At 45.9% G+C, this 57,671-nt stretch carries 59 protein-coding genes, 1 tRNA gene and 1 other RNA gene (2 of these 61 cut by a window edge); 8 read left to right on the forward strand and 53 right to left on the reverse strand.

Features of this window, described 5'->3' with window-relative positions:
- Positions 1–1,599: the 5' portion of a nitrite reductase large subunit NirB gene (gene nirB, locus M3221_RS02715; protein ID WP_251270004.1), read on the reverse strand. It extends 813 nt beyond the left edge of the window; 1,599 of the gene's 2,412 nt are visible here — the first part of the coding sequence; it begins with the start codon at positions 1,597–1,599; its stop codon lies off the left edge, out of view.
- A 182-nt stretch (positions 1,600–1,781) separates the two neighbouring features.
- Between nirB and M3221_RS02720 the strand changes: the two genes are divergently transcribed.
- The 4 genes from M3221_RS02720 to M3221_RS02735 all read left to right on the forward strand — a co-directional run bounded on the left by M3221_RS02720 (position 1,782) and on the right by M3221_RS02735 (position 5,720).
- Positions 1,782–2,108, forward strand: a complete 327-nt coding sequence (locus tag M3221_RS02720; protein ID WP_242231824.1) for a MerR family transcriptional regulator — start codon at positions 1,782–1,784, stop codon at positions 2,106–2,108.
- Positions 2,109–2,230: 122 nt separating this feature from the next.
- Positions 2,231–2,539, forward strand: a complete 309-nt coding sequence (locus M3221_RS02725; protein ID WP_251270005.1) for a hypothetical protein — start codon at positions 2,231–2,233, stop codon at positions 2,537–2,539.
- An 8-nt stretch (positions 2,540–2,547) separates the two neighbouring features.
- Entirely contained in the window at positions 2,548–3,720 is a 1,173-nt protein-coding gene (locus M3221_RS02730) for a sensor domain-containing diguanylate cyclase (protein WP_251270006.1), read from the forward strand.
- A gap of 149 nt (positions 3,721–3,869) precedes the next feature.
- Positions 3,870–5,720, forward strand: a complete 1,851-nt coding sequence (locus tag M3221_RS02735; protein ID WP_251270007.1) for a polysaccharide biosynthesis protein — start codon at positions 3,870–3,872, stop codon at positions 5,718–5,720.
- A gap of 19 nt (positions 5,721–5,739) precedes the next feature.
- Here M3221_RS02735 and M3221_RS02740 read toward each other — a convergent pair whose 3' ends face one another.
- From M3221_RS02740 to clpP, 15 genes are all read right to left on the reverse strand, one after another.
- Positions 5,740–6,426, reverse strand: a complete 687-nt coding sequence (locus tag M3221_RS02740) for an acetyltransferase (protein WP_251270008.1) — start codon at positions 6,424–6,426, stop codon at positions 5,740–5,742.
- Positions 6,427–6,550: 124 nt separating this feature from the next.
- Positions 6,551–6,912, reverse strand: a transfer-messenger RNA (tmRNA) gene (gene ssrA / locus M3221_RS02745).
- A gap of 118 nt (positions 6,913–7,030) precedes the next feature.
- Positions 7,031–7,498: an SsrA-binding protein SmpB gene (gene smpB, locus M3221_RS02750; protein ID WP_046174343.1), complete on the reverse strand. Its 468-nt coding sequence runs from the start codon at positions 7,496–7,498 to the stop codon at positions 7,031–7,033.
- Positions 7,499–7,516: 18 nt separating this feature from the next.
- Positions 7,517–9,877 carry a ribonuclease R gene (gene rnr, locus M3221_RS02755; RefSeq protein ID WP_251270009.1) on the reverse strand — a complete coding sequence of 787 codons (2,361 nt, stop codon included), beginning with the start codon at positions 9,875–9,877 and terminating at the stop codon, positions 7,517–7,519.
- Between the two features lie 25 nt (positions 9,878–9,902).
- Positions 9,903–10,649, reverse strand: coding sequence for an alpha/beta hydrolase (locus M3221_RS02760; protein ID WP_251270010.1), 747 nt, complete (start codon positions 10,647–10,649; stop codon positions 9,903–9,905).
- 81 nt (positions 10,650–10,730) lie between these two features.
- Complete coding sequence (gene secG / locus M3221_RS02765; RefSeq protein ID WP_251270011.1) at positions 10,731–10,967, reverse strand: preprotein translocase subunit SecG; 237 nt, start codon at positions 10,965–10,967, stop codon at positions 10,731–10,733.
- 102 nt (positions 10,968–11,069) lie between these two features.
- Complete coding sequence (gene eno / locus M3221_RS02770) at positions 11,070–12,365, reverse strand: phosphopyruvate hydratase (protein WP_242231831.1); 1,296 nt, start codon at positions 12,363–12,365, stop codon at positions 11,070–11,072.
- 15 nt (positions 12,366–12,380) lie between these two features.
- Positions 12,381–13,916: a 2,3-bisphosphoglycerate-independent phosphoglycerate mutase gene (gene gpmI / locus M3221_RS02775; protein ID WP_251270012.1), complete on the reverse strand. Its 1,536-nt coding sequence runs from the start codon at positions 13,914–13,916 to the stop codon at positions 12,381–12,383.
- Positions 13,909–14,670 (reverse strand): triose-phosphate isomerase, encoded by a 762-nt coding sequence (gene tpiA, locus M3221_RS02780; protein ID WP_251270013.1) that lies wholly within the window; start codon positions 14,668–14,670, stop codon positions 13,909–13,911. Before tpiA ends, gpmI begins: the two co-directional genes overlap by 8 nt.
- Before the next feature lie 29 nt (positions 14,671–14,699).
- On the reverse strand, positions 14,700–15,881 hold the full coding sequence (locus tag M3221_RS02785; RefSeq protein WP_251270014.1) for a phosphoglycerate kinase: 1,182 nt from the start codon (positions 15,879–15,881) through the stop codon (positions 14,700–14,702).
- A 213-nt stretch (positions 15,882–16,094) separates the two neighbouring features.
- Positions 16,095–17,102, reverse strand: coding sequence for a type I glyceraldehyde-3-phosphate dehydrogenase (gene gap / locus M3221_RS02790; RefSeq protein WP_251270015.1), 1,008 nt, complete (start codon positions 17,100–17,102; stop codon positions 16,095–16,097).
- Between the two features lie 67 nt (positions 17,103–17,169).
- Positions 17,170–18,201 carry a sugar-binding transcriptional regulator gene (locus M3221_RS02795; RefSeq protein WP_251270016.1) on the reverse strand — a complete coding sequence of 344 codons (1,032 nt, stop codon included), beginning with the start codon at positions 18,199–18,201 and terminating at the stop codon, positions 17,170–17,172.
- A 154-nt stretch (positions 18,202–18,355) separates the two neighbouring features.
- Positions 18,356–18,619: a glutaredoxin family protein gene (locus tag M3221_RS02800; RefSeq protein ID WP_251270017.1), complete on the reverse strand. Its 264-nt coding sequence runs from the start codon at positions 18,617–18,619 to the stop codon at positions 18,356–18,358.
- Positions 18,612–19,943 carry an RNA polymerase factor sigma-54 gene (gene rpoN / locus M3221_RS02805; protein WP_311316116.1) on the reverse strand — a complete coding sequence of 444 codons (1,332 nt, stop codon included), beginning with the start codon at positions 19,941–19,943 and terminating at the stop codon, positions 18,612–18,614. Before rpoN ends, M3221_RS02800 begins: the two co-directional genes overlap by 8 nt.
- Before the next feature lie 79 nt (positions 19,944–20,022).
- On the reverse strand, positions 20,023–20,649 hold the full coding sequence (gene clpP, locus M3221_RS02810) for an ATP-dependent Clp endopeptidase proteolytic subunit ClpP (protein WP_311316119.1): 627 nt from the start codon (positions 20,647–20,649) through the stop codon (positions 20,023–20,025).
- Positions 20,650–20,851: 202 nt separating this feature from the next.
- Between clpP and M3221_RS02815 the strand changes: the two genes are divergently transcribed.
- Positions 20,852–20,923, forward strand: a tRNA-Arg gene (locus tag M3221_RS02815).
- 187 nt (positions 20,924–21,110) lie between these two features.
- Here M3221_RS02815 and M3221_RS02820 read toward each other — a convergent pair.
- The 16 genes from M3221_RS02820 to M3221_RS02895 all read right to left on the reverse strand — a co-directional run bounded on the left by M3221_RS02820 (position 21,111) and on the right by M3221_RS02895 (position 35,497).
- Positions 21,111–21,374 (reverse strand): HPr family phosphocarrier protein, encoded by a 264-nt coding sequence (locus M3221_RS02820; protein WP_251270019.1) that lies wholly within the window; start codon positions 21,372–21,374, stop codon positions 21,111–21,113.
- A gap of 15 nt (positions 21,375–21,389) precedes the next feature.
- Positions 21,390–22,343, reverse strand: a complete 954-nt coding sequence (gene whiA / locus M3221_RS02825) for a DNA-binding protein WhiA (protein WP_251270020.1) — start codon at positions 22,341–22,343, stop codon at positions 21,390–21,392.
- Between the two features lie 28 nt (positions 22,344–22,371).
- Positions 22,372–23,331 (reverse strand): gluconeogenesis factor YvcK family protein, encoded by a 960-nt coding sequence (locus tag M3221_RS02830; RefSeq protein WP_251270021.1) that lies wholly within the window; start codon positions 23,329–23,331, stop codon positions 22,372–22,374.
- Positions 23,328–24,209 carry an RNase adapter RapZ gene (gene rapZ / locus M3221_RS02835; protein WP_251270022.1) on the reverse strand — a complete coding sequence of 294 codons (882 nt, stop codon included), beginning with the start codon at positions 24,207–24,209 and terminating at the stop codon, positions 23,328–23,330. Before rapZ ends, M3221_RS02830 begins: the two co-directional genes overlap by 4 nt.
- A 20-nt stretch (positions 24,210–24,229) precedes the next feature.
- Complete coding sequence (locus M3221_RS02840; protein ID WP_251270023.1) at positions 24,230–24,688, reverse strand: NUDIX hydrolase; 459 nt, start codon at positions 24,686–24,688, stop codon at positions 24,230–24,232.
- A gap of 476 nt (positions 24,689–25,164) precedes the next feature.
- Positions 25,165–26,118 carry a thioredoxin-disulfide reductase gene (trxB, locus tag M3221_RS02845; RefSeq protein ID WP_251270024.1) on the reverse strand — a complete coding sequence of 318 codons (954 nt, stop codon included), beginning with the start codon at positions 26,116–26,118 and terminating at the stop codon, positions 25,165–25,167.
- Positions 26,119–26,218: 100 nt separating this feature from the next.
- Positions 26,219–27,730 carry a tetratricopeptide repeat protein gene (locus M3221_RS02850; protein ID WP_251270025.1) on the reverse strand — a complete coding sequence of 504 codons (1,512 nt, stop codon included), beginning with the start codon at positions 27,728–27,730 and terminating at the stop codon, positions 26,219–26,221.
- 100 nt (positions 27,731–27,830) lie between these two features.
- Positions 27,831–28,460: a bifunctional phosphoribosyl-AMP cyclohydrolase/phosphoribosyl-ATP diphosphatase HisIE gene (hisIE, locus tag M3221_RS02855; protein ID WP_251270026.1), complete on the reverse strand. Its 630-nt coding sequence runs from the start codon at positions 28,458–28,460 to the stop codon at positions 27,831–27,833.
- Complete coding sequence (hisF, locus tag M3221_RS02860; RefSeq protein ID WP_242231847.1) at positions 28,457–29,215, reverse strand: imidazole glycerol phosphate synthase subunit HisF; 759 nt, start codon at positions 29,213–29,215, stop codon at positions 28,457–28,459. Before hisF ends, hisIE begins: the two co-directional genes overlap by 4 nt.
- Positions 29,212–29,943 (reverse strand): 1-(5-phosphoribosyl)-5-[(5-phosphoribosylamino)methylideneamino]imidazole-4-carboxamide isomerase, encoded by a 732-nt coding sequence (gene hisA, locus M3221_RS02865; RefSeq protein ID WP_251270027.1) that lies wholly within the window; start codon positions 29,941–29,943, stop codon positions 29,212–29,214. Before hisA ends, hisF begins: the two co-directional genes overlap by 4 nt.
- The gene (hisH, locus tag M3221_RS02870; RefSeq protein WP_251270028.1) at positions 29,940–30,578 is read right to left on the reverse strand and encodes an imidazole glycerol phosphate synthase subunit HisH; all 639 of its coding nucleotides are present in this window, start codon (positions 30,576–30,578) and stop codon (positions 29,940–29,942) included. Before hisH ends, hisA begins: the two co-directional genes overlap by 4 nt.
- Positions 30,579–31,172 carry an imidazoleglycerol-phosphate dehydratase HisB gene (hisB, locus tag M3221_RS02875; protein ID WP_242231850.1) on the reverse strand — a complete coding sequence of 198 codons (594 nt, stop codon included), beginning with the start codon at positions 31,170–31,172 and terminating at the stop codon, positions 30,579–30,581.
- A gap of 14 nt (positions 31,173–31,186) precedes the next feature.
- Positions 31,187–32,452, reverse strand: coding sequence for a histidinol dehydrogenase (gene hisD / locus M3221_RS02880; protein ID WP_251270109.1), 1,266 nt, complete (start codon positions 32,450–32,452; stop codon positions 31,187–31,189).
- A gap of 4 nt (positions 32,453–32,456) precedes the next feature.
- Entirely contained in the window at positions 32,457–33,095 is a 639-nt protein-coding gene (hisG, locus tag M3221_RS02885; protein ID WP_251270029.1) for an ATP phosphoribosyltransferase, read from the reverse strand.
- Positions 33,095–34,276, reverse strand: a complete 1,182-nt coding sequence (locus tag M3221_RS02890; protein WP_251270030.1) for an ATP phosphoribosyltransferase regulatory subunit — start codon at positions 34,274–34,276, stop codon at positions 33,095–33,097. The genes hisG and M3221_RS02890 overlap by 1 nt, the downstream gene beginning before the upstream one ends.
- 306 nt (positions 34,277–34,582) lie before the next feature.
- Entirely contained in the window at positions 34,583–35,497 is a 915-nt protein-coding gene (locus M3221_RS02895) for a DUF4003 family protein (protein ID WP_251270031.1), read from the reverse strand.
- A 598-nt stretch (positions 35,498–36,095) separates the two neighbouring features.
- On the opposite strand from M3221_RS02895, the gene M3221_RS02900 reads away from it, so the two are divergent.
- Together M3221_RS02900 and M3221_RS02905 are read left to right on the forward strand one after the other, a co-directional pair.
- Entirely contained in the window at positions 36,096–36,521 is a 426-nt protein-coding gene (locus M3221_RS02900; protein WP_251270032.1) for a right-handed parallel beta-helix repeat-containing protein, read from the forward strand.
- Positions 36,496–36,999, forward strand: coding sequence for a right-handed parallel beta-helix repeat-containing protein (locus M3221_RS02905; protein WP_251270033.1), 504 nt, complete (start codon positions 36,496–36,498; stop codon positions 36,997–36,999). The genes M3221_RS02900 and M3221_RS02905 overlap by 26 nt, the downstream gene beginning before the upstream one ends.
- A gap of 53 nt (positions 37,000–37,052) precedes the next feature.
- Here M3221_RS02905 and M3221_RS02910 read toward each other — a convergent pair whose 3' ends face one another.
- From M3221_RS02910 to hprK, 5 genes are read right to left on the reverse strand one after another with little or no spacing between them, the layout of a single operon-like run.
- On the reverse strand, positions 37,053–37,547 hold the full coding sequence (locus M3221_RS02910; RefSeq protein WP_251270034.1) for an acyltransferase: 495 nt from the start codon (positions 37,545–37,547) through the stop codon (positions 37,053–37,055).
- Complete coding sequence (gene ppaX / locus M3221_RS02915) at positions 37,544–38,200, reverse strand: pyrophosphatase PpaX (protein ID WP_251270035.1); 657 nt, start codon at positions 38,198–38,200, stop codon at positions 37,544–37,546. Before ppaX ends, M3221_RS02910 begins: the two co-directional genes overlap by 4 nt.
- Positions 38,197–39,138 (reverse strand): nucleoside recognition domain-containing protein, encoded by a 942-nt coding sequence (locus M3221_RS02920; RefSeq protein WP_396120233.1) that lies wholly within the window; start codon positions 39,136–39,138, stop codon positions 38,197–38,199. Before M3221_RS02920 ends, ppaX begins: the two co-directional genes overlap by 4 nt.
- The gene (gene lgt, locus M3221_RS02925; RefSeq protein ID WP_285878712.1) at positions 39,135–39,962 is read right to left on the reverse strand and encodes a prolipoprotein diacylglyceryl transferase; all 828 of its coding nucleotides are present in this window, start codon (positions 39,960–39,962) and stop codon (positions 39,135–39,137) included. Before lgt ends, M3221_RS02920 begins: the two co-directional genes overlap by 4 nt.
- Positions 39,963–39,976: 14 nt before the next feature.
- Entirely contained in the window at positions 39,977–40,915 is a 939-nt protein-coding gene (gene hprK / locus M3221_RS02930) for an HPr(Ser) kinase/phosphatase (RefSeq protein WP_251270036.1), read from the reverse strand.
- A 123-nt stretch (positions 40,916–41,038) separates the two neighbouring features.
- Here hprK and M3221_RS02935 point away from each other — a divergent pair, with 123 nt between their 5' ends.
- Positions 41,039–41,569: an N-acetylmuramoyl-L-alanine amidase gene (locus tag M3221_RS02935; RefSeq protein WP_251270037.1), complete on the forward strand. Its 531-nt coding sequence runs from the start codon at positions 41,039–41,041 to the stop codon at positions 41,567–41,569.
- A 36-nt stretch (positions 41,570–41,605) separates the two neighbouring features.
- Here the strand turns inward: M3221_RS02935 and M3221_RS02940 are convergent, their stop codons facing one another.
- The 16 genes from M3221_RS02940 to M3221_RS03015 all read right to left on the reverse strand — a co-directional run.
- On the reverse strand, positions 41,606–41,953 hold the full coding sequence (locus M3221_RS02940; protein ID WP_251270038.1) for a phage holin family protein: 348 nt from the start codon (positions 41,951–41,953) through the stop codon (positions 41,606–41,608).
- Between the two features lie 28 nt (positions 41,954–41,981).
- On the reverse strand, positions 41,982–43,184 hold the full coding sequence (locus M3221_RS02945; RefSeq protein ID WP_251270039.1) for a DUF4097 family beta strand repeat-containing protein: 1,203 nt from the start codon (positions 43,182–43,184) through the stop codon (positions 41,982–41,984).
- Positions 43,185–43,249: 65 nt separating this feature from the next.
- Positions 43,250–46,102, reverse strand: a complete 2,853-nt coding sequence (gene uvrA, locus M3221_RS02950) for an excinuclease ABC subunit UvrA (protein WP_251270040.1) — start codon at positions 46,100–46,102, stop codon at positions 43,250–43,252.
- Between the two features lie 10 nt (positions 46,103–46,112).
- Positions 46,113–48,089, reverse strand: a complete 1,977-nt coding sequence (gene uvrB, locus M3221_RS02955; RefSeq protein WP_251270041.1) for an excinuclease ABC subunit UvrB — start codon at positions 48,087–48,089, stop codon at positions 46,113–46,115.
- 148 nt (positions 48,090–48,237) lie between these two features.
- On the reverse strand, positions 48,238–48,474 hold the full coding sequence (locus M3221_RS02960) for a CsbA family protein (RefSeq protein WP_251270042.1): 237 nt from the start codon (positions 48,472–48,474) through the stop codon (positions 48,238–48,240).
- Positions 48,475–48,540: 66 nt separating this feature from the next.
- Positions 48,541–49,176, reverse strand: a complete 636-nt coding sequence (locus M3221_RS02965) for a YfbR-like 5'-deoxynucleotidase (RefSeq protein WP_251270043.1) — start codon at positions 49,174–49,176, stop codon at positions 48,541–48,543.
- 157 nt (positions 49,177–49,333) lie between these two features.
- Entirely contained in the window at positions 49,334–49,462 is a 129-nt protein-coding gene (gene yhfH, locus M3221_RS02970) for a protein YhfH (RefSeq protein WP_242231866.1), read from the reverse strand.
- 135 nt (positions 49,463–49,597) lie between these two features.
- A complete protein-coding gene (locus M3221_RS02975; protein WP_251270044.1) occupies positions 49,598–50,791 on the reverse strand; it encodes a PDZ domain-containing protein in 1,194 nt (397 codons plus the stop codon).
- 94 nt (positions 50,792–50,885) lie between these two features.
- Positions 50,886–52,016: a trans-sulfuration enzyme family protein gene (locus M3221_RS02980; protein ID WP_251270045.1), complete on the reverse strand. Its 1,131-nt coding sequence runs from the start codon at positions 52,014–52,016 to the stop codon at positions 50,886–50,888.
- Between the two features lie 75 nt (positions 52,017–52,091).
- Positions 52,092–52,631 (reverse strand): redoxin domain-containing protein, encoded by a 540-nt coding sequence (locus M3221_RS02985; RefSeq protein WP_251270046.1) that lies wholly within the window; start codon positions 52,629–52,631, stop codon positions 52,092–52,094.
- Between the two features lie 127 nt (positions 52,632–52,758).
- A complete protein-coding gene (locus M3221_RS02990; RefSeq protein ID WP_242231870.1) occupies positions 52,759–52,866 on the reverse strand; it encodes a YjcZ family sporulation protein in 108 nt (35 codons plus the stop codon).
- Positions 52,867–52,999: 133 nt separating this feature from the next.
- Positions 53,000–54,364: a murein hydrolase activator EnvC family protein gene (locus tag M3221_RS02995; RefSeq protein ID WP_251270047.1), complete on the reverse strand. Its 1,365-nt coding sequence runs from the start codon at positions 54,362–54,364 to the stop codon at positions 53,000–53,002.
- A gap of 33 nt (positions 54,365–54,397) precedes the next feature.
- Positions 54,398–55,282: a permease-like cell division protein FtsX gene (ftsX, locus tag M3221_RS03000; protein ID WP_251270048.1), complete on the reverse strand. Its 885-nt coding sequence runs from the start codon at positions 55,280–55,282 to the stop codon at positions 54,398–54,400.
- Entirely contained in the window at positions 55,272–55,958 is a 687-nt protein-coding gene (gene ftsE / locus M3221_RS03005) for a cell division ATP-binding protein FtsE (RefSeq protein WP_251270049.1), read from the reverse strand. The genes ftsX and ftsE overlap by 11 nt, the downstream gene beginning before the upstream one ends.
- A 212-nt stretch (positions 55,959–56,170) precedes the next feature.
- Positions 56,171–57,295 carry a Ger(x)C family spore germination protein gene (locus M3221_RS03010; RefSeq protein WP_251270050.1) on the reverse strand — a complete coding sequence of 375 codons (1,125 nt, stop codon included), beginning with the start codon at positions 57,293–57,295 and terminating at the stop codon, positions 56,171–56,173.
- Positions 57,292–57,671, reverse strand: partial view of a GerAB/ArcD/ProY family transporter gene (locus M3221_RS03015; RefSeq protein WP_251270051.1) — the 3' end only. It continues 721 nt past the right edge of the window; the window shows 380 of its 1,101 coding nt (coding positions 722–1,101); its start codon lies off the right edge, out of view; the stop codon is at positions 57,292–57,294. The genes M3221_RS03010 and M3221_RS03015 overlap by 4 nt, the downstream gene beginning before the upstream one ends.

Here is a 57,671-nt window from a genome sequence, read left to right on the forward strand (position 1 = left end):
TTCTTTCGGATTAATCATGCCTAAATAATAGTTCAATGCTGGACGGCACTTTGAACAGCCGCCGTCTGTTTCCCAGCCAAGCACATTCATCACTTCTTTTGTATGAGTCAGCCCTTTTTCGCGAATTGCCTCAACGACTTCATCACGGGAAAGCGTTGTACAGCCGCAGATCGCTTCTTTTTGGTTCGATGTGTCAAATCCATCTCCTAATGTATGGGCAAGCAGGTCTACAACTAGTGGTTTACAGCCGCCGCATGAACGAGATGCACTCGTGCAGGCTTTTACTTGATCCACAGTTGTCAGCCCGTCACGTTTGATCGCTTCCATGATGGTACCTTTTGATACGCCGTTACAGCCGCAGATCAATTCACTGTCATCCATGGATGCCACCAGGCTGGCTCCATCGGCGGCTTCTTCCGCCGCACCGATGTATTCCTCTACATCCGCTTTCTTATTAATCAGGCGAAGCAGCTTATTTCCCTCACTTGTGTCCCCAAACAAAACCGCACCGGCCATTTTTCCGTCACGGATTAAGATTTTTTTGTACACGCCTTTCCAGTCGTCAAACATTTTGATCGTTTTCGTTTCTTCATCCTCTACAATCTCACCGACCGAGAATACATCCACACCCGAAACTTTTAACTGTGTGGACAGGACGGAGCCTTCATAACCGGCAGCCGGTGTATCACAAATGTGCGCCGCCATCGCTTTGCCCTGCTCATAAAGCGGAGCCACAAGGCCGTAGACGACTTCACGGTGCTCGGCACACTCCCCAACCGCGTACACATCTGGGATATTGGTTACCATGTAGTCGTTGACGAGAATGCCCCGGTTTACGGAAATGCCGCTCTCTTTCGCCAATGATGTATTCGGCCGGATACCGACCGCCATCACGACCAGATCCGTTTCGATTTCTTCGCCGTCATTAAAGCGGATACCTTTTACCCGGTTCTCCCCTAAAATCTCGGCTGTCTGCTTCCGCATAAGGAAGTTCATGCCTTGCTTTTCCAGCTCTTTTTGAAGCATTTTGCCGGCTGTTTCATCGAGCTGACGCTCCATTAAAAAGTCGGCTAGATGAATAACGTTTACTTCCATGCCTAGATTCAAGAGCCCGCGTGCAGCTTCGAGTCCAAGAAGGCCTCCTCCAATAACGGACGCTTTTTTGAATTCTTTGGACGCACCGATCATTTTTTCACAGTCTTTAATATCACGGAATGCGGTTACGCCTTTTTTCTCATGCCCCGGCACCGGAATAATAAAAGGAACCGAGCCTGTCGCAATAATAAGTTTGTCATATTGGACTGTCCGCTCTTTTGTGGTATGAACACATTTTGTTTCTGTATCAATCCGCGTTACCCCTTCACCTGGATAAAGCTGAATGTTTTGTTCTTCGTACCAGTTCCAGTCGTTTAGCGTAATGTCAGCAATCGTTGTATCTCCTTGAAGGACCTTTGACAATTGAATGCGGTTATAGTTCGGATAGGGCTCTTCTCCAAAAATAGTAATATGAAACCGATCCGGGTTAATTTTTAATATTTCTTCAATAGACCGGACACCGGCCATCCCATTTCCGATTAGTACGATTTTCTCTTTTGTCATCTGAACATCCTCCTTGATGGCTGTTGATAGTGTTGATTATAGGAGACTTAAAAGAAGTAGTCACAATAAATGTTATATAATCTTACATAAAAATTAATTGTTAGAAAATATCACATATAATCGTTACATAAATTAACGTATTGATATATAATAGTACAGGTAATCCATTTCGAGGTGATTCCATGACAGATGAAGAGAAAAGCTATAAGACGAAAAAGGTTATTACAATTGGAATTGTGAGCGAATTAACCGGGTTGTCTGAACGCCAGATTCGCTATTATGAAGAACGCCAGCTTATTTTCCCTGACCGCTCAGAAAGAGGTACGCGAAAATACTCCTTTGGCGACGTGGAAACACTGATGGATATTGCCAACCAAATGGAAGATGGTGTCCGGACATTTGAAATCAGGCAGGAAATGAAGAAAAGACCAGATCAAGACAAATTAAAACGAAGCATGATCAAAGGCCAGCTGAATGCACGGTTCGGTATTCAAAACAAGTTCAAATGAAAAATCCCGGAATCTTCATCCTCCGGGATTTTTCATTTGAAAAGCTCGTTTAACAGAGCGCTGAATTCATTAGGGTGCCCTATAAAGCTATGGTAAAATGCAAGTAAAAAAGGATTAATAATATGAAGAAAGATACATGGGGCGCTCTCTTTCAACCTGATCAGCCTGAAGATGAGCAGTTCTGCCGCGAGCATGGTGAAACGCTGTTCGCCAGGCTTCGGTTTGTTTGTTTAATGGTTGTCCTGTCTCACCCGCTTTATTTAGCTTTGGATCTTTACTTTTTGTCAACGGGAGAAAAGAGATTAAACTTTGGGCATCCTCCCTTTTTACATTTTATTCCATCATTGATGTCGCTCACCTTTTTGCTGGTCCGTAAGCGGCTGATCCGGCGCCAGCAGTCTGGCAGGAGGTATGTGCTGCATTATGTATAGAGCTATTTTTGTTTTTATATTTTCATTGGCGCGTCCGGATCGTTAAACAGCCAATTTTTAACCGGCAATATTTACGCGTATTTAATTATTTTACTGGCAGCTTCTGTGATTTTTCCGATTCCCCCAAAAAATCCGCAGTCATGCTGGCCGGCATCCATGTTTTGTTTCTAGCTGGATTCATGAAAATTGGCGGTTTTTCACTTACATCTATTATGAATATGATTAATTCGACCGCCGCAGCCGGCATTGCTTTTTTTCTATCGTCCACCTTTTATTTCTATCGAAAAAAAGAGATGGAAAGCCAGCAGCAGCTTCAAACAAATGAAAAAACATTTCGCCTTTTATTTGATTTAGATCCGCATCCACTCATTCTGGCACGGCTTTCTAATTATCCGATTATCCTTTTTAATCAGCGGGCGTCTGCGTATTACGAAGGAACTCAGCTGCACGATAAAGGCACTGGCCTTCTTTTTAAAAATTCGTATGAGAAGCAGAATATCATTGATGTTTTACAGGAGAAAGGAAGCATCAAAGGATATTTGACGCCGCATTTTGATCCGGCGAAGAAAGACATTTGGATTATGCTGAGTGTGGAATTAGTTGATTATCTGCAGGAACCGTGCCTGCTAATCAGAACAACGGATGTAACGAACTTTAAAGCGGAAGAAGAAAAACTATCGGCGCATGCTTTTTTGGATGAACTGACAGGTATTATGAACAGACGAAAAGGGCTGAATGTCCTTTCCAGCCTGATGAACAGCCGCCAGGCTCAGCCCTTTACACTCTGCTGCATTGATATTAACGGATTAAAAACCGTTAATGACCGTTACGGCCATAATAAAGGTGACCATTTTATTAAAGCGATCTGCCGGGCAATTCAAAAATCTCTGCATGAAGAAGATCTTTTATTTCGAATGGGCAGGGATGAGTTTGTTATTCTTTTTCCCAATCAGCCGCCGGAAGCGGCCAATCAAGCCTGGAATGCCATTCGATTAGAGTTTGACTGCACCAACCAGGTCTCCCGGCAGCCGTACAAATTGTCGGCCAGTCACGGCATCTGCTATTACCACCCCGGCATGAATATTTCTCTTAAAGAGCTGCTAGAAACGGCTGATCAGGAAATGTATAAAGAAAAAAGAAGCCGGCGTCACAAGCCCTATACTCCTTCTTTCCAAAAATAACAAAAAACCAAACGAAGAACAGTGATGTTTTCGTTTGATTTTTATTTAACAGCCTGGTTTCCTCCCTTTGTTTTACCGATTTTCTCACACCTTATTCCATAAACTCATATAAAGTAAAGAGCTAAAAAGTATGGAATGGAGGCTTTGGTGTGAGCCGAACGAAACGATATGCTCTGGCGCTTTTCATGGATTTCGGGATTCTTTTTCTTTCTGTTGCGCTATCCTGCTTTGTTTTCTATGAAAACGGCAGAGGGCTTACATTTTCCCAACTGGCATACATCTTCGCCTTGTTTTGGGTAGTACTGACGATTGGATTTCATCTTTTTCACCATTATCGCCACTTGTGGCGTTTTGCTAGCATGGGGGAATCAAAGGTCATTGGAAAAAGCTTCACATTTTCCTTCGTAACAGGGGGCATGCTGCATCTTCTTTTTTCGGAGTGGGGGGTAACCACCCTGCCGTTTTCTTTTCTTTTTATAACTTGGACTGTTTCTCTGGCAGCCTTTTTATTTTCACGGCTGATTTTATGGTCTATAAATGAAAACAAGGGCATTCCCAATAAAAACGGAAAGCGGACACTTATTATCGGCGCGGGCAATGCGGGTATTTTAGTCGTGAAAGAGTTAAAAAAATCGACGGACCCTTTTTTATATCCCGTTGCTTTTATTGACGATGACCCTGAAAAAATTGGCCTGCACGTCCGGAATATGCCGGTTGCCGGCACAACCGGTGAGATTGAACGGGTCATTGAGCAGTTTCATATTGAAACAGCCATTATCGCCATTCCATCTGCTTCCGGAAGCGATATTGCCCGAATCGTAAAAAGCTGTCAAAAATGCGGCGTCACTGTCCGGATTCTACCGCGTATTACAGATATTATTAATGGCCGTGTTACACTGAGTATGATTCGTGAGGTCAACGTGGAAGATTTACTTGGACGCCCGCCGATCCAGCTGGATGCTCTCGGCATTTCTCATTATGTACAGGATAAAACAGTGCTGATTACCGGAGCGGGCGGTTCGATCGGCTCTGAAATCTGCCGGCAGATTTCTTCATTTCATCCAAAAAAAGTTCTTCTGCTTGGCCACGGTGAAAACAGCGTATATGCAATCGAAAAAGAACTTGAGCAGCTTTATCCTCACCTTCCCATCCAGGCACTAATTGGCGACATTCAGGATAAAAACCGGCTTAAACATATTTTTTCCACTTACCGCCCGCAGGTTGTCTTTCATGCCGCTGCACACAAGCATGTCCCTTTAATGGAACACAATCCGACGGAAGCCGTTAAAAATAACATCTTCGGCACGAAAAATCTAGCGGAATGTGCCGGTCAGTATGAAGTTGAAACGTACGTTCAAATTTCCACAGACAAAGCAGTGAACCCAACGAGCGTAATGGGTGCCACAAAACGGGTAGCCGAACTTATTATTCAAACATTGAATCAGCAGAGTAAAACGAACTTTGTCGCGGTCCGGTTCGGAAACGTACTGGGAAGCAGAGGCAGTGTAGTTCCTTTATTTAAAAAACAGATTCAAAACGGCGGTCCGGTTACAGTCACGCACCGGGATATGACCCGTTATTTTATGACGATTCCCGAAGCTGTACAGCTTGTCATTCAAGCAGGGGCGCTTGCAAAAGGCGGCGAGATTTTCATTTTGGATATGGGCAAACCGGTTAAGATCAGCGAACTGGCCCGTAACTTAATTACCTTATCAGGACTGACACCAGGCAGAGATATCGAGATCCGCTATACAGGTATGCGCCCGGGAGAAAAACTGTACGAAGAACTTTTTACAACAGAAGAAGGCCATACAGCTTCCAAGCATGAATTGATCTACATAGCCAGAACAACGAACGTATCAAAGATCGACCTGCCATTCTGGCTGAACCAGCTGGAACAGCTTGTTTACGAACCAGGAAACGAAGAAACCGATACAGCAATCAAATTCGTTTTAAAAGAAATCGTTCCTTCTTATCAGATTGATTTCTTTTTTTCATAACAAAATAAACTTCCTATCTTTATGATAAGTAACTGTCTTCTTGCTTTCTTGTTCGAATTACTTTAGCGGGAGTACCATACGCAACCCCGTACGGACCAATGCTTTGCAGCACCGTTGATCCAGCTCCAATAACGGTATGCTCTCCGATACTCACTGAGTGAATGACCTTGGCTCCAAGCGATACAACTGCACTATTTCCCGCTTTAACATTCCTGCCCAGCACCGCACCCGGAGCAATGCTGACAAAGTCACTAAGTATGCAGTCATGATCAACTGAGGAGTTTGTATTAATAATAGAATGCTCTCCTATAATTGTATTTCGGTTAATAACCGCACCTGCCATCACAACCGTACCATCTCCTATCTTAACATTGCTGCTGATGCAGGCCGATGGGTGTACGATGGAAACAAAAGAAAAGTCAGGGACGAGTTTGCGAATGGTTTCAACCGTTTTTTTCCGTGTCCAATTGTCCTCGATCGCCACAATACCTCCGCACACCTGTTTGCCCAATTTCAGCAAAGTAGAATCTGTCCCTACTATCCGATATCCGTATATACTCGTATTAACAGGACGAATCGTATCAATAATTCCATATATAGCGTATTTTCTTTCTTTTTCAATAGCATCAATAATGACGCTCGCATGTCCACCTGAACCGATGATGATGATTTTTTTCACACCAATCACCTCGCATTGTTTTACCAATGTATGCCGGCCTCTCAACTATATGCACTTTGTCTTTGCCCATACAAGACAGAGTTGCTTTTCCCAAAACAAAAAAGCCTTGCGAATACTTCGCAAGGCTTTTATAAATAGGTGCTCCATACAAGTATGGAGACGGCGGGAGTCGAACCCGCGTCCAAAGATAACGGCACCTGAGCGTCTACGGGCGTAGCTGCACTATTTCGGTCTCGCCGGCCCAACTGCCGCACAGCAGGCGTTTGGATCGGCCAGCCTGATTAGTCTCTTCTCTCATCCCCAGGCGGAGGAATTGAGCGTAGTCCGCTTAAAGTGAGCCCCTTACCCGACTGCACGGACAACAGCGGGAGGAGCACAGGCTAACCTAAATTAGGCAGCTTGTAGTTGAGTTTGTTGTTTGCCAGTTATTATAGGCAAGTGCGTTTTGACAGAGCCGACCCTCTGGCCCGCAGCCCAGGCTCGAACTACCCCTGTCGAATCCGTAACGTCCCCGGATTAGATTTGAACAGGATGTTCTGGCTTATGCTAAGAACATTTCCTGACAAAGTAGTATCGAAGCATAGCTGCTTCATCGTGACAGAATCTATCATACCACAAACAAACTAGTTATTCAACCCTTTTGACGATCACGGAAGGCGCGCTCAATATCGCGTTTTGCTTCTTTCTGCTTTAAATCTTCGCGTTTATCATATTTCTTTTTCCCTTTTGCAAGGCCAATTAACAATTTTGCATATCCGTCTTTTAAATAAAGTTTTAAAGGAACGATCGAGTAGCCTGCTTCTTTCGTTTCACCGATCAACGTATTAATTTGCTTCCGGTGCAGAAGAAGCTTTCGCGTACGGAGCGGTTCATGGTTATGAATATTTCCCTGCTCGTACGGGCTGATATGCATATTGTGGACGAACAGTTCGCCATTTCGAATGCGGGCGAATGAATCTTTTAAATTCACTCGTCCCGCCCGGATTGCTTTAATTTCGGTTCCTAAAAGCACAAGACCCGCTTCATATGTTTCTTCAATAAAGTAATCGTGGCGCGCTTTTTTATTTTGCGCGACCACTTTTCCTTCTCCCTTTGGCATTGACTCATCCCTACTTTCTTACTTGCGTTTCTTTTTCTTCGCAATTCCTTCGTAAAATTTACGTTTTTTCTTTTTTTTCGGCGGCTGGTTCGACCATTCGCCGCCTTCTTTCACATCTGGACGCGCCGGCTTTCTCGACGGTCTGTCTTCCCGTTTAATGGCTTGTGCTTTCTTGCCGCGGCCGCGCGGCTTTTTATCCGCTTTGCCCTCTATTCCAGCTGGACGCTGGCGCTGTTTTTTCATGCCCACGATTTCAAAATCGACAGACTGTTCGTCTTTATTTACATCACGCACACGGACGGTAATTTCGTCCCCAATGCGGAAGACATTGCCGGTCCGCTCACCGATCATAGCATAGTGGCGTTCATCATAACGGTAATAATCATCTGTCATATACGAAACATGAATCAGACCCTCAATCGTGTTTTCAAGCGCCACAAACATACCGAAGTTGGTAACAGAGCTGATAACCCCATCATACTCTTCACCGATTTTATCAAGCATAAATTCTGCTTTTTTCAGCTCGTCTGTATCGCGTTCTGCATCAACAGCCCGGCGTTCCATGCTGGATGTGTGATCAGCGATTTCCGGAAGGCGCGCATCCCACTTTTCCCGTGTTTGCGGCGTAAGATCACCGTTGACTAAATACGTACGAATTAAACGATGGACAATCAAATCCGGATACCGGCGGATTGGCGAGGTGAAATGCGTGTAAAATTCTGCTGCAAGCCCAAAATGCCCTAAGCTGTTCGCATTATATTTTGCCTGCTGCATGGACCGAAGCATAACAGTAGAAATAACTGTTTCTTCCGGCGTGTCTTTCACGTTTTCAATAATTTCCTGCAGGGCACGCGGATGAACAGAATTCGCTGTCCCTTTCACATTCAAGCCAAAATTCGTCAAAAACTCAAAAAAGCGCTGCAATTTATCTTCCTTCGGATCTTCGTGAATCCGGTATATAAACGGAACATCCATCCAGTGGAAATGCTCTGCTACCGTTTCATTCGCCGCCAGCATAAATTCTTCAATCAGTTTTTCGCCGACAGAACGTTCCCGAATGACCACATCAGTCGGATGCCCATCTTTATCTACAAGCACTTTTGCTTCCCTGAAATCAAAGTCAATGGCACCCCGGTCCGTGCGCTTTTGGCGTAAAATGGCCGCCAGGTCTTCCATTCGCTCAAACATCGGCACAAGTGCTTCGTACTTAGCGCGCAATGCTTCATCTTTATCAACCAAAATCCGGTTTACATCTGAATAAGTCATTCGTTCTGTCGTTCGAATGACGCTGTCAAAGATTTCATGGCTGACTACTTCACCAGATGCGTTAATTTCCATTTCGCACGACATTGTTAAACGGTCTACTTTAGGATTCAATGAGCAGATGCCATTGGACAAGCGGTGTGGAATCATCGGGATTACCCGGTCCACTAAATAAACACTTGTACCACGCTCATAGGCTTCCCGGTCAATCGGGGAGTTTTCGGTTACGTAGTGGCTGACGTCGGCAATGTGAACACCGAGCTTATAGTTTCCATTCTCAAGCTTGGTTACCGTGACCGCATCATCGAGGTCTTTTGCGTCCGCTCCATCAATTGTCACGATGACTTCATCGCGAAGATCCCGACGGTTCGCGATATCTTTCGGATCAATTTCATCCGGCACCGCATTCGCCTGCTCCAGCACTTCTTCCGGAAACTCCTGCGGCAGGCCGTGTTTATAAATAATCGACATAATATCGACGCCAGGATCGTTCTTATGCCCGATAATTTCTTTTACTTCGCCTTCTGCCGCCTGGCGCCCTTCCGGCCAGCGTGTGATATGGACAACGACTTTGTGGCCGTCAATCGCACCGGCTGTTTTTTCTTTTGGAATAAAAATATCAGCGGTAAATTTTTTATCGTCTGTTTCCACAAAGCCAAAGCTTTTTTTGTCGATGAACGTACCAACAATGTCCGTCTGGCCGCGTTCTAAAATACGGACAACAGTACCTTCCCGGCGTGTCCCGTTTTGGTCTTCTTTCGTCACACGGACAAGCGCGGTGTCGCCGTTTAGAGCTCCGTTCGTTTCATGCGGCGGAATGAATACATCATCCATTCCCTGCTCATCCGGCAGCAGGAAAGCAAACCCTTTTGCGTGTCCGGAAATCTTTCCGCGCACAAGGTTCATTTTCTCCGGCAGGCCGTATCGGTTTGCGCGCGTCCGCACGACTAAACCGCGCTCTTCCATGTACACGAGCGACTTAACAAAGTCGCGGAACCCTTCCGAGCCTTCAATGCCAAGCACTTCTTCAAGCTCCTGCACTGTGAGCGGCTTGTACGATTCTTCTTTCATATACGTCAGTAATCGATCGACGATTTTCTCTATGTGCTGGTCCATCTGGAACCCGCCTCCTTTTGCGAAGTTACACGGTCCAGTCAAGCGTTTGGAGAAAGGCAAGAATATCTGCATGCAGCTGCTCTTTTTCTTTATCCAGTGTAATCACATGACCGGACTCTTCGTACCACTTCAATTGTTTTTCGTCTGTTTCCACGCCTTCAAAAATCACATTGGCGCTGTTGGTATCAATCATTTTGTCGTTGCGTGCCTGAACAACAAAAACCGGTGCATAAATGTGGTCAATATGGCTGCGTACATCTTGTACAAGCTCACGAAGCGCCGCCAGCGTATTCATCGGTGTTTGTTTAAAGGCTTCTATTTCTTTTTCAATAACATCAGCGGATTTCCCTTCAAATTTCTTGAACCCGCGTGCGTATTCCACAACCCCATTGTACATCGTCTGCTCGTCTTTCATCGACATTGGGGCACACATTGGAATAATACCCTTTACAGGTTTAGTATAACCGAGTTTCAATGCAAAAACACCGCCGAGCGACAGTCCGCATACCGCAATTTCTTCATAGCCAAGGTTCAGCAGATGCTGATAGCCTTCCTCCACATCCTTCCACCAGTCTTCAGGACCCGTTTTCACTAGTTCTTCAGGCGGAACCGCATGTCCTTTATAGTGTGGTGCATGTGATGTATACCCATTTTTCTCAAGAAAACGGCCGATCATGCGCACGTCAGATGAATTTCCAGTAAAACCGTGTAAAAGTAAAACAGCCCGTTTTCCTGCTTCGAATGTAAATGGAGTTGGCAGTGTTAGTTTCATGTGAGTCAATCCCTTTCTTTTTTCGGATGATGAAGGCTTTGGGGCATAAAAAAAAGCGATTCAGCCGAATCGCCTTTTTTATTATAAACCAAAGTAAGAAAGCGCAATTGTTAAAACAAAAAACAGAACAGACAAAATCACTGTCAAACGATGCAGCACCAGGTCAATCCCGCGCGCTTTCTGTTTTCCAAACAATTGCTCCGCACCGCCAGAAATCGCGCCAGAAAGCCCTGAGCTTTTCCCAGACTGCAGCAAAACAACCGCAATAAGCGCAATTGCTACAATCACGAGCAGTACAATAAGCACTGTATGTAACATATTTTTACCTCCATCAAAGACGAACCTATAGATGAGTAAATTATATCATACTTTCTGCACACGCGCAAAAAAGCCCGGCGGCCGCCGGGCTTTCGTTTGTTCTTATTTTTTCAAGTTGTAGAATGTGTCGTTGCCAAGGTATTGAGCAAGTTCACCCAGGTTGTCTTCAATGCGAAGAAGCTGGTTGTATTTTGCTACGCGATCCGTACGTGACGGTGCACCTGTTTTAATTTGGCCAGCGTTTGTTGCAACTGCGATATCAGCAATTGTTGCATCTTCTGTTTCACCAGAACGGTGAGAGATAACCGCTGTATAGCCAGCGCGTTTTGCCATTTCGATCGCATCAAATGTTTCAGTTAATGTACCGATTTGGTTTACTTTGATTAGAATAGAGTTACCTACGCCGTTTTTAATACCTTCTGAAAGCTTTTTCGTGTTTGTAACGAACAAGTCATCACCAACAAGCTGTACACGATCGCCAAGGCGCTCAGTAAGCAATTTATGGCCTTCCCAGTCGTTTTCATCCAAACCATCTTCGATTGAAACGATTGGGTATTTGTTTGCCATTTCTTCGTACCAGTCAACCATTTCTGCAGATGTTTTCACAACGCCTTCGCCAGAAAGGTGGTATTTGCCGTCTTCTTTGTTGTAGAACTCAGAAGAAGCAGCGTCCATTGCCAATTTAACTTCTTCGCCTGGTTTGTAGCCAGCACGTTCGATTGCTTCGATAATTGTTTGAAGAGCTTCTTCGTTTGAACCAAGGTTTGGCGCGAAACCACCTTCGTCACCAACTGCTGTGTTCAAGCCTTTTTCATGAAGAACCGCTTTTAGGTTATGGAAAATTTCTGCTCCCGTGCGAAGCGCTTCTTTAAATGTAGGCGCGCCAACAGGCATGATCATGAATTCCTGGATATCAACGTTGTTATCCGCATGCTCGCCGCCGTTTACGATGTTCATCATTGGAACAGGAAGCTGCTTGCCGTTTACGCCGCCAAGGTATTCATAAAGGTATACACCATGGTAGTCAGCTGCTGCATGTGCAACGGCCATAGATACACCAAGGATTGCGTTTGCGCCTAGTTTGCCTTTGTTTTCTGTGCCGTCAAGCTCGATCATCGCTTTGTCGATACCGATTTGATCTGTAACAACGTAGCTTCCTACGATTTCTGGAGCGATTACTTCGTTTACGTTTTTAACAGCCTGCTCAACACCTTTGCCAAGGTAGCGGCCTTTGTCGCCATCACGAAGTTCTACTGCTTCGTATTCACCTGTTGATGCACCAGATGGAACAAGTGCGCGGCCAAATGCGCCGGACTCTGTGTATACTTCTACTTCGATTGTTGGGTTTCCACGTGAATCAAGTACTTCGCGTGCATATACGTCTGTAATTACTGGCATTGTTTATTCTCTCCCTTAATGGTTAATTAATGTTTTTCCAGTCATTTCAACTGGCTGTTCTACATTTAATAGATCAAGCATCGTTGGCGCCAAATCGCCGAGGATTCCTCCATCGCGCAGCGTGATGCCTTCTTTTGTGACAATAACCGGAACCGGATTCGTTGTGTGAGCCGTCATTGGATTGCCTTCTACGGTTACGACTTCATCAGCGTTACCGTGATCAGCGGTAATAATCGCCGTGCCGCCTTTTGCCAGGATCAAGTCTACAACCCGCCCCAGGCACTCATCTACTACTTCAACTGCTTTAATCGTCGGCTCTAAAAGTCCTGAGTGGCCAACCATGTCTGGATTTGCAAAGTTCAGGATGATCGCATCCTGTTTGTCGCCTTCGATTTCGGCAAGTAACGCGTCCGTTACTTCATATGCGCTCATCTCTGGCTGCAAATCGTATGTTGCCACTTTCGGTGAGTTTACCAAGATTCGTTTTTCACCAGGGAATTCCCCTTCACGGCCGCCGCTCATAAAGAACGTAACGTGCGGGTATTTTTCCGTTTCCGCAATGCGAAGCTGGCGAAGATTGTTGTTGGCTAATACTTCCCCGACAGTATTTGATAAATCTGTTTTGTTATACGCGATAACGCCTTTAACTGTTTCCGAATATGGTGTCATGCAGACGAAGAACAAGTCTTTAGGACGGAATTCGCCACGATCGAATCCCATAAAGTCTTCGTTTGTAAACACATTCGCTAACTGAATCGCCCGGTCAGGACGGAAGTTAAAGAAAATTACGGCGTCGTTATCTTGAACTTTCGCAATCGGTTTACCGTTTTTACCAGTGATGACAGCCGGTACAAAAAATTCATCGACAACGTCCGCTGCGTAAGAGGCTTCAAGTGCTTCAAGCGGATCATCAAACTTTGGTGCATCGTTTTGCGCAATTGCATCATATGCTTTTTGAACACGATCCCAGCGGTTATCGCGGTCCATTGCATAATAGCGTCCAGAAATTGTCGCAAACTGTCCAACACCAAGCTCATCCATTTTCGCTTGTACATCTTCAATGTAGCCTTTTGCTGTTTTAGGTCCAACATCGCGGCCGTCCAGAAAAGCGTGAACATACACTTTTTCAAGACCCTGCCGTTTTGCAAACTCAAGCAGCGCTTTTAAATGATCAATATGGCTATGTACGCCACCATCAGACAGAAGCCCAAACAAATGAAGAGCTGTTCCGTTTTTCTTCGCATGCTCAGCCGCTTTTATGAACTGCTCATTTTCAAAGAATTCCCCTTCACGAATCGCGATGTTAATTCTTGTTAAGCTTTGGTATACAATCCGCCCAGCACCAATATTCATATGACCTACTTCCGAGTTGCCCATTTGGCCCTCTGGAAGACCTACTGCTTCCCCGCTTGCTGTCAGCTGTGCATGAGGGAATTGGTTCCAGTAGCGGTCAAAATTTGGCTTATTGGCCTGCGCGACCGCATTACCGCTCGTTTCAGCCCGGCAGGCGAACCCGTCGAGAATAATGAGCGCAACCGGTCCTTTAGCCATTGTTTACAGCCTCCAAAAGAGCAAGGTATGATGCCGCATCCAAGCTTGCGCCGCCGACAAGTGCGCCGTCGATATCCGGCTGTGCCATATATTCTGCAATGTTTTCAGGTTTTACACTGCCGCCGTATTGGATACGGACAGAATCAGCCGCTTTGTCTGAATAAAGGCTGCGAACTGTTTCACGGATTTCTGCACACACTTCGTTTGCATCGTTTGATGAAGACGATTTGCCTGTGCCGATTGCCCAGATTGGCTCATAAGCAATAACAGAGCTGCTTACTTGCTCTTCTGATAAGCCTTCAAGTGCTGCTTTAATTTGACCTGAAACAAATGCATTTGTTTCGCCTGCTTCACGCTGTTCAAGCGTTTCACCGCAGCAAATGATTGGTGTCATGCCATGGTTAAAGATCGCTTTTGCTTTTTTATTTACAGACTCGTCTGTTTCGTTGAACATTTCACGGCGCTCTGAATGGCCGATGATCACATATTCAACTCCAAGGTCCGCAAGTGCTTTCGGGCTAATTTCACCTGTGAAGGCTCCGTTGTCTTCAAAGTGAGCGTTTTGTGCACTGATTTTCACATCTGTTCCTTTTACCGCTTCAACAAGCTGTCCAAGGAACAAAGCAGGCGCACCAATTACGCTGTCCACTTGTTCTGATGATGGTACTTTTCCTTTTACATCGTTTGCGAACTCAATTGCTTCGCTAAGCGTTTTATTCATTTTCCAGTTTCCTGCAATGATCGGTCTACGCATGAATAAATCTCCCTTCTGCTGCTTCGAAATTACTTATCGTCAAGCGCTGTAACGCCTGGAAGTTCTTTACCTTCCATAAACTCAAGGCTCGCGCCTCCGCCTGTTGAAATGTGGCTCATTTTGTCCGCAAGGTCGAATTTTTCAACCGCTGCTGCTGAATCGCCGCCGCCAATAACAGAATACGCATCAGAATCAGCGAGTGCTTGTGCCACACCTTTTGTTCCTTTTGCAAACTTATCAAGTTCGAATACACCCATTGGGCCGTTCCAAATGACAAGTTTTGAGTTTTTAATGGTTTCTGCATACAATTCAATCGTTTTCGGACCGATATCAAGTGCTTCCCAGTCAGATGGAATTTGATCGATTGGTACAATTTTTGTGTTTGCATGCTCACCAAAATCATCTGCTACAGTAACATCAACCGGCATCAAGAATTTAACGCCTTTTTCTTCGGCTTTTTTCATAAATTCTTTTGCCAGATCCATTTTATCTTCTTCTAAAAGAGATTTTCCGATTTCATGGCCAAGAGCTTTTACGAATGTGTACGCAAGACCGCCGCCAATGATCAAGTTATCTACTTTATCAAGCAGGTGATCAATCACACCGATTTTGTCTCTTACTTTCGCTCCGCCGACGATCGCTGTAAACGGACGCTCTGGCTCAGATAATGCTTTTCCAAGCACATCCAATTCTTTTTGCATCAAGAAGCCGGAAGCAGATGGAAGAAGATGAGCAATTCCCTCTGTAGAAGCATGAGCACGGTGAGCCGCACCAAACGCGTCATTTACATAGATGTCTGCAAGCGAAGCAAATTCTTTTGCCAGCTCTGGATCATTCTTTTCTTCGCCCGGATAGAAACGAACGTTTTCAAGAAGAAGAATGTCGCCTTCTTTCATGCCAGAAATCGCTTCTTTCACACTGTCGCCGTAAGCTTCATCCACTTTGGCGATTTGTTTGCCTGTAAGCTCAGCCAAGCGGCGTCCAGCTTCTGTCAGGCGCATCTCTTCGTTTACTTCTCCTTTTGGACGGCCAAGGTGGCTTGCCAGAAGGACGATGGCTCCCTGTTCAGACAAATACTCAATTGTCGGAATCGCGGCACGGATACGCGTATCATCCGTAATTTTGCCATCTTTCATTGGAACGTTGAAGTCAACGCGGCAAAAAACGCGTTTACCTTTCAAGTCCAAATCTTTAATTGTCTTTTTGTTCATCAAGAAGACCTCCCAGTGTAATTGAAAAGCGAAAGCTAAGCGTGCAGCATTCTGCCGACATCGTTCGACGCTGCTTTAGCAGCGGAACAGATAACGGCTTACACACAAAAAAAAGGGAGCGGGGATTGTATCCCGCTCCCCGTTTCACCTTTTCATTATAGATGGTGAACTGTTGATTTCCAAGTTATAGCTTAAAAAATCAGTGTGTTTTAATTAAAGACCTTTTGATGCGATGTATTGAGCAAGGTCAACAACGCGGTTTGAGTAGCCGTTCTCGTTATCGTACCAAGAAAGAACTTTTACCATGTTGCCTTCCATAACCATCGTTGAAAGAGCATCGATTGTTGAAGAAGCTGGTGAGCCATTGTAATCAGATGATACAAGTGGAAGCTCAGTGTAAGCAAGAATACCTTTAAGGTCGCCTTCAGCAGCTGTTTTTAGCGCTTCGTTTACTTCTTCAGCTGTTACATCTTGCTTCAATTCTGCTACAAGGTCAACTACAGAAACGTTTGGTGTTGGAACGCGCATAGCCATACCGTTTAGTTTGCCTTTCAATTCAGGAAGCACAAGAGAAACGGCTTTCGCTGCACCTGTAGAAGTTGGGATCATGTTTTCTGCTGCTGCACGCGCACGACGGTAGTCAGAGTGTGGCAGGTCAAGAATTTGCTGGTCATTTGTGTAAGAGTGAACTGTTGTCATCATACCGCGTACGATACCGAATTTTTCGTTCAATACTTTTGCAAATGGAGCCAAGCAGTTTGTTGTACAAGATGCATTTGAAATAACTTGGTGGTTCGCTGCATCGTATTTATCTTCGTTAACACCCATAACAATTGTGATATCTTCATCAGATGCCGGAGCAGAGATGATGACTTTTTTCGCGCCGCCTTCAAGGTGTTTCGCTGCGTCTGCACGTTTTGTGAAACGGCCAGTTGATTCAACAACTACTTCCGCACCGTTAGCTGCCCAAGGAATTTGCGCTGGATCGCGTTCAGCTGTTACTTTTACGCGCTCGCCGTTTACAACGATTGTATCGCCGTCAACTGTTACGTCCGCGTCAAGTGTGCCGTGAACTGTATCGTATTTTAAAAGGTGTGCAAGCATATTTGCATCTGTAAGGTCGTTGATTGCTACAACATCAACTTCCGGATTTTTAAGTGCTGCGCGGAATACGTTACGTCCAATACGTCCAAAACCATTAATACCAATTTTTACTGCCATGAGTGATTTCCTCCTCGAAATTGTTTATCAAACCGCCAGTTCATGTGAGAACTGGCGGATGTTCGCGTTAAGATAGGTCTTCAAGCAATTCTCTTGCGGCTGCTTCATCTGTCACTAAAATATCGAGCTTTGGTGATCCGTTTAAATACGAACGAATCGCTTTCCCTTTTGATGCGCCGCCTGCCGCCGCAATTACGACTTTGGCATGCTGCAGATCATCCAGTTTCAAGCCGATTGTTGATAGCTTCTGAATCACTTCGCCTTCTTTGTTGAAATAGTAGCCAAATGCTTCTGCCACTGCTTCATTTTGTTCCAGCATCGCAAGTTCCGCTTCTGGTGTTTTGCGGCGCTTTGCCATCGAAATTGCATTCCCGACGCCATGGAGAACAATGTCTGCAGACTGGATCATGCTGACTGCTTCTTTGATCGCCGGCTCCTGAAGAAGAGATTCGCGCACATCAGGGCTGATTCGCTCCGGTGCGTACAACACACGGTGTGACCCGTTTGTATTCTGTGCCATTAATGCAGCGATCGTGTTGGCTTCATTGCGGACATCATCCCCAATACCGCCCCGTGCCGGCACAAATAATACTTGTTTCCCTTCTGCAAAATCCGGTTTCATCGTTCTTGCTGCTTCCGCCATTGTCGAGCCGCCTGTTACAGCGATGATAGTTTTACCGCTGAGCCTGCTCTTTATGCGGCTTACGCACGCCTCACCGATTGCTTTTTTCACGAATGCCGATTCATCACAATTGCCAGGCACAATAACAGCTTCCGATAAATTGTAGCGGGCCTTCAGCTCTTCGGCCATTGAATCAATGCCTTTAAGCTCGAGCATCAGCTCTTCCAGCTCCCTCACCACATCCATACCCGTTTCTGTTAATTTCATGCCTGATGCACTGAAATCGAGCAGTCCGCGCTCTTTTAAAAACTCCGCTTCGCTTCTTACAACACGTTCCGTCATGCTCAGTGACTGGGCAAGCGTACGTCTGCCAGCTGTCCCGGCAATTCGAACCGCCTGCAAAAGACGATAGCGTTTTTGCATAATGTCAAGCAGGTCCGGTACGAGCTGCTGTTGAATATTTAAGATCGGTTTCATATCCCGCGCTCCTCTTCGGTCTTTGGGTTCTCTTTCGTCCCAGTTGAAACTTTTAATGTCCCACCCCGGCGAAAAAAATTTTTCCCTGCTTACAAATTCATTGTAGCAGGGCATTATTTAAAAATCAACGAAAAGAGCTCGTTATTTTTTTAAATTATTCGTTAACTCTTCCTTTCAGTTGTGTTAAGAGAGAGCGGCGTTCCACGTGGCCATAAGCCATAAGCTCTCCCCCCATTTCAACAACCGGAATCATTAATCCGTATTTTTCTGTCCATTCATCTTTTGTATCAATGTTTCGTTCAAGCATCTCTATATTCAATTCCTGCGCGATGGGGACGACGACTTTTTTAGCGTCGTCACATAAATGGCAGCCTGGTCTTGTATAGAAATAAATCGTCATATGATCGCTCTTATTCATATCTTTTGCGCTTTGCTGAAGATGGTATATTTAATTGTTCTCTGTATTTGGCGACTGTTCTTCTTGAAACAGCCATCCCTTCTTTTAAAAGCGCAGAACAAATAGCCTGGTCAGACAGCGGCTTTCTCTTGTCTTCCGCTGAGACGAGCGCTTGAATACGTATTTTCACCTGGTTGGAAGAGGCCGTTTCGCCTTCTTCTGAGGAAGCAGCCATACCGGATGGGAAAAAGGTTTTTAATTCGCATGTGCCAAACGGAGTCTGCATGTACTTCCCCCGTACGGTCCGGCTTACGGTTGATTCATGAATGTTCAGCTCTTCAGCAATGTCTTTCATCGTAAGCGGCTGAAGGGAGCCCGGCCCGTCAAAGAAAAAACGGCGCTGCTTTTCTACAATTTTAAGTCCTACCCGCTGTATGGTCTGCTGTCTTTGCTCAAGGCTTCTCATGAGCCACTGATAGTCTTTTTCTTTTTCTTTTATAAACCGCTTCACTTCTTTGTCCGCGTGTGAAGCCAATTCATTAAAATATTCTTTTTCAAAAATAACTTTCGGTAAATCGTCATCATAAAGATGGACTTCTATGGTCTCTCCGCTAACGGTTACCGCTACATCAGGCTGCACATAGCAGGAAGATCCGTTTCCGAAAGAAGCACCTGGCTTTGGATTTAACGTTCGAATAAAATCAGCCGCCTGCTGAATATCCTTTAGTTCAACACCAAGCTTTTTGGCGAGCGGCTTCCATGTTTTATCGGCAAACTCGATAAAATGACTACGAAGAATTGTCTCCGCTAAAAAAGGTGCATCCAGGCGCCGTTCCACCTGCAGAAGAAGACATTCCTGCAAACTGCCGGCTCCGATTCCTGCCGGCTCCATCCACTTGATCATATCGAGTACCAATTGGACTTCGTCTTTGTTCTCCCCCATCAAGACGGCTGCTTCCTTGCTGTCAATCGTCATATAGCCGTTTTCGTCCATGTTATCTAATAAAAAACGAAGAATCCGTTTTTGTTTATCGGTTAATTCTTTCAACTGAAATTGAGCCTGCACATAATCCGTGATGGTATAAGAAGAATCCGCAATGTGCTCGATCCAGTTTTTATCATCTGCCGCTTTTGCTCCTGACTGGGCACGTTCTTTTTTATGAAGCGCTTTCAATGAAGGCGTTTCTAATTGAATAAACGGGTTCTCGACGGCCTTTGTTTCCAAAAACGCTGCCAGCTCCTGCGCTGAATATTGAAGCAATGTAATGGCCTGCGTTAATTCCTGCGTCATGGCCAGCTTCATCGTCTGCTGCTGCCAGAGTCCCGGCTTCATTTGCATGTTCATCCCATCTCCCCCTTACCGCTATTATACAGATTAGCGGCATGAAAAAAAAGACCCGCTGCAGCAGGTCTTTTGAAATTCCTTATTTTTCTTCTTTGTTTGTAACTTCATTACGTGTAACGATATGGTCTACAAGGCCATATTCTCTCGCACGATCCGCTGTCATAAAGTTATCGCGGTCTGTATCGCGTGCAATGACTTCAAGCGGCTGGCCAGTGCGCTCTGACAGGATGCCGTTTAATTTCTCACGAAGGAATAGAATACGCTTCGCTGCGATTTCGATTTCTGTTGCCTGGCCCTGCGCTCCGCCAAGCGGCTGGTGAATCATGACTTCACTGTTCGGAAGAGCGTAACGCTTGCCTGGTGTACCTGCAGCAAGAAGGAAAGCCCCCATGGAAGCAGCCATACCGATACAGATCGTCTGTACATTCGGTTTAATAAACTGCATTGTATCGTAGATCGCCATACCAGCTGTGATACTGCCGCCCGGGCTGTTGATGTAGATAGAAATATCTTTTTCTGGGTTTTCTGCTTCAAGGAACAAAAGCTGAGCTACGATTGAGTTTGCCACATTATCATCAATGCCGCTTCCAAGCATAATAATGCGGTCTTTCAACAAACGGGAATAAATGTCATACGCGCGTTCACCGCGGTTTGTTTGTTCAATAACTGTAGGAATTAAATTCATACTGTGGTTCCTCCTTTGGATAATAGCTTTATTGTTTAACCATCATACAATCCAAGGTCAGTGAAGGTCAAACATTATGCTTTTGTTTATGTACGTTTTCTTCTTTTCCCTTTCAAAATCCTGCTAAACGAAACTGTTTTTCTTTCTGTAAATATTTTTTTGAATTTCTATTGCATTTATTCAAATCTTACTCTATAATCTTAAATTGTACCGTAAATCACATGTCCTCGTGGTGCAACGGATAGCACGCAAGCCTCCGAAGCTTGAAATGCAGGTTCGATTCCTGCCGAGGACGTCCCAAAAACCAGCGGCTTATTCTTTAAGCTGCTGGTTTTTTATTTTTCTTTTTCATCTATGACAGGGTTATCATTTGAGCAGCCTGACCCGTCATCCGCTCTTTTGGCATATCAATCACTCTTCTGTAATGCAGCTTCTGTCTATTGTGCAAAAAAAGCGCCCTGCCGAATTGGCAGGGCGCTTTTTTATATCCATTCTTCCCGTTCGATGAGTGAGGCCATTTTTCCGACTGCTTCCTCGCTGTCGCGGCCTTCTGCGCTGATTGTCACTTCTTCTCCGGTGTTCAAAGCAATGCTCATGATCCCCATAATGCTTTTCGCATTATATTTTCTTCCGTCTTTCTCAAGAAAAATTTCTGAATGAAAGCGAGCTGCTTCCTGTACAAAAAGAGCAGCCGGTCTTGCCTGTAAACCAGATTTTAATTGTACATGTACTGTTTTTTCTGCCATGTTGCCACATCCTTTTTATTTCTCGGCTGCCGCCATTTCACCGGCCCGGATCTTATCTGCTATTTCGTCAATTTTTCGCAGACGGTGGTTAATGCCTGATTTGCTGATTGCTGCGCCTGATACCATTTCTCCAAGCTCTTTTAATGTTACATCTTGATGAAGAACCCGCAGCTCTGCAATTTCACGCAGCCGGTCTGGCAAAATACCGAGACCGACCGTTTGATCAATAAACTTTATATTTTCGACCTGGCGCAAAGCCGCCCCGATCGTTTTGTTCAAATTCGCTGTTTCACAGTTTACAAGACGGTTGACGGAGTTTCTCATGTCCCGGACAATCCGCACGTCCTCAAACCGCATGAGCGCGCTGTGCGCTCCTACAATACTAAAGAAATCAGAAATTTTTTCTGCTTCTTTTAAATACGTAATAAATCCTTTTTTTCGTTCGAGCGTTTTCGCATTCAAGCTAAATTCATTCATTAAAGTGCATAACGCTTCATTATGCTCCTGATATAAAGAAAAAATCTCCAAATGGTAAGACGAGGTTTCCGGATTATTGACCGAGCCCCCCGCTAAAAAAGCGCCGCGCAGATACGCACGCTGGCAGCAATTTTTTTCCGTTATCCGTGAAGCAATATGATGAATAAACGAAAAGCCGTCTTCGATAATGCCCAAGTCGTCTAATATAACCTGTGCGTTTTCCTTTAACCGCACAATATAGACATTATTTTTCTTTAACCGCATTTTTTTGCGGACCAGCAATTCAACCGCCGCGTCATAATTTCGTTTAATTAGGACATAAATGCGCCGGGCAATGGCCGCATTTTCCGTTTGAATGTTCACAACAAGCTGCCGGTTTGAAAACGACAGGGAGCCATTCATCCGGATCAGGGCAGATAGCTCTGCTTTCGCGCAGCATCCGCTCGTTTCAATCGTCGTTAACTCTTTTTTTGTTTCTGATGCAAAAGACACCACCATCCACTCCTCTCTTGATACCCGCTTACCGTTTTGGGATGAGGCGCACAAGTATTTCAGCGACTTTGGCTGTATCATGGCGGATTATAGAGTTCTCGAATGTCAGAATGTCATCAAAAATGGCATCCAGTCCGAGCCCCCGCAGCCTTTCCACGTCATACACAACCGGTTTCGCCATTTCTTCTTTGTACAGTTCCTGTATGTCTGCCGGAACGGGTTCCTTATTTACTAAAATCGTGTCCATCGCCGAGCAGTTCAAGTGATCATAGATCGCCTGGACATGATCTGATGCTGTAAAATCAAGAGTTTCCCCTGCCTGTGTCATTAAATTGCAGATATACACTTTTTTTGCCTTTGAAGCACAAACTTCTTCCCCTATTCCAGGCACAAGCAAATTCGGCAGAATACTTGTGTATAAACTGCCTGGGCCGAGAATAATCATATCTGCTTCCCGAATAGAACGGATCGTCTCTGGAAGCGGCTCAATGTGCTCCGGTGTTAAAAACACCCGTCGGATTTTTTTGCCGGAATAGGGGATTTTAGATTCACCGGACACAACCGTCCCGTCTTCCATCTCCGCATGAAGTACAACGCTTTGATTGGCAGCCGGAAGCACTTTTCCCCGAACATTGAGCACCCGGCTCATTTCCTGAATCGCATGCCCGAAATCGCCTGTAATCGAAGAAAGTGCGGCAATCATTAAATTGCCAAGGGCGTGCCCTGACAATTCATTGTTTGTTGTAAACCGATGCTGAAACAAAGACTCTACGAGCGGCTCTACATCGGAAAGCGCCGCCAGCACATTGCGAATATCACCAGGCGGCGGAATGTTTAGTTCGGACCGGAGCCTCCCAGAACTGCCCCCGTCATCTGCTACAGTGACAATAGCGGTAAGGTCAATCGGATGGCGCTTAAGCCCCCGAAGCAGGACTGAAAGACCGGTCCCCCCGCCGATTATGACAACTTTCGGCTGACGGGACGTCATGCTTTTGCGGCCTTTCTCTTGTCAATGTCACGGTGTGTCACGCGCGTTTGATACCCGTCTGCAAAGTAATTAGCCAAATACTCTGCTAAAGCGACAGACCGGTGCTGTCCGCCGGTACAGCCAATGGCAATTACCAGTTGTGATTTGCCTTCCATTTTATAATGCGGCAGCATAAAGGTCAGCAAATCGGTCACTTTTTCTAAAAACTTCTGTGTGTCATTCCATTTCATCACATATTCAGCCACGTCTGTTTCAAGTCCTGTGCGTGGACGCATGTGCTCAATATAGTGCGGATTCGGCAAAAAACGAACATCAAAAACAAGATCCGCGTCAATCGGAAGGCCATGCTTAAAGCCGAATGACATAACATTTACCGTAAAAGACGCCTGTTTATTTGGTGAAAACTCTTTCATGATATTTTCACGCAAATCCTTCGGCTTCATTTGGGATGTATTTAAAATCATATTTGCACGGCCACGCAGGTCGTTTAACAGCTCACGCTCCTGATGAATGCCGTCAAGCGGGCGATCATCACGCGACAGAGGATGCGTACGGCGTGTTTCTTTATACCGGCGCACCAATACTTCATCTTCTGCATCTAAAAATAACACCCTTGGTGCCGTGTTTAATGTTTCGGCCGCTTCATCAAGAGCGGTTTGCAGGTGGTCAAAAAATTCACGCCCGCGCATGTCCATAACGATGGCTACTTTTTTTAACTTTTGCCCCGAATCTTTCATCAGCGTTAAAAACGGCTGCAGGAGTGTTGGCGGCAAATTGTCCATACAATAAAAGCCAAGATCCTCAAAGCTTTGAACGGCCACCGTTTTACCAGCTCCAGACATTCCTGTAATAATTACAAGCTGTACATCATTCGCCATTGTTAGTCCCCTCTCTTCCATCAGCTTGGGTCCAGTCGATACGAGATCAACTCAAAATCAGGTGTATATGTAAAGGCTCCATAAAGCAGGCCGGTCCCATGCACCATATATTCAAGCAGATGGCGGTCTCCTTCTGCCATCGGCAGTTCTTTTAATTCTTCAATCGGCTTCCAGTGCAAATCGCCTTCCCGCGTGTGAGTCAGCGGACTGCCATCGGCCTGGTCTGCAAAAAAAGTGAACATCATCCATTCATCCATCACTTTTTCGCCATCTTTAATAATAAATGTGAAAATTCCTTTTACATTCGGGTTGCGCAAATATAAACCTGTTTCCTCCCGATACTCTCGAATCACTGCATCCCGTACGGATTCACCAGGCTCCATTTTGCCTCCTGGCGCCACCCACCAATTGCGGCGGGGCTTTTGCATTAATAAAACCTGCCCATCTCTCATCAGTACACAATTTGTGACACGCTGCACAATAACACCCCCGTCAAACTGCCAACAGATATTTCCTTCATTATACGGTGACAGCCGAATAAGTGCAACGCTGCCGGGTGTTTTTTATAAGAAAAGCGAAAACGGCCGTTTAGCCCCGACAGGTATAAGACGACCTGTCGGAGTGGCGCTTTTTGCCACATAGACAGGTTGACTTATGACCCCGAGGGGCTGGCCGTTGCAGCTGGACAATGTTAGAGCATTATTTTATAAAGAGCAAAGGCTAAAAGCGCGACGTCCTGTTGCAACGCCTTCGTGACCCTTGAATGCAATGGATCAAAAGCTAAAACCGCCGCGTCCTGCGACAACGCTTTTGTGACCCACTTCCTGTGGGCCTAAAAAAAGCGCCTGGTACTGAGTACCAGACGCGTGTAAAAAAGCTGCAGGGGGCAGTTTGATTACATCTTTACTATACCACCCTTATATTTCAAAACGATGACGAGAACGTAAAGAAAAGGTTACGCTTTTACACCGAGTTCTTCTTTTAATTCTTCTACAAAATGCTGGGCTGCTTGGGCAGCAATACTTCCATCTCCTGTAGCTGTAACGATTTGACGGAGCATTTTTTCACGAACGTCACCGGCTGCGTAAATGCCAGGAATTTTCGTTTCCATTTTCTCATTCGTTACAATGTAGCCTTCATCATTTGTGATGCCCAGGCTTTCAAATGGCTTTGTCAGCGGCACCATGCCGATGTAAATAAATACACCATCTGCCGGGAATGGGCGCTCTTCACCCGTTTTAGTTGAAACAAGCGTTACGCTGCCGACTTTCCCATCTTTTTCGTTAATTTCTTTTACTGTGTGGCTCCAGACAAAGTCTACTTTTTCATTCGCAAAAGCGCGATCCTGCAAAATCTTTTGTGCTCGCAGTTCATCGCGGCGGTGAACAATCGTTACTTTTTTCGCAAAGCGTGTTAAATAAACGCCTTCTTCAACGGCAGAGTCTCCGCCGCCCACAACAACCAGTTCTTTTTCTTTAAAGAACGCGCCGTCACATACTGCACAATATGACACACCGCGGCCGCCTAGTTCATTTTCACCCGGCACGCCGATTTTTTTGTATTGTGCACCTGTTGTAATAATGATTGCCCGTGCTTTATACTGCTTTGAACCCGCATTAACGGTTTTATATTCCTTGCCGTCTGTAATGGATTTGATATCGCCGTATGCGTATTCAGCACCGAATTTTTTCGCGTGATCAAACATTTTTGTTGAAAGCTCAGGCCCTAGAATATGGTCATAGCCTGGATAGTTTTCTACTTCTTCCGTATTGGCCATTTGCCCGCCCGGTACACCGCGCTCGATCATGAGCGTAGAAAGGTTAGCCCGGGATGTATACACAGCTGCCGTCATCCCTGCAGGACCGGCACCGATAATAATGACATCATAAATTTTTTCTTCAGCTGTCATAGTTGATTCTCCTTTATGATCAAAATAAATACCCTCAAGCGTATAAGTAAGATGTTACTTTCATCGTACTGAAATTCCTTTATTCCGTCTATTATTCTGCTCAAAGCAGGTGTTCACGAATAAATTTAGCGTACTTTTGTACCGTTGAAACAGACACGCTATATTTTTCCCCCGCTTCCGACTGACTAAACGGTTCATTGCGCAGTTTGCGCCATACGTATTCTACTGCAGCGGCAAGACCGGCCGGCTTCGTCATATTTGCTTTTTGATATTGCAGTTCCAGGAAAATAGAGAACCACATTAAAAACAATCCTGCTTCCTGTGAGCCAAGCGGCCGGAAATGACGGTATAAAACAAGAGCCGTTTCATGGGCAAGACGCGTATTCATTTCACTTAAAAGCGTATGATCGATCGGCATGCCAAGGATGTCCGCCAGATAAATTTTTTCGTATGGCTGCAGCGTTTCAATGTCACAAAACTTCGGATGCGTCATGATTTCTTTATGATCGGCCGCTAACGAAAGCAGGAAAATGCCGAACAATCGCTCTTCATCCCGTTTCCCATTTAAATAGCCGATAATCGCTTCCGGATCACGTTCTATTTCACTTTCTGCTCTTCCAGCTCCCCACGGCTCAAGTCCCTCTTTTTCCGGATTATCCTGCAATACTTTTTTCCAGGCCGAGCGTGCGGTTTGCGGATGGTCTGTGTGGTGGGCCGCATAGGAAAGCCAGTAGTAAAACCCGGCATCTCCCTCAAACCCGCTTTTCTGGAGTTTTTTCAGCCAGCGGTAAGCCTCTTTATATCGTCCAATCAGGGCAAAGGTAGCACCGATTTTAAATTGCTGATCTGGGATAAGCGGCTGAATTTTCGCCAGCTGGTCTGCTAAATCGTTCAGTTGTTCCTGCTTTTTTTCGTAAAAGTAAAACACGATTTTATTACAGATGGCATGTAAGTTGCCCGGGTTACGCTCAAGTACATCCTCAAGCACCCCGTATGCTTTTTCTGATTGTCCAAGATAAAAATAGGCCAATGCAAGATTATTGTATGCTGCCCAGAAATCCGGGTACTTCTTAACTGTTTCTTCTAAGTGTTCCGCCGCTTTGGCAAAATGTCCGCTTTCAAGCAGGAATCGTGATTTTTCCTGCATTTCAATCATCTCATCCTGTTCGGATAAATCCTCGAACTCTTCTTCATGATCGAGCGTAATCAAATCGAGCAGGTCCTCCGCATCTTCTCGGTACTCCCCGTGCTCAGCTAAATCCAAGTACATTTGTGCATGGCGAAAAGCTTCTTTAAACGAACCGAGGTGTGCATAATTGTTCGCAAGGAAATAATGACACTCCGTCATATGCGGATCCAAGTCATCCAGCACAAAATGAAGCAGGCCGTTTGATTGCTCATAATGCCCAAGCTCCGTTTCCACAATGGCGAGCTGACAAGCAATAATAGGTTCCAGCGGCTCAAGATCCATGGCACGCGAAAGGTATTTTTTTGCTTTCGGCAGCTCTCTTTTTTCAAGCGCCTTCATGCCTTTTATATAATAAAACTCTCCTGTCGGAAAAAATGAGACAACATTCTCTTTCTGTTTCCGGCGCATTGAGTCATTTCCCATGAAAATCCTCCGTACGTTCTGTATGATTAACTTATGTAGTATAGCATACGTACCAGCAGAAAAACAGATGAAAAGCCGGCCTAAAAAAGGCCGGCTTTTTTTATTCTTTGTCTTTCCCTTCGTGGCGGCGCGCTAGAACGGATAATACATCGTCCAAAGCTAAATCCTGCTCACGCAGCAGAACAAGCAGATGGTACAACAGATCGGCCGCTTCCCACTGAAGCTCTTCCTTGTCGCGATTTTTCGCGGCAATAATAACTTCTGCCGCTTCTTCGCCGACTTTTTTCAAAATCTTATCGACACCTTTTTCAAACAAATACGTTGTATAAGCACCTTCCGGACGGTTTTGCTCACGGTCTGCAATAACCTGCTCCAGCTGCTGCAGAATTGAATATGGAAGTGACACATTGTCTTCTCCGTAAAAGGGTTCATCGAAGCAGCTTGTTGTGCCGCGGTGGCAGGCAGGACCAGCCGGCTCCACTTTTACAACGATCGCATCTTTATCGCAGTCAAACTGCATGGAAACGACTTTTTGTGTATGGCCGCTTGTAGCTCCTTTATGCCAAAGCTCCTGGCGGGAACGGCTGTAAAACCACGTTTCGCCTGTTTCCATCGTTTTTTTTAGAGATTCCTCATTCATATAAGCAAGTGTTAATACTTCATACGTCGTCGCATCCTGTACAATGGCAGGCACGAGTCCTTTTTCATCAAACTTCACTTCGTCAATCATCTGACGTTCACCTCTGCATTTCGCAAAAATTGTTTGACCTCTCCAACGCCGGTTTCTTTATAGTGAAAAATAGAAGCGGCAAGCGCTGCATCAGCCTTCGCTTCTGTAAACACATCCAAAAAGTGCTCTGCGCCCCCAGCACCGCCTGACGCAATCACCGGAACCGAGACTGCATCACCAACTGCTTTTGTCAGGGCAATATCAAAGCCTTGCTTGCTCCCGTCTTCGTCCATGCTTGTCAGCAAAATTTCCCCGGCACCGCGCTCGACCGCTTCTTTTGCCCAGTCAATGACGGTCCGCTCAGTTGGCGTACGTCCGCCGTGTGTATACACGCGCCACGTTCCAATTGATTCATCATATTTTGCATCAATGGCAATCACAATACATTGGGAGCCGAAAAACGCGGCTCCTTCATTGATCAAATCCGGATTGTTTACAGCCGCTGTATTCAATGATACTTTATCTGCGCCTGCACGTAAAATGCGTTTCATATCTTCAAGCGCGTTAATGCCGCCGCCGACCGTAAAGGGAATCGCAAGCTCTGACGCAACAGCCTGCACCACATCCACCATCGTTTTACGCCCTTCTACCGATGCGGATATATCTAAAAACACAAGCTCGTCCGCTCCCTGCTCATCATAAACACGCGCCAATTCCACCGGGTCTCCTGCGTCACGCAGCTCCACAAATTGAATCCCCTTTACGACGCGCCCTTCTTTTACATCCAGGCAGGGGATGATACGTTTTGTCATCATTCGGCCGCCACCTCCAGCGCTTCTTTTACGGTGAAACGGCCTGTATAAATCGATTTTCCGCAGATGGAGCCAGAGAGTCCGTCTTCTTTCCATTTTGCGAGTGCACGCAAATCGTCCAGTGACGAAACGCCGCCGGAAGCAATGACGCTTTTTCCTGTTTCCCGTGCAAGCTCCGCCGTTGCTTCTACGTTTGGTCCAGACAGCATGCCGTCGTTGGCGATATCCGTAAAAATAAACGTTTCGGCACCCGCTTCAGCAAATTCTTTAGCAAGGTCCACCGCTTTTACAGATGACGTTTCAAGCCAGCCGTGCGTGGCCACAAAGCCATTTTTTGCATCAAGGCCGATCGCAATTTTTTCCCCGTATGTACGAAGCCACTGTTTGACAAGCTCCGGCTCTTTTACAGCCAGGCTGCCGATGATCACCCGGTCTACACCATTGTCCAGATAATGCTTTACGTCTTCTTCCGTCCGGATGCCGCCGCCGATTTGCACCTTCGCATTCAGCTTTTGGGCTGCTTCAATCACAAATGTATCATTTACACGCTGGCCGTCTTTTGCTCCATCAAGATCAACCATGTGAATCCATTCGGCTCCCTGCTCTACAAAGGACTTCGCCATATCAAATGGCGAGTCCCCGTAAATTGTCTCCTGGTTATAGTCCCCCTGCACAAGGCGGACGCATTTGCCGCCGCGCATATCAATAGCCGGATAAATAGTAAAACTCATAGCATGTCCTCCGATCGTTCCATCGCTTTTGCAAAGTTCGTCAGCAGCTGCATTCCCGTTTTACTGCTTTTTTCCGGGTGAAACTGCATACCTGACACGTTCTTCTGCCCGACAACAGCCGGTACCTGTACACCATAATCCGCGCTTGCCAGAAGTGCGTTTTTATCTACTCCGTCTGCATAGTACGAGTGAACGAAGTACACATAACCATCTTCAATGCCTTCAAGCACCGGTGCATCCTGGTGAAAATGAAGCTTGTTCCAGCCCATATGCGGCACTTTCAAGCGCTCGCCGTTCGCATCGCGGTCTGGAATATGGACAATCCGTCCCTTGAGCAGACCGAGTCCTTCAAACTGCCCATTTTCTTCGCTTTCTTCAAATAGAAGCTGCATACCGAGACAAATGCCAAGAAGCGGACGGCCGCTGTCCACATACTGATGAATAAACTGATCAAGATTCGTTTCACGAAGACGGGCCATCGCATCTTTGTACGCACCAACGCCAGGCAAAATAACGCCTTTTGTGTTGTTTAGCTCTTCTGGTGATTCACTAATCACATATGGGATGCCAATTCGCTCAAGTGCTTTCGATACGCTGAACAAATTGCCCATGCCATAATCGATAATTCCGATCATTTATAACATTCCCTTCGTTGACGGCACACCTTTTACGCGCGGGTCAATCGTGACTGCTTCATCGATCGCACGGGCCATCGCTTTAAATACCGCTTCAATCATATGGTGTGTATTTGTTCCGTAATGAATAATCACATGCAGATTCATACGAGCTTCAAGCGCGAATTTCCATAAAAATTCGTGTACAAGCTCTGTATCAAAGGTGCCGACTTTTTGCGATGGAAAGTCAGCGCCCCGGATTTCAAAATGAGGACGGTTGCTTAAATCTACCACGACTTGTGCGAGGGTATCATCCATCGGCACGAAAAAGTTTCCGTACCGCTTAATGCCTTTTTTATCGCCCAGCGCTTCCTTCAGCGCCATGCCAAGCACGATACCGATATCTTCCGTTGTATGGTGGTCATCTACTTCCACATCGCCATCTGCTTTAACCGTTAAATCAAAATGGCCATGGCGTGTAAACAGATCCAGCATATGATCCATAAATGGCACACCTGTTTGAATATTTGATTTTCCTTCTCCGTCTATCTGGAATGCCAGGTCAATTTTCGTTTCGCCTGTGTAACGCTGCAGCTCTGCACTTCGATTCCCCATTTGCTCTCTCTCCTTTATTGGTTGCGCGCTTCAATAGCGCGGGCATGTGCTTCTAATCCTTCCAGTCGCGCAAACGCGGCAATTTTGGCTCCGTGTTTGTCGAATGCTTTCTTGCTGTACATAATGATGCTTGATTTTTTCATAAAGTCGTCTACATTAAGCGGACTTGAAAAGCGAGCTGTGCCATTTGTCGGAAGGACGTGGTTCGGACCGGCAAAGTAGTCGCCAACTGGCTCAGATGAGTACCGGCCTACAAAGATGGCTCCAGCGTGCTTAATGTCTTTCGTCAGCTCCAGCGCATTTTCTGTCATGATTTCCAAGTGCTCCGGCGCGATCGCATTAATCGTTTCAACCGCTTCTTCCAATGTTGAAGCAAGGTAAATCGCTCCGTGCTCTTCAATAGAAGGCCGTGCAATGTCCTGCCGCGGCAATACCGCAAGCTGCTGCTCGATTTGGTCTGCCACTTCTTTGGCAAGCGCCTCTGACGTCGTGACTAAAACAGCCGATGCACGCGTATCATGCTCGGCCTGTGACAGCATATCCGCCGCCACTTCTTTAGCGGAAGCTGTGTCATCCGCTAGTACGGCAATTTCACTTGGCCCAGCAATCATATCGATGTCAACATCACCGAACACTTCCCGCTTCGCAAGCGCGACAAAAATATTGCCCGGCCCGGTAATTTTATCAACGGCCTGGATCGAGTCCGTTCCGTACGCCAGAGCGGCTACTGCCTGAGCGCCGCCGACTTTAAAGATATCCTTTACACCGGCAATATCGGCTGCTACAAGAACACCTGCCGGCAGACGGCCGTCTGCCGACGGCGGCGATACCATCACAATCCGCTCCACGCCGGCTGTTTTAGCCGGCATCACATTCATCAGAACAGACGACGGATAAGCAGCTGTGCCGCCTGGTACGTATACGCCCACTGAGTCAAGCGGCGTCATTTTCTGCCCTAAAATCGAGCCGTCTTCATTTGTGTACAGCCACGTTTCTCTTTTTTGCTTTGCATGAAAAGCCGCGATATTTTCTGCTGCTTCACGGATAATTTTAATGATCTCATCATCCAGCTCAGCATAGGCGTCGTTAATTTCATCCTGCGTGACCTTTAAGCTGTACAGCTTCGCTCCATCGAACTTTTCTGTATAGGCAAACAGCGCGCGGTCGCCGTTTTCGCGAACGTCTTGAATAATATCACGCACGATGCGCTGCTGTTCTTCTGTTCCCGCATCCACCGACCGTTTGATTGAAAGCCCCGGTGTTACCTGTTTGATCTGGATCATGTTACCGTACCGCCTTTTCTTCAATTGTATCCGTTAAGCGGTTAACAAGGTTCGAGATCTCTTCGTTTTTCATTCGGTAGCTGACTGGATTTACAATTAAACGGGATGTAATGCCAACAATCGTTTCATATTCAACAAGCCCGTTTTCCCGCAGTGTCCGTCCAGTTGATACAATATCAACAATTCGGTCAGACAACCCGATTAAAGGAGCCAGTTCGATCGAACCGTTCAGCTTAATAATCTCTACCTGCTCGCCTTTTTCACGGAAGTAAGCAGAAGCCACGGTTGGATATTTTGTCGCAATTTTTGGCGCTACTTCATTGAGTGTTGTATCTGGAAGTCCTGCCACCGCCAGGTAGCACGGACTGATTTTTAAATCAAGCAATTCGTATACATCCCGCTCTTCTTCAAGCAGCACGTCTTTTCCGGCAATACCGACGTCTGCTACCCCGTGTTCAACGTAGGTCGCTACATCCATCGGCTTTGCCAGGAAAAAGCGCATGTTTTCTTCCGGCACTTCAATGATGAGCTTGCGTGATTCATCCAAGTCCGGCGGAAGCTTATAGCCTGCTTCCTGCATTAGCGCCGCCGCTTCTTCGAAGATCCGCCCTTTTGGCATCGCAATTGTTAGCATGGACATTACACGTTCCCCCCTGATGATTTTCCGACAAAAAACGTTACACTTTTGCACGACTCAGTGAATGAATCTACATCTTTTACCCCGGCCACGTCCTGAAGCAGCACGCATTCTCCTGCCGCGCGGCGTTTTTGTGCTTCCTCAATCGCTTCTACACGTCGGTCGTTACTGAACAGCACACAGTGAACACCTGCTTCGTCTTCAAGCTGGCCAATGGCTTCAAGCAAAAAGTCAACGCGCAGGCCAAAACCTGTCGCACCGGCTGGATGACCAAATTTGCCAAGCAAATCGTCATATCGTCCGCCATTTCCGATGGGTGCTCCCACTCCGTCCGCATACACTTCAAATACAAGACCTGTGTAATAGCTCATGTGGCTGACGAGCGGCAAATCAAACGTTACATGCTCATCTACGCCGTATTCCTGCAGGCGGCCAAACACCATTCTGAGTTCATCAAGCGCTTCGGCACCTGCACTTCCCTCGATCAGCTTTGCCGCTTCGTCAAGACAGTCCATACCGCCTGACAAGTTCAAGAATTGCAGCAAACGCTGCTTATCAATAGATGAAAGCGGGAGGTTTTTGACATGCTCGCGGTAGCCAACATAGTTTTTCTCATATAGGAAGCGTCGCAGCTGTTCAGCCCGCTCTTCCGTGCCAAGAATTTGGCGAAACAGCTCGTCCGTAAACCGAATGTGCCCAAGAGATAATTGAAACTTCTCAAGACCTGTCTCCTTCATAACAGATACAAGCAGAGCAATAACTTCCGCATCGGCACTCATCGTTTCGTCGCCGATCATTTCTACCCCAATTTGCTCAAATTCTGCAGCCCGTCCACCTTCACGCTGCTGGGCGCGGTATACGCTTGCGGAATAAGCAAGGCGCAGCGGCACACGCTCTTTTAATAATTTCGATGCTGCCACACGCGCAATGGGTGCCGTCATGTCGGGACGAAGCACAAGTGTATTGCCCTGCTGGTCAAGCAGCTTAAACAGCTGGCGATCCAAAATGGCTGATGCGTCTCCGACTGTCTCATAATATTCAAGCGCCGGCGTCTCAATAAAACGGTAGCCCCAGCTTCTCATAGCACCCTCAGCCGCTTCTTTTACTTTTCGTTTCGTTTCATAAATGTGCGGCAGTGTATCCCGCATTCCAACTGGCTTTTCAAACATTAACAGCTTCGACATCTTTATCACCCGATCATAGATATTTTTACTTTAGTTCGCTAATGTACTAAAGATATGTTAGTAGTAGTTTAACGGTTCTGACAATTTACGTCAAGCCCAAAAAGCGATAGGCAGACGTTGGATTGCGGAAAGGATAAGACATCCCAAGTTTATGTCGCTTTTTGCCATATAGCTGAGCCCGTTTATCAATGATTGTGCCAATCCCCGGAGTGGGATGACAGGTTAAACCGGAAGCCAGGAAGGAAGAGAACTATATCATTTTAAACCTGCCCTTTTTGAACACAAATAAACCGGGGGCTGCCCGGTTTATTCACCTGATATAGAAGAAGCTGCTATTGCACCAGCCGTGGAAGCAGCGATGACCGCCTGCTGGGATTGAATCATCGCTTGAACAGCCGCCGTTAATCCAGCAGACGATTGGATCATTTCCTGAGAAACAAACACGGCGGCCAGTATGACAGCCATATCTTTATTCCATTTTAATGCAGGAGATTTTTTTAATTCATGCACAGCCGGCGCACATGTTTCTGCCCTTCCCGACAGCGCCATCATGCCAAGTGCTGGATAATGCATGCTTTTTACTTTTATCCCGCTTTGCTCAAGCTTTCGTTTCATCTGTAAGACGGCATCAGCGGTACTTTCTTGAAACAATCCATTCGCCACAAGTATATTGGCCAGGAATTGAAGGTCGTTCCCCCTCCAAAAGCCATGTTTATGAAAGAAATGATAATACCGTTCAGAGGCACCTGCGAGTTCTTGAATGCTTTCCGGCCGGCTGGCCATCATCGCAGCTGCTGGATAATCTTCATTTGATGTAAGTAAAACGTGATGTTTTTTCATTGTATGGTACATTTCTTTTATCCGCTCAGGCTGAACAGATGGCCCCATTAAAAAAGCGGCAATATACGTGTACGGAGAAGAGCGGAAACCAGCTGAACGAAGAATGTGATACTTTCTGTGCAGCTCGGCAATCCGCTCCTCTTCACTGCCGTCTTGAAGCATCAAGAGCCCAGCCATTGGAAAATGGATGGTTCGAAGGGGAGAAAACATCGATCCTGATTTTTTTATATTGGCTGAAAGCGTCCTGAATGCTTCGATGTTAATTGGCTGCTGTCTGGCGGCAAATTGGGCAGCGGTTAGGAGAACAAGCCGTTTGTCGATCCATTTACCTTCTTTTTTCCGCAAAATCGCTGTGTTTTCTTCCAATAGCTTTATGTCCATTCCTGCCACTCTCCTTTTCTTTTTATACGATTTGCTGCCAAAATCGTTTCAAGAAACGGTTTTTCTGCCTCCGCGTTACTGCCAAAAGCGCCTCTGTCCTGCCCGCATCGGTCACTTAGAAACAGCTGGCTATTTTATAGGACTGACCTCTGCTTTTTGGTGCCCAAATTCGTGCTATCATGTTGATGAAGCAAGTTTGCTGGACCAATTTTCCTTTTAACTGTTACAGAATGAACAGCCAAATTGTTTTTGTTTGGACGCTACAGATTGATTTTGCAGCAGTGAAATAATTGGATAAAAGCGTCATTCAAACCGACCGAAGGAATACGGCTGCAGCTATGTTCTCCCGGCCGGCTTTTTGCTTTATTCTGTGTGAAACTATGTGAAACTGCTTGTAATCATGCATAAAGAGAAGGAACTTTTCTAGAAAGCAGCTTTTGTTAAAAAAGCAGCCCTTTGTCATTTCGGAGATATATAAAAAATGAAGTACATAGAAAAAGCGGGAGGTACACTTGTTGGCGACCGAACCGCTCACACAAGGGATGATGACGAATGGGGACACGGTATTCATATTACATGAAATGCGTTTTCTATTTATGTGAACGGCGTAACGGCTAAAAACTTTTCGGGTGATGGCTTTACAATTGAAAATAACGTGGATGCGGTCAAGAAAGTACCAGACAAAGTAAAGCTTGATCGAGTAACGGCGGACTATAACCGCCGGCAGGGCTTATCCATTATCGCAGGCACCAATATTACAATAACAAACAGCACGTTTAAACATACAGAGGGTACTCCTTCTTCGGACGGAATTGCTCTTGAACGCGATAAACCTTACACGCTTCTGCTTGAGAACATGGTGATTCGGCACAAACGGATGCAAAACAATGGAGGATATGGATTGATATTCGCTTTCTCCCATCACAGCCGGGTAGAATACAACATCATCCCATCTAATAAAGAAGGAGGCTTTTTTAAACAGTGCCTACGGTCATACATTGTACGGAAACAAAATCAGCTGTAACGGCGGACATCTCTCAAAACCGTATTTGAGCAGCGGAGTATTCATTCGCGGTGGAGAAAATAATGTGATCAGCGCTAACGATATCTCCCAAAACGCCGAGCGGGGTGTTTATGTGCTGGATCACGCAAATGGGAACGAAATAATCCATAATACTTTAACCGATAACGGACATACCGCTATTGAAGCAAATGATGGCACCGGCCTTGTTATCAAAAACAATCATGTGTCCGGCGCTCATGATGCAGTGATCATCCATGATTTATCTTCTTCTGTTGTTTCCAACAATGGCAGCTCTGTTTCATTCGTACCCCCGGCTGAAGAGCCTGGTCCGGCTGCTGATTCGTCTTCTCCAGCAGAGAAAGAAAGCGAGAAAAAAACAGATCCATCCGATTCTCTCAGCCGCTTGAAAGAAGCGCTTACCGAAAAGTCACTTCCAGCATCTTTAAAATGGGCGATTTTTATGTATCGATTTTTTTAAGCATTGTGCGGACAGCGCAATACTTTTTTTGCATTCATAATAAAAAACCTGCTTCAGCCCTTTGCTGAAGCAGGTTTAATAATCATTGGGTTCCCGCCGGCGAATGCGCCCGGCGGTACATCCTTATTCACCAGTGTCATGGCGGACACAATTGCACCATTACCAATTTCAATACCGGGCAAAATGGTGCAGTTGGCTCCAATCATGACGTTATCACCGATCACAACGGGACCAATACGATATTCATCGGTTAAATATTCATGTGCCAAAATGGTGGTGTTATAGCCGATAATTGTGTTACGTCCTACCGTAATCTGTTCCGGAAACATAATATCCGGTACCACCTTATAAGCAAAAGCGGTTCCTGCCCCAATTTTCATACCGAGCAGACGCCGGTACAGTGCATTTTTCACGCGAACGAACGGAACAAAACGGCTTATTTCAATAACGGCTGTGTTTTTGAATGTTTTCCAGAACGAAACGGTTTGATAAATGTGAAAAAGCGGGTTTGCACCGCCTTTTAACGTGTACCGTTTCGTCCGTCTCATTTCTGGCTGGCTCCGACCTGCAGAATATCAAGCAAATCTGCCATCGATTCTAGCATGTAATCCGGGTCATACGTATTAAGAAAATCGCGCCCTTTCAGTGACCAGGCTACACCTGCCGTTTGAACGCCCGCGTTCCTCCCGCCTTCAATATCGTGATAGTTATCGCCGACCATAATGGCTTCCTCCGGCTTCGAACCAAGAGCAGCCAATGCTTTTTGGACAGGCTCTGGATGCGGCTTCGCATGTTCAACATCATCAAGCCCGATGACTACATCGAAAAACGGATCAAGCTTTGTCAGCTTCAAGCCTTTAAGGACCGTTTCGTGAATCTTCGTTGAAACAATCGCCATTTTATACCCGTTTTCATGCAATGTGCGGATGGTTTCGTACACACCTTCAAATTCTGTTACAAGTGCATCATGTTTTTCGTGGTTAAATGCGCGGTAATGAGCAACCATTTCCATCGTCCGTTCCTTATCCAGCGCTTCGAACGTATCAATAAGCGGCGGCCCCATGAACGGGTATACATCTTCGCGCTTGTATTGGTTTGGAAAATAATGATTTAACGTATGAAGAAATGATTGCACAATCAGTTCATTTGTATTGATTAACGTTCCATCTAAATCAAACAGCAGTGTTGTAATATTTTTCATATATGAACAGCTTCCTTTCTTGTTGCCCGTCCCGGCTGCTTCCAAAGACGTGCGACAGCAATCGTTAACACAACAGCTGTGGTTACACGAATAAGGAAAAGCGGCCAAACTGGAATACCGAGTGGAATAAATATAAGTGTATCTTCAATCACCGCGTGGCAGGCGACGAGAAAAATAAAAGCCAGCGTTACATCGCGCTTACTGACCCCATCTTCTTCGACCGCCTGTATCATGACTGCTGACCCCATTGCCAGACCGATAAGCAGGCCGGATGCCAGCGTCATTGATGTGTTTTCCCGCATGCCAAGAAACCGTGTGACAGGAGCGACAGCTTTAGAAAATGCATCAAGCCATTTTAAATCTTTGGCAATTTGAATGATAATCATAAGCGGAATGACAATCGCAGCTAGCTGCAAAACGCCAAAAACGGCTTTTTGCAGGCCCAGCAGCACAATAGCTCCCCATGTGTCCGGCTGAACAGCCGACTCAGGAACCATGCCGTATTGAGCAATCTCTCCGCCGCCCTGCCAGACGAGGTTGATGACGATACCGGCTGTTATCGCAAGCCCGATACGGACCGCTAGGATGATCCACATTTTCACACCAACTTTAACAGCAACGGTCGATTCGATAAATAAATTATGGGAGAACGACAGCATCATCGCAAGAATAAACACTTCTTTCACAGTCAATTCCAGCGATAAAATCGCCCCGATCCCCGCATACAAATTGAGCGCATTCCCAATCACAAGTGGAATCGCTGCATCTCCAGATAAACCAAAAATCCCCATCAGAGGGCTGATTAAATGGATGATCCATGGCAGCACAGGCGTAAATTGCAAAATGGTGACAACGAGCGTAATCGGAAAAATCACTTTTCCCAGCTTCCACGTTGTCATACAGCCTGTCTGCAGCCCTTTGACAACTGTTTGTCTCACGATGCCATCTTCCCTTCATTCGTTTGATCTGCATAACGCGGCAGCGTATATCTTACGCGGCGATACACAAGAAGAGCCGCTGCGATCACGATCAAGGACAAGGACAGCACTTGGGCAATCCGTAAAAAATCACCTGGCAGCATTAAACTGTCTGTACGCATTCCTTCAATAAAGAAGCGGCCGACCGAATACCAAATTACATAAGATAGGAACAGCTCGCCGCGTTTCGGGTTTACTCTGCGCAAGACAAGCAAAAGCACAAATCCGAGGATATTCCAAACGGATTCGTATAAGAAGGTAGGATGGTAATAAGCACCGTCAATATACATCTGATTGATAATAAATTCTGGCAAATGAAGATTCTCTAAAAATGAGCGTGTGACTTCTCCGCCGTGTGCTTCCTGGTTCATAAAGTTTCCCCAGCGGCCGATTGCCTGCCCCAAAATAATAGAAGGCGCCGCAATATCCGCCAGTTTCCAAAAAGAAAGACGGCGCTTTCTTGTAAATACAATCGCGGTAATAACCGATCCAATCAACGCCCCGTGAATGGCGATACCGCCGTTCCAAATTTGAATAATGGCTTCGGGATGCTGTGAATAGTAAGACCATTCAAACAGAACATAGTAAGCGCGTGCTGAAATAAGCGCGATTGGAATGGCCCAAATCAGCAAATCAGAAAACGTATCCTCGGGCAGGCCAAGTCTGTTTGCTTCTTTTGAAGCTAAATAAAAACCGAGGGCGATACCGATTCCGATAATAATGCCATACCAGTGTACTTGAAAATTGCCCAGTTCCAAGGCAATTGGATTTAACGGATACTCCAAAATGTTTTCACTCCTTACTGCTTACTATCGATTCCAGCATCATTAATGGCACCGGCCAGTTTATCTGTGAATTCCTGGGCTGCGTTCACACCCATCCGTTTTAAGCGGAAGTTCATGGCTGCCACTTCAATGATAACAGCCAGGTTTCGTCCAGGGCGGACCGGCAGGGTAATCTTTGTAATCTCCGAATCCAAAATAGGAAGTTTATCTTCTTCAATGCCAAGACGATCATATTGTTTGTCCGGGTCCCATAGCTCAAGGTTTACGTTCAATGTAATAATTTTATGTGAACGAACGGCTCCTGCCCCGAAAAGTGTCATGACGTTAATAATGCCCAGCCCGCGAATTTCCAGCAAATGCTCAATCAATTCTGGTGAATTACCCACCAGACGCCCGATGTCTTCCTGACGGATCTCTACACAGTCATCTGCCACAAGTCGATGGCCGCGCTTTACAAGCTCAAGCGCTGTCTCACTTTTCCCGACGCCGCTTTGTCCGGTAATCAATACACCGATCCCATAAATATCAACAAGAACGCCATGAATAGCTGTTGTTGGTGCAAGCATAGATTCCAGGTAATTAGTCAGCTGGCTTGCAAATTTAGTCGTGGTCATTTTCGAACGCATAACCGGCACTGAATAAGCCTCTGATGCTTCAATGAGTTCAACGGGTACACTTAAATTGCGCGAAACGATAATAGCAGGTGTTTCATAGTCACACAGCTTATCCATCCGGTCTTTTTTTTCTTCAGGGTTAAGCCGCTGAAAAAAAGACAGCTCGGTCATACCGATCAGCTGTACACGTTCTGCCGGATAATAATCAAAAAATCCTGCTATCTCAAGACCCGGACGTGATAAGTCACTTAATTTAATAGGGCGATGAAGTCCTTCTTCACCACTAACAAGCTCTAAATCGAATTTCTCCAAAAGATCAACTGCACGCACTTTTGGCATCGTATTCCCTCCTCTTCACCAAAACGAATTGCCTTCATTGTACCATGTTTCTGATTAAAACAGACGTTTCGGTATCGATTTTCCATGTTCTCCTGTACATAAAGAACGAAAGGAGTGATTCATGTGAAAATCGCCATTGATGCAGGGCATGGCCCGACAACCCGAGGCAAACGGTCACCTGACGGAATGAAAGAATTCGAGTTTAATAGGGCAACCGCCTTGTTTCTCCGTGATGAGCTGCCAGCGGACACGTTGTTGGTTCATGATGATCAGATCGATCTTTCCCTCAGAGAACGGGTGCAGCGGGCAAACCAGGCTGGTGCTGATTTATACGTATCGATTCACGCAAACGCTTTTGGCACGGGCTGGACAGAACCAAATGGCATTGAAACCTACGTTTATACGTCCCGGCCGCCCCAGTCCATGGCTATAGCACAAGCCGTACAGCGGGAGCTTGTTTTGGCAACAGGGCGGCGTGACCGCGGAGTAAAGACGGCTGATTTTTATGTACTGCGAAAAACCATAATGCCCGCTATTTTAATTGAAGCCGGATTTATGACCCATAAAACGGAAGCGGTCCTGCTGCAAAGGACGGATTACCGAAAAACGTGCGCAAGAGCGATTGCGTCAGCGATTCGGCTGACCTGTATGTAGCCAAAAAAAGCAGGAAGCCATCGCTTCCTGCTTTTTTTATTTTCTTCTTAAAATGGTCGATTGCAAAATCATATTGACCAAAGCCATAATGATGGCGATCACAAGCGCGAGCCCGAAACTTTCAATTTCAAATGCGTAGCCCATAATGCTGTCTGTCATCAGAAGCGTAATAGCGTTAATGACAAATAAAAACAACCCAAGTGAAATCATCGTGATCGGCAGTGTTAAGATCACAAGCACTGGCCGGACAATAAGATTTAAAACGGATAATACCAGGCTGGCAATAACTGCATAGAGGAAACTATCCACATGCAGCCCTGGAAAATAGCCTGCCAATGCAACAAACAAAATGGCATTAATAAGCACGCCTGCTATCCAGCCCATTCTGAAAACTCCCTTGCTTCTTTAGTAATTAAATGCCATCTCCAAACGAATCCTCGTCCGAGCCTGGCGGCGGTGTCTGGCGCAATGAAGACATCCGCAGTGTAATCGAGCCTGTTTTCGTTTCCGCATCAATCATGAGCTGACGGTCACCCATCACGTTGTCACTTTCAAACTTCAATGATTTTTGGATGCGCTCATCTTTTTCTGAAACATGGCCCATTCCAGTTTCCGGCAGCGTCAGCCGGCCTGCGGTTGTGCGAATCTCTCCTTTTACAGCAAGATCCTGTGGTACATAGAGTTCAATATTTCCAGTCATGGATTCAGCGCGGACCGCCTCAGCCTGATCTCTTTTCGCATCGTATAGCAGGTTGCCATTAAACGTCTGCAAATCGGCAAACCGATAGGTTCCGACCATATGAATCGCACCGTTAAACGTATTAAGCTCTGCCCGTTCCCCTTCACAGTCAATCAGGCGGATCGGACCGTTTCCTGTTTCTGCTTCGATCACCGCAATATGGCTGTTTTTCAATTCTATTTTCCCATTTCCGGAACGGACCTCAAGCTTCTCTGCTTCCACATCCCTCATATCAAATGCACCGTTAAATAGTTTTACCGACACATCATCCAGTTCCTTTGAAGGAATAAAAAGCGTAATATCTGTTTTCATCAGCTTTAAGCCGACTGAAAGAGACAGTTTATCTTCGCGGGCATAAAAAATGCTGTTTTTCAAAAAGGACTGTTTTGCTTCTTCTTCTGTAGAAACACCAAACACTTTCACATGGCATTCCGCTTTTACACCGTCGCCATCCCATGGACGGACTGTAACAGATCCGTTCGCTGTCTCAAGCTTTAAACGGCGCGGCATTACATTTTGCTCATGAAAAACATGTGTAAATTCAGTTCCTTTTCCGACAAAAGGCATTTCTACATCTTTTAATCGTTTAACAGCTGACTGCATAAACTCGAATAACTTGTCTTTTGACTGAGTAACGGTTTCGGTTGTCGGGCGCTGGCCGGCCATTTTTTGACCGAACTTCTCCAGTTCTTCAAAAAGGCCGCCCAGGTTGAAGCCTTTCGAGCTCTCTTCCTCTTTTGCTGCAGAAGAACGCGTTTCTTTCTCGCTTGAGATGGCACTGCCCTTCTCTAAGGCTTCAATCAATTTGACTGCTTCATCCGCTGAAATCACTCCGGATTCAACCATTTTTAATATGCGCAGTTTTTCTTCGCTCATCAATGTAAACCTCCCGTTTTTCGTTTCTATTCGTGTATACGAACGCTCCATCAAAAGGTTTCATTTTATTCTGCTTTGACAGCCATACGCTCACGATCACGTTCTAAAATTTTCTTCAAATAGTAACCTGTATGTGATTCTTTCGTCGCAGCGATGTCTTCAGGCGTGCCGGATGCTACGATCGTTCCGCCTTTATCGCCTCCTTCAGGGCCAAGGTCAACAAGATAATCGGCCGCCTTAATCACATCAAGGTTGTGCTCAATGACCAGCACCGTATCACCATTATCAACGAGGCGCTGCAGCACTTGAAGAAGCCGGGCAATATCATCGGTATGCAGACCGGTGGTCGGCTCATCCAAAATATAAAACGAGCGGCCGGTCGAGCGGCGGTGCAGCTCGGATGCCAATTTAACACGCTGCGCTTCCCCGCCGGATAAGGTAGTGGCCGGCTGTCCAAGCGTAATATAACCGAGACCGACATCTGCAATGGTTTGAAGCTTCCGGCTGATTTTCGGAATGTTTTCAAAGAACTCAAGCGCATCTTCAACGGTCATTTCAAGCACATCTGAGATGCTTTGGCCTTTGTATTTTACTTCAAGCGTTTCCCGGTTATACCGTTTGCCATGACATACTTCACACGGTACGTATACGTCCGGCAGAAAATGCATTTCAATTTTAATGATGCCGTCTCCCCGGCACGCTTCACAGCGGCCGCCTTTTACGTTAAAGCTGAAACGGCCTTTTTTGTACCCGCGTACCTTCGCTTCGTTTGTCTGCGCGAACACATCCCGAATGTCATCAAAAACACCCGTATAAGTGGCCGGGTTGGAGCGCGGCGTGCGGCCGATCGGCGACTGGTCAATATCAATGACTTTATCGAGCTGATCAATTCCTTTCACTTCTTTGTGGGCGCCTGGACGCGCTTTTGCCCGGTTCAGCTTTTGTGCCAGTGCTTTATAAAGGATCTCGTTAATGAGCGTACTTTTTCCTGAACCTGATACACCTGTTACAGCTGTAAATACGCCGAGCGGGAATTTCGCTTTTACATTTTTTAAATTGTTTTCTTTCGCGCCAATGACTTCAACCCAGCGGCCATCCGGCTTACGCCGCTCCTCCGGAAGAGGAATGTATTTGTCGCCCGACAAATACTGGCCGGTGAGTGATTTTTCATTTTTCATTACTTCTTCCGGTGTGCCCGCTGCAATAACCGAACCGCCGTGAACACCTGCGCCCGGACCGATATCGATCAAATAGTCGGCTGCAATCATGGTGTCTTCATCATGCTCAACGACAATAAGGGTGTTGCCAATATCACGCATATTCTGCATGGTGCGAATCAAGCGGTCATTATCACGCTGATGAAGACCGATAGAAGGTTCGTCTAAAATGTACAGTACACCGGTCAGGCGTGAGCCAATTTGCGTGGCGAGCCGGATGCGCTGCGCTTCTCCACCGGAAAGCGTGCCGGCTGCACGGCTTAATGTTAAGTAATCAAGTCCGACATCAATTAAAAATCCAAGTCGCTCGCAAATTTCCCGCAGTACAAGGCGGGCGATTTGCATTTCCTTTTCAGTCAGCTCAATATCTCTGAAAAAGTCAGCTGCTTCCTGAATGGAAAAAGCGGTCGTATCAGAAATGGTTAAGTCGTTAATTTTAACGGCCAGGCTTTCTTTTTTCAGCCGCTGCCCTTTACAAGTCGGGCACTTCGATTCACCCATATACTTTTCCATTTGTTCCCGGATATAATCCGAGCTTGTTTCTTTATAGCGGCGCTCTACATTGCTGATTACACCTTCAAACACGATATGATTGTCCCGGATTTGCCCGAAGTCATTTTCATACCGAAAACGGATGCGGTCCTTTCCAGAACCATTCAAAAGTTTATCCTTATGCTCTTCCGGAAGGTCTTTCCACGCTGTATCCATATCAATCTTATAATGCGTACAAACCGCTTTTAAAAGCTGCGGATAATATTGAGAGCTGATCGGTTCCCATGGAGCAATCGCATTCTCGTTTAAAGTCAGGTCTTTATCAGGAACCACTAAATCTGCATCTGCTTTTTTCTTCATGCCAAGACCGTCACAGGATGGGCAGGCGCCGAATGGGCTGTTAAATGAAAACATGCGCGGTTCCAGTTCCCCAACCGAAAACCCGCAATGCGGGCAGGCATGGTGCTCACTAAACAGCATTTCTTCTTCACCGATCACATCGACAATGACATTTCCTTCACCAAGGCGAAGAGCCGTTTCTATCGAATCTGCCAGACGCGCTTCTACACCTTCTTTTACGACGATCCGGTCAATAATAACCTCAATCGAATGCTTTTTGTTTTTTTCCAGTTCAATCTCTTCTTCTAAATCATGCATGTCTCCGTTTACACGCACACGGACATATCCTTGTCGTTTTATATCTTCAAACACTTTCGCATGCGTGCCTTTACGGCCGGAGACAACCGGGGCGAGCACTTGAATTTTAGTTCGCTCCTCAAGCTCCATGACCCGGTCGACCATCTGGCCGATCGTCTGGGAAGTAATTTCAATATCGTGGATCGGACAGATAGGCCGCCCAACCCGTGCATATAAAAGACGCAGGTAATCATAAATTTCTGTTACGGTTCCTACGGTCGAACGCGGATTGCGGCTCGTTGTTTTCTGATCGATGGAAATCGCCGGTGATAGTCCCTCGATAGAGTCGACATCCGGTTTATCCATCTGCCCTAAAAACTGGCGGGCGTAGGCAGACAGCGATTCTACATAACGCCGCTGTCCTTCCGCATAAATGGTATCAAAGGCAAGCGATGATTTTCCTGATCCGGACAAGCCGGTTAATACGACCAGCTGGTCACGTGGAATGGTTATATCAATATTTTTTAGATTATGGGCACGTGCCCCTTTTACAGATATATGATCAATGGCCATGAGGGCACCTCTATTCTGATTTTAATTCAAACAATGCGTCACGAAGCTCGGCAGCACGCTCGAAATCGAGTGCTTTTGCTGCTTCTTTCATTTCCGCCTCTAAGCTCGCAATAAGTTTTTGTCTTTCCTGCTTTGAAATTTTTCGGCCGGTATTCTTTGAAGCGTATGTTTCGGTTTCCTCCGCTGCTTGTGTGGCACGTATCACATCGCGGATATCTTTTTGAATGGTCATTGGCGTAATGCCGTGCTTCTCATTGTACGCTTCTTGAATTTCACGGCGGCGTTTTGTTTCTTCGATCGCTTTTGTCATGGAATCTGTCATTTTATCAGCATACATAATGACTTTTCCTTCGGCATTACGTGCAGCCCGGCCAATGGTTTGAATAAGCGACCGTTCGGAGCGAAGGAACCCTTCTTTATCTGCATCGAGAATAGCCACTAGCGATACTTCCGGGATATCGAGTCCTTCCCGGAGCAAGTTGATTCCGACGAGAACATCATACTTGCCGAGGCGCAAATCGCGGATAATTTCAATTCGCTCAAGTGTTTTAATTTCCGAATGCAAATACTGCACTTTAATGCCGATTTCTTTCAAGTAATCCGTTAAGTCTTCCGACATTTTCTTTGTTAATGTTGTGATCAGTACGCGCTCGTCTTTTTCGATCCGTTCATTGATTTCGCCAAGCAGATCGTCAATCTGCCCTTCGATCGGCCGAACGTCAATGGTTGGGTCAAGCAGGCCAGTCGGGCGAATAATCTGCTGTGTCATTTCTGGCGTTTGCTCAAGCTCATATGGGCCTGGTGTTGCCGATACGTACACAATCTGGTTAATGTGCTCTTCAAATTCCGAAAAAGTAAGAGGCCGGTTATCCTTCGCGGATGGAAGGCGGAACCCATGGTCAACAAGCACCTGCTTGCGCGCCTGGTCGCCATTGTACATGCCGCGCACCTGCGGCAGCGTAACATGGGACTCATCAATGACCATTAAAAAGTCATCTGGAAAATAATCCAATAATGTATAAGGAGTTGAACCCGGCGGACGAAGTGTTAAATGGCGCGAATAGTTTTCAATTCCTGAGCAAAAACCCATTTCGCGCATCATTTCCAGATCATAGCGGGTCCGCTGTTCTAAACGCTGCGCTTCTAAAAGCTTTTCCTCTGCCCGAAGCTCTGCCAGGCGCTCTTCCAGCTCCTGCTCAATGTTGCCGATGGCAATGTTCATTTTTTCTTCCCGCGTAACGAAGTGGCTGGCCGGGAAAATAGCGGCATGCTCGCGGTCACCCATAATTTCTCCGGTCAAAGCATCCACTTCGCGAATGCGGTCAATTTCATCTCCAAAAAACTCAACACGAATACACCGCTCGTCTCTTGAAGCCGGGAAAATTTCTACTACATCTCCACGAACTCGGAACGTTCCGCGCTTAAAATCAATGTCATTTCGTTCATATTGAATGTCAACAAGGCGCCGAAGCAAATCATTTCGCGGCACCTCCATGCCTGTGCGGAGCGAGATCACCATTTCTTTATATTCTTCCGGTGAACCGAGGCCATAAATGCACGACACCGACGCGATAATAATGACATCATCGCGTTCGAATAGAGAAGACGTTGCCGAGTGGCGCAGCTTATCAATTTCATCGTTAATACTGGCATCTTTTTCAATAAATGTATCCGTTTGCGGGACGTACGCCTCCGGCTGATAATAATCGTAGTAACTGACGAAGTATTCCACTGCGTTATTTGGGAAAAATTCTTTAAACTCACTGTAAAGCTGGCCAGCAAGCGTTTTGTTATGGGCGATGACAAGCGTGGGCTTTTTCACTTCCTGAATCACATTTGAGACGGTAAAGGTTTTCCCTGTACCTGTCGCGCCAAGCAGCGTTTGATGTTTTTTGCCGCTGCGAATGCCTTCGACAAGTTCTGCAATGGCTGCCGGCTGGTCGCCCTCCGGTTTATATTTAGAAACTAAGTTAAATTCATGCGCCAACGCATTGTCCCCCTGTCTATATCCGTTCTTCTTTCTTTTATACTTCCCATTTTATCATGATCGAAACAAAAAAAGCCAACAAAAAGCACACACCTGTTCGGAATGCGTGTTTTTGCGGCGATAAAAAAACACCGAATCCACTTCGGTGTCAATTCAGCTTTACCTTCAGCCGTTTCATCATTCGGTTGGACAGCCAAAGGCCGGCTGTAATAGAAAAAGCGTCCATTACGATCAATTCCCACGTATGGGTATATCCTTTATAGGCAGATGCGGCAATCAGTGCGACTGTCAAAATAACGCCAAGAAACTGGTTGTATGTTACACGTGAAAACAGTAAAACAAGCAAAGCCGGCATAAACATAGCCAGAATCAGCTTATCCACCATCATGCCCTCCTAAGTTTTTTCTTTTATCATACTGGATTTTTCTTTTTTCGGAAAGATTGGATTTTATTATGACCGGTTAATAATGCGCTCTGTTAAATCCCGAAGCTCACTGTGCGGCATAAATTTCTCAGCCAGCATATCCGGCATAATGTGGTCGATAAAATACTGCACACAACGAAGATCTTGAAATTTTAAAATCGTGTTGAGCGCTTCTTCGTAAATTTCAAAGAAAAGCGGGTCTGGATTTCGTTTTAAAATTTCTCCATACGCTTCATACAGCAAATCCACTTTATCGGCTACTGACAAAATGCGTCCTTCAAGCGTGCCGTCTTTCCCTTCTTTTAAACGCCTAAAATAGGCTTCGTGGAACTCCGGCGGAAATTCCGCTTCAATAAAGCGGCGTGCCATTTTTTCTTCTACCTGCGAAAACAGCTCTTTTAATTCTGTTGTCGCATACTTTACCGGTGTTTTAATATCTCCGGTAAACAACTCCGCATAATCATGGTTGAGTGCTTTTTCATATAAAGACCGCCAGTCCACTGTTGCGCCTTTCATTTCCTCGACTGTGCCTAAAAATTGAGCGATTTTTGTGACCTTGAATGAATGAGCCGCCACATTATGGGTTTGAAATTTAAACTTCCCCGGCAGGCGGTATAAATGCTCAAGATCTGACAGTGTTTTAAAGTATGTATGTACCCCCATGACATCCACTCCTTTTCTAATGAAGAAACCTGTTCATTTTCTGTAAGGTATGATGACTATTGTAACGGCAAATAAACAGAAAAAAAAGAAAAATCCACTCTGTTATGGAACAACAGGTGGATTTTTGTATTGAATCCGATTACATTCTCCGAAAAAATTACTCTTCTACTTTACTTAAACAGCGTTCACATTCCGTATGGTACGACTCATGCTGCTCTGTTATCTGTGCCCCGCACTGGCAGCACTCTTTCCCCGGGATATTACGGTAAAATTCTAACGGCATCATGTTCATGTCCCCCTTTTGATTTTTGGTTGATGTGTTGCTGTACGTTTATTGTATTATAACAGATATAATAAGCCAACATGTGTTATATAATAAATTCGTTTTTTGCGATAAAAAAACGCCCTTCGAAAAGGGCGTTTAATCAGAAAACACAGAGTCATCCAGATATTCTTTTTCTTCGGGCGCAAATAGCAGGCCAAGCTCATGGTGTTCATTTTCATAAATAGAGCCTTGCGTAAATCGAACCTGCCCGTTTGTGCCAATCACTTCAAGCTTGCAATAAGCAGCATTTTTCTGCAGCGCTTTATAAAATTCTGGTTCTGTCCCTACCGGTATCCCGTTTACTTTTGTGATAATTTCACCAATCATCAGCCCCATCTTTCGAGCAGGTGCTCCCGGGAGAACGCCCACCACCATGATTCCTTTCGGCTGGGTTGTAAAAAAGTATGGACGATGCTTTTCATAGCTGAAATGCCGGCGGGTAATTGCTATGCGCGCAATAGCTGCGAATAAAACAGCGGCCGCCGACAGCTGCCATACCCAATAAGAACCTGCCGCAATAAGCAATGCCAGAGCACCGGCCCAAATAACACTTTTACCCGTCGCCTGTACGGCCAGCGCCGGAAGTGTACTGCGCACAGTCATTGAAAAGCCGACTAGAAACGGAAATAAGATCAGGTAGTAATGCCCGGCGCCAATCGGGATCACCGGCCACCAATCCGCAAATGATTCAAGCGGGCGGGCTCCTGGAACCGGGAGAAATACTGGAACAAGCCAAAGGCGCCGCGCCAAATGAACCGCCGTTTTTTGTCCGCGCTTACTCATCTCCAGGCGCGGCGACGTTCCCTGATAACCGCGCTTATGAATAAGCACCCCTTCGGCTATTACCAGAAGTGCCGTGATAAGGGCTAGAATAGATAAAATGCTTTCCATTTTCAAAGGTTCATAGGAAATAAATGAATATCCCGCGTAATCGGCCAGAATAAATACAGCATAAGCGGCTGTTAAGGTCCAGGCAGGCGACAGCAGAAAAAAGCCGCCAATACTGAAGATAATAAACAGCGCTGCCATAAAGCTGAGCAGGTCAGCCGGTAAAGCCAGGCCAAGACCAAGAGAAATAATAGACAGCACGAGACCTACTGCCAGGCTTGATGGCAAAATAAACCGGATTTCTTGATATATATCATATACGCGTGTGCCGAAGTCCTTGCGTTCACGCGTGACACGAAACATGCCGACTACAAAAGCCAGAACAAATGAAAAATAAAAGACAGGGTGAAGCAATAATCTTCCTGCAGCCGTAATGAGCTGCATGAGCCAGTCCAAAGCCATAAAAGTCCCTCCAGAGCGTTGCACAAAAGTCTTTCTCTCTATTATTGTATCAGAAAGCTTCTGCAATCGTTAACAGACTTATGGCGCTTTTTCATCAAGCTTCGCTGAGCGCCTTTTCAAACTGACCGATAATGTCTTCTGCTTCTTCAATACCAATTGAAATACGAACGGTTTTCTCAGAAACACCGACGGCTGCTTTTTCTTCTGCATTAAGTGAACGGTGGGAAGTGCCAAACGGCCATGAAACGGACGTTTCTACACCGGCAAGCGACGGAACAATCCCGATCCAGCCAAGTGAGCGGAAGAAAGCAAATTCGTCTGTATCTTTCGCCAGGTCAATCGTAACGATCGCTCCATTCCCCCGCTCAGATACGCCTTTTGGATAAAAAACTTTTTCTATTTTTGCATGAGTACGGAGCCAGTCTGCCACTTTCTCTGCATTGGCAGCCTGGCGCTCCATCCGCAGGCCAAGCGTTTTGGCTCCTCGGCATGCGAGCCATGATTCAAACGGGCTTAAGTTCATGCCAATGTTCACAACACGGCTTCTCGCTGCTTGTATGTATTCTTTCTTTCCAACTACAACACCTGCTGACACGTCACTGTGTCCGCCGATATATTTCGTCGCTGAGTGAACAACGAGATCTGCACCTAACTCGTAAGGCTTAATTAAAAACGGAGTGGCAAACGTATTATCTACCATTAAAACAAGTTCTTTTTTCTTGGCAAGAGCCGATACTTCTGCTATATTCTCAACACGCAAAAACGGGTTTGTAATTGATTCTGTATACAGCATAACCGTTTCCGGGCGGATGGCCGCTTCTACAGCTGACAAGTCTTCAAAATCTACAAACGAAGTTCCAATGCCCATACGCGACAGCTCTTCTTTCATCGCATAAAACGTGCCGCCGTATACATCCTGCGCGGCTACAATGTGATCGCCGCTTTTGGCTACAGCCAGAACTGCAGCTGTAATCGCACCAAGGCCGGATGACGCTGCTACTCCCTCTGGTGCTCCTTCAAGACGTGCTGTAATATTAGCCAGCTCATCTGCATTGGGATTGCCGACACGTGTATACAGATAAGGGGATTCCCCATTATAATAGCCTTCCATTTCTTCCAAGCTGTTGAATGCAAACACAGATGTCTGGTAAATCGGTGTCACTTTGCTTTGAATATTTTTTGGCAGCTTTTCGCCATGTAACGCTTTTGTGTTAAAAGAATCCATTGTTGTCCACTCCTTTTCATCTGTCCATTATATTCCGAAAATTGCACAAAAACAATCCGCCCTAACATGAGCGGATTAGTGGATTAGCTCTTTCATCATCGGTTCGTCCATCGGACCAACGATTTTTTGAGATACCGTGCCTTCTTCATCAAGCACGTATGTAGTAGGGATTGTATACACATCATACTCCTCTGTCACTGCACCGCTTTCATCGAGCAGCACAGGAAACGTGATATCGTATTGATGGGCAAATTCCCTCGCTTTAGACGAACTTTCTTCTATATTAACCGCCAGTATCTCAACATTGTCCGGCTTTTCCTCGTAAAAGGCCTGCATGTGAGGCATTTCGTCTTTGCACGGCGGGCACCATGTTGCCCAGAAATTTATAAACACTTTCTTCCCTTTGTAATCCGACAGCTTCACTTTTTTCCCATCTATTGTTTCCAAATGGAAATCTGGTGCTTTCTCTCCGATCGCAATACCGTTTTTGTCGTTTGTCACGGCCATCCCTTTTTCGCCGATATCCGTTACGTCTTTACGATCTTCATACAACTGAAAGCCGGCCAGTCCTATTAAAAGAATCAGCAGTGCGATGCCTAGCCATTTCTTGCGCATATGCGTCTCCTCCAGCAGGTTATGATCATTCCTCACTCCTTCCATCATATCATATGACCGCTTTCCTCCACTTATCTGCAAACAGTAGAAAAACAAAAAAAAGCCGCCATAAAGCGGCTTTCTTACATTAAAATCCCCAGCCAACATATGCTGCGCCCACGATGATAAGTAGAATAAACAATACGACTACAAGCGCGAATCCGCTGCCGTACCCGTTTTCTTTGTATTCGCCCATGTTTCTCCACCTCCCTGTCCGTTACACTTACAGCGTATGCACAAAGGAAGAAGCCGGAAGGGCAAGCCGCCTAGATAAAGAAAAAAGTGCTCGTCCCTCCCTGCTTTCGGGCAGGGAAGACAAGCACTTTTTCTTACAGATCAATATATTGAGCTGGGTCAACAGCGTTTTCTTTGCCTAATGTCCAAGGGCCTTTATGAATTTCGAAATGAAGATGCTGTCCGTAAGAACGGCCTGTGTTACCCATGTAGCCAATCACCTGGCCTTTGGATACGCTGCCGCCTTGTACAACACGCTCAGACAAATGCGCATAAACGGTTGTATAAACTTGTCCATTGATAGAGTGCGAGATAAAAATCGCATTTCCATATGAATCTGAATAATAAGAACGGCTCACTACACCATCTGCAGCGGCTACGATCGGCACACTTTCGCTGTTCGCAATATCTATGCCTTTATGATCGCCAAGTGAACGCAGGCCAAACCCTGACGTAAAGGTTCCCTCGGCCGGGCGCATAAACATGCCGCCTGTATCAGCCGGAGTGGCTGTTGAACGAGCCTCCTGCTTTGGCTCTGCTGCTGGAGCCGATTGCTGTTCTTGAGCAGCCGGTGCTGATGAAGAGGCAGCGGCGGCTTTTGAAGCAGCTGCTTTTGCTGCCGCTGCGGCAGCGGCTTCCTGCTCCGCTTTCTTTTTCGCCGCTTCTTCTGCTAAACGTTTCTGCTCAGCAATACGGGCTTGTTCTGCTTTGATGGCTGCTTGAATCGAAGCTTCCTGCGCGCTTAGCAGGCTTTGTTCCTCTTCAAGGCTGAGCTTTTGCTCATGCGCTTCATGCTCATCTGCAACAAGGCCTTTCATCACTTCATTTTTCGCTGCACGCTGTTTTTCCAGCTTGGCTTTCATTGTTTGCAAGTCTGCCAGCATGTTTTCCAAGCTTGCAAGCTCTTCTTTTACTTTTTGTTCATTGGCTTCAAGCTGTTTTTTGTCCCGTTCCTGCTCCTGCAAAATCTCTTTATCTGCATTTACAAGCGCCGTAACGGCTGTTGCACGGCTGACAAAATCACTGAAGCTTTCTGCTCCAAGCAGTACTTCTATGTAGCTGGCCGATCCGCCGCTTTGCTGAATCGAGCGGGCACGGTCTTCTAATACTTTTGTACGCTCAGCGATGCGAATCTTTAACTCTTCGATTTCCGCTCTCAAGCGTTCAATTTCTGCTTTTGTATCGGCAATTTCCTGCTCTTTTGTCCGGATCTTTGACTCGGAATCTGTAATCGCCCCATCCAGCTTACGGATTTCCGCGTTTACACTGTCCTGCTGCTGCTGAAGATTAGAAATAGCTTCCTCTTTTTTATTGATATTTTGTTCAAGACCGGATTTTTGTGACTGAATTTGCTGCTGGCGCTTTTGCAAATCAGATAAGCTTTCTGCTGAAGCGTCTCCCGTAAAACTGAATCCAATGGACGCTGCCACCGCAAGCGCCACGTACGATTTTCTTTTCAACGAATTGACCCCTCTCATCCCTGTATACTTGTTTTATATTTTCAAAAACCGTCTGACGGAAAGGAAGCTGCCCCATATTCCGATAAACACAGCCATCACCAGCATGAGTGCTGTAACCGGTAAAACGAGTGGAAGATAGTCGATAAAATCTACCAGCTGCGCTGCAAGTTTCGCAGAAAGGGCCTGCTCCACATAATAGTATCCAACTGCAATCGCTGCGATCGGAAGAATGGAGCCAAGCAGTCCGATCCACAGTCCTTCTAACAGAAACGGCCAGCGGATAAACCAGTTTGTCGCTCCAACAAGCTTCATAATCTCAATTTCTTTTCGACGGGCAAAAATAGTGATTTTAATTGTATTGGAGATTAAAAACATCGCAGTAAACAGAAGGCCTGCTACGAGGACAGCACCGACATTGCGCGCTGTTTTCATAAAGCTGAACAAGTTTTTCACTTCTTCTTCTCCATATACCGCTTTTTCTGTTTGGGCAAATTGCTCAATTTTTCGTGCCACGTCCGGTGTATCCTGTGGACGCGCTGTTTTTACAATATAGACGTCATACAGCGGATTGCTTTGTTCAAAGAGCGCATAATCATTGCCCATATCTTTAATCAAGTTTTGCAGTTCCTGCTCCTTGGACGAATACGCAATACTTTCAACTTCTGGCAGACTGCTAATCTGTTTCTTTAATTGCTCTTTTTCAGCTTTTGTCGTATCAAGCTTTATATGAACACGAACTTCCACATCATTTTCAACATCCGTTCCCGCTTTGTTTAAATTCAGCATAATCACCAGAAAAATGCCGGTTAACAAAAGCGTCACTGTGACCGCTGAAACAGCGGCAAACGTCATCCAGCCGTTCCGCCGGAGGTTTTTAAAGCTTTCCCTGAAATGGCGGCGCAAGGTTCTAGGCTTCATAACCGTAATCACCCCGCTGTTCATCACGGACAATCCGTCCGTTTTCAATCGCAATAACCCGGCGCCGAAGCGTATTGACGATATCTTTATTATGCGTTGCCATCACGATTGTCGTGCCGCGCTCGTTAATTCTACCAAAAAGGCGCATAATGTCCCATGATGTGTCCGGGTCAAGGTTCCCGGTTGGCTCATCCGCGATGACCACCTTCGGGTTGTTGACGATCGAACGGGCAATGGCCACCCGCTGCTGTTCCCCGCCGGACAATTCGGTCGGCAGCATGCGCGCTTTATGCTTCAGTCCGACTAAATCGAGCACTTCCATGACTCTCTTCCGGATGACAGCCGGCTCTTCTTCAATCACTTCAAGTGCAAATGCCACATTTTCGTATACCGTGAGAAGCGGCAAAAGTTTAAAATCCTGAAAGACAACGCCGACTTTGCGGCGCAGCGCAGGCACCGACCGCCTTCTTAGGGTTGCGGTGTTCATCCCGCCGACCGTTACGGTTCCGCCGGTCGGCTTTTCTTCACGATAGATTAATTTAATAAACGTCGATTTTCCGGCACCGCTCGGACCGACGATGTAAACAAATTCGCCTTGCTTAATTGTGACGTCAACGCTTGACAGCGCTGTGACCCCATTTGGGTATTTTTTCGTCACGCCTTTCATGTCAATCATTTCATCACCTGGTTTCGTTAATTCGGGCGGTTTTTATACCCGCTCCGCCTGTCCACAAAACATTATAGCACTGTTTGTTTTGTCACAATGAAAAGAATATGTTACAGATTCATTTCCTTTTGTAACATTTTTCGACAAAAACACAGCAAAAAAAGCGCTTATTGAATAAGCGCTTTTGGTATTTGGAAGATAACTGGATGGAATTGTTTGTATTAAAAGATGGCCCCAGTTCTTTCAATTTTTACTTTTGTCTCCACTTTTATATCCATATCGGGATATACTTCTCCCCAGTCGAGCTTTTTAAAGGCGTCTGGATCTTTAGCAATGATTCTTCGTCCAATGCCTAATGCATCCGAATTGGCCTCCTGCATTTTTTGGACTGTTTGCTGAAGCAGTTTTTGCGCTTCTTCTGTCAGCTGCTGATCTAAGCTTTTTATTACCTTTTCTTTTTCCAAGTGATCCGGAGGATACTCGATTACCTGCACCTCCATATCTACAGAAACGGTTGCCGTCGGATTTCCGTTTTTCGGCACATTCACTTTCAGCTTTGCTTTGGAATCTATAAGCGTGATTGAGATATCTTCTCCTCCTTCTATGCGGAATGTAAGCGGCAGCTCCTTTTGTGTTTGATTTACCATGATTAAAAACGATGAGGTTTCTTTCGCTGTCAGCTCTCCGCTCATCGAACGCCCGTTAAATAGAGCGCTTCCGTTTATTTCTGCTGCCCTCTGCTCCTCATTATAAGAGATAAGAGGAATTAAAGCGTCGCTTCCCTCATCTAAAAGAAGGTTGCAGGCCAGCTGCATATTCGTAACAGGAATAGCCGACTCTTGTTCAGCCGTTTCAATTATCTTAAAGAAATAATCACTGTAAAGGGTCTGGCCTTTAAAATCATGCTGAAAAAATTCATCGGCCCGCCCGTCTACGACTACAAGCTTGGCATTAAGCGGACTAATGGGGTTCCGAAAATAGGCATCCAGCAGAGCGTATAAATCGTGCTGTGCGCTTTCTTTCCCAATTATCATTACACTCAATTTTGAAATATCTAATGCGCCATCGATACGGCGGTCCATCTTGTACGCCACGTCCCGAATTGTCTGCCCTTTTTCTGACATGACTAAGCTTTGCGCAGCCTGCTGGGTCGGCCCTTCGGTTCCGCCCCCTCCACTGGTGGTTCCTTGATGTTCCTGGGGAATTTCGACCGTCAGCGTCAGATTGTTTTCTTCTTCCCTGTCGATGCCTACGCCAAATATTAAATTCAGATCTTTAACTGACTTTTGGTCCCAGCAGCCTGCTAAAAGCAGAGAAAGAGGAATGATAGCCCACCAATTTCTCATCCTGTAACCTCCCGTTTTCTTCTGATAATGGCCACAAGGAGTAAAAACAACGGAATAACAAATAGAAAAGCAATAGCGGCTGTTCCAGTGATTCTGCCGAGAATTTTAATGGTCTCCGCATTACTCGTATAAATAGCCAGCGGTACGATTAATACGCCTAAAACGTAAACAGGCTTTTTATGGTGCTTTGCATTCACCACTTTGGCGGCACCCATTGCTGCTATATACAAGTAGCTCATAAAAGAAGTAATCGAAAACACAGCCCAAAGAGAAAGAAAGATAAGATCGAGCCGTTCTACAATGCCGAGTTCAATCGATTTAATCATATAAAGAACCGGCTCTGGTACATGTGTTAACTTAACGATGCTGAAATAAG

Source organism: Domibacillus indicus (genome assembly GCF_023715895.1).
GTDB lineage: Bacteria > Bacillota > Bacilli > Bacillales > Domibacillaceae > Domibacillus > Domibacillus indicus_A.

What these genes read in the sequence shown, in the direction of transcription:
- M3221_RS02720 (WP_242231824.1), top strand. Translation starts at nt 1,782, where the DNA reads ATGACAGATGAAGAGAAAAGCTATAAGACGAAAAAGGTTATTACAATT.
- M3221_RS02725 (WP_251270005.1), top strand. Translation starts at nt 2,231, where the DNA reads ATGAAGAAAGATACATGGGGCGCTCTCTTTCAACCTGATCAGCCTGAA.
- smpB (WP_046174343.1), bottom strand. Translation starts at nt 7,498, where the DNA reads ATGCCAAAGGGAGAAGGAAAAGTGGTCGCGCAAAATAAAAAAGCGCGC.
- rnr (WP_251270009.1), bottom strand. Translation starts at nt 9,877, where the DNA reads ATGGACCAGCACATAGAGAAAATCGTCGATCGATTACTGACGTATATG.
- M3221_RS02760 (WP_251270010.1), bottom strand. Translation starts at nt 10,649, where the DNA reads ATGAAACTAACACTGCCAACTCCATTTACATTCGAAGCAGGAAAACGG.
- secG (WP_251270011.1), bottom strand. Translation starts at nt 10,967, where the DNA reads ATGTTACATACAGTGCTTATTGTACTGCTCGTGATTGTAGCAATTGCG.
- eno (WP_242231831.1), bottom strand. Translation starts at nt 12,365, where the DNA reads ATGCCAGTAATTACAGACGTATATGCACGCGAAGTACTTGATTCACGT.
- gpmI (WP_251270012.1), bottom strand. Translation starts at nt 13,916, where the DNA reads ATGGCTAAAGGACCGGTTGCGCTCATTATTCTCGACGGGTTCGCCTGC.
- tpiA (WP_251270013.1), bottom strand. Translation starts at nt 14,670, where the DNA reads ATGCGTAGACCGATCATTGCAGGAAACTGGAAAATGAATAAAACGCTT.
- M3221_RS02785 (WP_251270014.1), bottom strand. Translation starts at nt 15,881, where the DNA reads ATGAACAAAAAGACAATTAAAGATTTGGACTTGAAAGGTAAACGCGTT.
- gap (WP_251270015.1), bottom strand. Translation starts at nt 17,102, where the DNA reads ATGGCAGTAAAAATTGGTATTAATGGTTTTGGACGTATTGGACGTAAC.
- M3221_RS02795 (WP_251270016.1), bottom strand. Translation starts at nt 18,201, where the DNA reads ATGAAACCGATCTTAAATATTCAACAGCAGCTCGTACCGGACCTGCTT.
- M3221_RS02800 (WP_251270017.1), bottom strand. Translation starts at nt 18,619, where the DNA reads ATGAATAAGAGCGATCATATGACGATTTATTTCTATACAAGACCAGGC.
- rpoN (WP_311316116.1), bottom strand. Translation starts at nt 19,943, where the DNA reads ATGAACATGCAAATGAAGCCGGGACTCTGGCAGCAGCAGACGATGAAG.
- M3221_RS02820 (WP_251270019.1), bottom strand. Translation starts at nt 21,374, where the DNA reads ATGGCAGAAAAAACAGTACATGTACAATTAAAATCTGGTTTACAGGCA.
- M3221_RS02830 (WP_251270021.1), bottom strand. Translation starts at nt 23,331, where the DNA reads ATGACGTCCCGTCAGCCGAAAGTTGTCATAATCGGCGGGGGGACCGGT.
- rapZ (WP_251270022.1), bottom strand. Translation starts at nt 24,209, where the DNA reads ATGGCGAATGATGTACAGCTTGTAATTATTACAGGAATGTCTGGAGCT.
- trxB (WP_251270024.1), bottom strand. Translation starts at nt 26,118, where the DNA reads ATGACAGCTGAAGAAAAAATTTATGATGTCATTATTATCGGTGCCGGT.
- M3221_RS02850 (WP_251270025.1), bottom strand. Translation starts at nt 27,730, where the DNA reads ATGGGAAATGACTCAATGCGCCGGAAACAGAAAGAGAATGTTGTCTCA.
- hisIE (WP_251270026.1), bottom strand. Translation starts at nt 28,460, where the DNA reads ATGATTGACGAAGTGAAGTTTGATGAAAAAGGACTCGTGCCTGCCATT.
- hisF (WP_242231847.1), bottom strand. Translation starts at nt 29,215, where the DNA reads ATGATGACAAAACGTATCATCCCCTGCCTGGATGTAAAAGAAGGGCGC.
- hisA (WP_251270027.1), bottom strand. Translation starts at nt 29,943, where the DNA reads ATGAGTTTTACTATTTATCCGGCTATTGATATGCGCGGCGGCAAATGC.
- hisH (WP_251270028.1), bottom strand. Translation starts at nt 30,578, where the DNA reads ATGATCGGAATTATCGATTATGGCATGGGCAATTTGTTCAGCGTATCG.
- hisB (WP_242231850.1), bottom strand. Translation starts at nt 31,172, where the DNA reads ATGGGGAATCGAAGTGCAGAGCTGCAGCGTTACACAGGCGAAACGAAA.
- hisG (WP_251270029.1), bottom strand. Translation starts at nt 33,095, where the DNA reads ATGTCCATGCTAACAATTGCGATGCCAAAAGGGCGGATCTTCGAAGAA.
- M3221_RS02890 (WP_251270030.1), bottom strand. Translation starts at nt 34,276, where the DNA reads ATGTCGAAGCTGTTAATGTTTGAAAAGCCAGTTGGAATGCGGGATACA.
- M3221_RS02895 (WP_251270031.1), bottom strand. Translation starts at nt 35,497, where the DNA reads ATGGACATAAAGCTATTGGAAGAAAACACAGCGATTTTGCGGAAAAAA.
- M3221_RS02910 (WP_251270034.1), bottom strand. Translation starts at nt 37,547, where the DNA reads ATGAGACGGACGAAACGGTACACGTTAAAAGGCGGTGCAAACCCGCTT.
- ppaX (WP_251270035.1), bottom strand. Translation starts at nt 38,200, where the DNA reads ATGAAAAATATTACAACACTGCTGTTTGATTTAGATGGAACGTTAATC.
- hprK (WP_251270036.1), bottom strand. Translation starts at nt 40,915, where the DNA reads ATGCCAAAAGTGCGTGCAGTTGATCTTTTGGAGAAATTCGATTTAGAG.
- M3221_RS02940 (WP_251270038.1), bottom strand. Translation starts at nt 41,953, where the DNA reads ATGGGCTGGATAGCAGGCGTGCTTATTAATGCCATTTTGTTTGTTGCA.
- M3221_RS02945 (WP_251270039.1), bottom strand. Translation starts at nt 43,184, where the DNA reads ATGAGCGAAGAAAAACTGCGCATATTAAAAATGGTTGAATCCGGAGTG.
- uvrA (WP_251270040.1), bottom strand. Translation starts at nt 46,102, where the DNA reads ATGGCCATTGATCATATATCTGTAAAAGGGGCACGTGCCCATAATCTA.
- M3221_RS02960 (WP_251270042.1), bottom strand. Translation starts at nt 48,474, where the DNA reads ATGGTGGATAAGCTGATTCTGGCTATGTTTATGCCGGCTTTGCTTGTT.
- M3221_RS02965 (WP_251270043.1), bottom strand. Translation starts at nt 49,176, where the DNA reads ATGGGGGTACATACATACTTTAAAACACTGTCAGATCTTGAGCATTTA.
- yhfH (WP_242231866.1), bottom strand. Translation starts at nt 49,462, where the DNA reads ATGATGCCGTTAGAATTTTACCGTAATATCCCGGGGAAAGAGTGCTGC.
- M3221_RS02975 (WP_251270044.1), bottom strand. Translation starts at nt 50,791, where the DNA reads ATGGCTTTGGACTGGCTCATGCAGCTCATTACGGCTGCAGGAAGATTA.
- M3221_RS02980 (WP_251270045.1), bottom strand. Translation starts at nt 52,016, where the DNA reads ATGGATTCTTTTAACACAAAAGCGTTACATGGCGAAAAGCTGCCAAAA.
- M3221_RS02985 (WP_251270046.1), bottom strand. Translation starts at nt 52,631, where the DNA reads ATGCGCAAGAAATGGCTAGGCATCGCACTGCTGATTCTTTTAATAGGA.
- M3221_RS02990 (WP_242231870.1), bottom strand. Translation starts at nt 52,866, where the DNA reads ATGGGCGAATACAAAGAAAACGGGTACGGCAGCGGATTCGCGCTTGTA.
- ftsX (WP_251270048.1), bottom strand. Translation starts at nt 55,282, where the DNA reads ATGAAGCCTAGAACCTTGCGCCGCCATTTCAGGGAAAGCTTTAAAAAC.
- ftsE (WP_251270049.1), bottom strand. Translation starts at nt 55,958, where the DNA reads ATGATTGACATGAAAGGCGTGACGAAAAAATACCCAAATGGGGTCACA.
- M3221_RS03010 (WP_251270050.1), bottom strand. Translation starts at nt 57,295, where the DNA reads ATGAGAAATTGGTGGGCTATCATTCCTCTTTCTCTGCTTTTAGCAGGC.